General features: G+C 62.2%; 53 protein-coding genes and 2 riboswitches (2 of these 55 cut by a window edge). Of the genes, 28 read left to right on the plus strand and 25 right to left on the minus strand.

What is annotated here, in order from left to right; all coding sequences use genetic code 11:
• Window positions 1-528 carry the 3' portion of a YdeI/OmpD-associated family protein gene (locus G8767_RS17980; RefSeq protein WP_166810930.1) on the plus strand. Its footprint begins 45 nt before the window's first position, so 528 of the gene's 573 nt are visible here — the last part of the coding sequence; the start codon falls outside the window, past its left edge; its stop codon occupies window positions 526-528.
• A gap of 42 nt (window positions 529-570) precedes the next feature.
• Entirely contained in the window at window positions 571-1461 is an 891-nt protein-coding gene (locus tag G8767_RS17985) for a sucrase ferredoxin (RefSeq protein WP_166811091.1), read from the plus strand.
• A 14-nt stretch (window positions 1462-1475) separates the two neighbouring features.
• Here the strand turns inward: G8767_RS17985 and G8767_RS17990 are convergent, their stop codons facing one another.
• The gene (locus G8767_RS17990; protein WP_166810932.1) at window positions 1476-2009 is read right to left on the minus strand and encodes a GNAT family N-acetyltransferase; all 534 of its coding nucleotides are present in this window, start codon (window positions 2007-2009) and stop codon (window positions 1476-1478) included.
• Between the two features lie 175 nt (window positions 2010-2184).
• Window positions 2185-3168, minus strand: a complete 984-nt coding sequence (locus tag G8767_RS17995) for a hypothetical protein (RefSeq protein WP_166810934.1) — start codon at window positions 3166-3168, stop codon at window positions 2185-2187.
• Window positions 3169-3245: 77 nt separating this feature from the next.
• Between G8767_RS17995 and G8767_RS18000 the strand changes: the two genes are divergently transcribed.
• Window positions 3246-3827, plus strand: a complete 582-nt coding sequence (locus G8767_RS18000; protein ID WP_095968955.1) for a GNAT family N-acetyltransferase — start codon at window positions 3246-3248, stop codon at window positions 3825-3827.
• Here the strand turns inward: G8767_RS18000 and G8767_RS18005 are convergent.
• The gene (locus tag G8767_RS18005) at window positions 3791-4456 is read right to left on the minus strand and encodes an NAD(P)H-dependent oxidoreductase (protein WP_166810936.1); all 666 of its coding nucleotides are present in this window, start codon (window positions 4454-4456) and stop codon (window positions 3791-3793) included. The genes G8767_RS18000 and G8767_RS18005 overlap by 37 nt on opposite strands.
• A gap of 77 nt (window positions 4457-4533) precedes the next feature.
• Between G8767_RS18005 and G8767_RS18010 the strand changes: the two genes are divergently transcribed.
• A complete protein-coding gene (locus G8767_RS18010; RefSeq protein ID WP_166810938.1) occupies window positions 4534-5118 on the plus strand; it encodes a TetR/AcrR family transcriptional regulator in 585 nt (194 codons plus the stop codon).
• Window positions 5119-5142: 24 nt separating this feature from the next.
• Here the strand turns inward: G8767_RS18010 and G8767_RS18015 are convergent, their stop codons facing one another.
• Complete coding sequence (locus G8767_RS18015) at window positions 5143-6057, minus strand: LysR family transcriptional regulator (RefSeq protein WP_166810940.1); 915 nt, start codon at window positions 6055-6057, stop codon at window positions 5143-5145.
• Window positions 6058-6138: 81 nt separating this feature from the next.
• On the opposite strand from G8767_RS18015, the gene G8767_RS18020 reads away from it, so the two are divergent.
• Both G8767_RS18020 and G8767_RS18025 read left to right on the plus strand, forming a co-directional pair.
• A complete protein-coding gene (locus tag G8767_RS18020) occupies window positions 6139-7128 on the plus strand; it encodes a pyridoxal-phosphate dependent enzyme (RefSeq protein WP_166810942.1) in 990 nt (329 codons plus the stop codon).
• Between the two features lie 154 nt (window positions 7129-7282).
• The gene (locus G8767_RS18025) at window positions 7283-8908 is read left to right on the plus strand and encodes an amidohydrolase family protein (protein WP_166810944.1); all 1626 of its coding nucleotides are present in this window, start codon (window positions 7283-7285) and stop codon (window positions 8906-8908) included.
• Between the two features lie 93 nt (window positions 8909-9001).
• On the opposite strand, the gene G8767_RS18030 is transcribed toward G8767_RS18025, so the two are convergent.
• The 4 genes from G8767_RS18030 to G8767_RS18045 all read right to left on the minus strand — a co-directional run bounded on the left by G8767_RS18030 (window position 9002) and on the right by G8767_RS18045 (window position 14235).
• A complete protein-coding gene (locus G8767_RS18030; RefSeq protein WP_240952385.1) occupies window positions 9002-10153 on the minus strand; it encodes an MFS transporter in 1152 nt (383 codons plus the stop codon).
• Between the two features lie 286 nt (window positions 10154-10439).
• The gene (locus tag G8767_RS18035; protein ID WP_240952387.1) at window positions 10440-11636 is read right to left on the minus strand and encodes a beta-lactamase family protein; all 1197 of its coding nucleotides are present in this window, start codon (window positions 11634-11636) and stop codon (window positions 10440-10442) included.
• Window positions 11637-11736: 100 nt separating this feature from the next.
• Entirely contained in the window at window positions 11737-12921 is a 1185-nt protein-coding gene (locus G8767_RS18040) for a serine hydrolase domain-containing protein (protein ID WP_166810946.1), read from the minus strand.
• 228 nt (window positions 12922-13149) lie between these two features.
• Window positions 13150-14235 carry a serine hydrolase domain-containing protein gene (locus G8767_RS18045; RefSeq protein WP_206029476.1) on the minus strand — a complete coding sequence of 362 codons (1086 nt, stop codon included), beginning with the start codon at window positions 14233-14235 and terminating at the stop codon, window positions 13150-13152.
• A gap of 277 nt (window positions 14236-14512) precedes the next feature.
• On the opposite strand from G8767_RS18045, the gene G8767_RS18050 reads away from it, so the two are divergent.
• Together G8767_RS18050 and G8767_RS18055 are read left to right on the plus strand one after the other, a co-directional pair.
• The gene (locus G8767_RS18050; protein WP_346843006.1) at window positions 14513-15706 is read left to right on the plus strand and encodes a histidine kinase; all 1194 of its coding nucleotides are present in this window, start codon (window positions 14513-14515) and stop codon (window positions 15704-15706) included.
• Window positions 15707-15747: 41 nt separating this feature from the next.
• Entirely contained in the window at window positions 15748-16431 is a 684-nt protein-coding gene (locus G8767_RS18055; protein ID WP_206029477.1) for a response regulator transcription factor, read from the plus strand.
• A 96-nt stretch (window positions 16432-16527) separates the two neighbouring features.
• On the opposite strand, the gene G8767_RS18060 is transcribed toward G8767_RS18055, so the two are convergent.
• The 4 genes from G8767_RS18060 to G8767_RS18070 all read right to left on the minus strand — a co-directional run bounded on the left by G8767_RS18060 (window position 16528) and on the right by G8767_RS18070 (window position 21631).
• Complete coding sequence (locus G8767_RS18060; protein ID WP_166810954.1) at window positions 16528-18522, minus strand: SDR family oxidoreductase; 1995 nt, start codon at window positions 18520-18522, stop codon at window positions 16528-16530.
• Window positions 18523-18572: 50 nt separating this feature from the next.
• Window positions 18573-18695: a hypothetical protein gene (locus G8767_RS36365; RefSeq protein WP_019747629.1), complete on the minus strand. Its 123-nt coding sequence runs from the start codon at window positions 18693-18695 to the stop codon at window positions 18573-18575.
• A 280-nt stretch (window positions 18696-18975) separates the two neighbouring features.
• Window positions 18976-19443, minus strand: coding sequence for a hypothetical protein (locus G8767_RS18065; protein ID WP_235171826.1), 468 nt, complete (start codon window positions 19441-19443; stop codon window positions 18976-18978).
• Between the two features lie 67 nt (window positions 19444-19510).
• Window positions 19511-21631 carry an MMPL family transporter gene (locus G8767_RS18070; protein ID WP_166810956.1) on the minus strand — a complete coding sequence of 707 codons (2121 nt, stop codon included), beginning with the start codon at window positions 21629-21631 and terminating at the stop codon, window positions 19511-19513.
• 71 nt (window positions 21632-21702) lie between these two features.
• Window positions 21703-21849: riboswitch (cobalamin riboswitch) on the plus strand.
• A gap of 115 nt (window positions 21850-21964) precedes the next feature.
• Here G8767_RS18070 and G8767_RS18075 point away from each other — a divergent pair.
• Genes G8767_RS18075 through G8767_RS18090 form a run of 4 tightly spaced genes read left to right on the plus strand, consistent with a single transcriptional unit; the run spans window position 21965 to window position 25594 of the window.
• The gene (locus G8767_RS18075) at window positions 21965-22960 is read left to right on the plus strand and encodes an ABC transporter substrate-binding protein (protein ID WP_185564422.1); all 996 of its coding nucleotides are present in this window, start codon (window positions 21965-21967) and stop codon (window positions 22958-22960) included.
• Window positions 22957-23997, plus strand: coding sequence for an iron ABC transporter permease (locus G8767_RS18080; protein ID WP_166810958.1), 1041 nt, complete (start codon window positions 22957-22959; stop codon window positions 23995-23997). The genes G8767_RS18075 and G8767_RS18080 overlap by 4 nt, the downstream gene beginning before the upstream one ends.
• Window positions 23994-24827 carry an ABC transporter ATP-binding protein gene (locus tag G8767_RS18085; protein ID WP_166810960.1) on the plus strand — a complete coding sequence of 278 codons (834 nt, stop codon included), beginning with the start codon at window positions 23994-23996 and terminating at the stop codon, window positions 24825-24827. Before G8767_RS18080 ends, G8767_RS18085 begins: the two co-directional genes overlap by 4 nt.
• Window positions 24824-25594 carry a (2Fe-2S)-binding protein gene (locus G8767_RS18090; protein WP_166810962.1) on the plus strand — a complete coding sequence of 257 codons (771 nt, stop codon included), beginning with the start codon at window positions 24824-24826 and terminating at the stop codon, window positions 25592-25594. The genes G8767_RS18085 and G8767_RS18090 overlap by 4 nt, the downstream gene beginning before the upstream one ends.
• A 31-nt stretch (window positions 25595-25625) precedes the next feature.
• Here G8767_RS18090 and phoA read toward each other — a convergent pair whose 3' ends face one another.
• The gene (phoA, locus tag G8767_RS18095; protein ID WP_124566500.1) at window positions 25626-27158 is read right to left on the minus strand and encodes an alkaline phosphatase; all 1533 of its coding nucleotides are present in this window, start codon (window positions 27156-27158) and stop codon (window positions 25626-25628) included.
• A gap of 267 nt (window positions 27159-27425) precedes the next feature.
• Between phoA and G8767_RS18100 the strand changes: the two genes are divergently transcribed.
• The 4 genes from G8767_RS18100 to G8767_RS18115 all read left to right on the plus strand — a co-directional run bounded on the left by G8767_RS18100 (window position 27426) and on the right by G8767_RS18115 (window position 33147).
• Window positions 27426-30713: an error-prone DNA polymerase gene (locus G8767_RS18100; protein ID WP_166810964.1), complete on the plus strand. Its 3288-nt coding sequence runs from the start codon at window positions 27426-27428 to the stop codon at window positions 30711-30713.
• A gap of 236 nt (window positions 30714-30949) precedes the next feature.
• On the plus strand, window positions 30950-31297 hold the full coding sequence (locus G8767_RS18105) for a hypothetical protein (RefSeq protein WP_095969264.1): 348 nt from the start codon (window positions 30950-30952) through the stop codon (window positions 31295-31297).
• Between the two features lie 14 nt (window positions 31298-31311).
• Entirely contained in the window at window positions 31312-32082 is a 771-nt protein-coding gene (locus G8767_RS18110; RefSeq protein WP_166810966.1) for a glucose 1-dehydrogenase, read from the plus strand.
• 57 nt (window positions 32083-32139) lie between these two features.
• Window positions 32140-33147 (plus strand): NAD(P)-dependent alcohol dehydrogenase, encoded by a 1008-nt coding sequence (locus G8767_RS18115; protein WP_166810968.1) that lies wholly within the window; start codon window positions 32140-32142, stop codon window positions 33145-33147.
• Here G8767_RS18115 and G8767_RS18120 read toward each other — a convergent pair.
• Both G8767_RS18120 and G8767_RS18125 read right to left on the minus strand, forming a co-directional pair.
• Complete coding sequence (locus G8767_RS18120; RefSeq protein ID WP_166810970.1) at window positions 33134-34024, minus strand: alpha/beta hydrolase; 891 nt, start codon at window positions 34022-34024, stop codon at window positions 33134-33136. The two genes, G8767_RS18115 and G8767_RS18120, sit on opposite strands and share 14 nt — an antisense overlap.
• Window positions 34025-34055: 31 nt before the next feature.
• Window positions 34056-34895: a CPBP family intramembrane glutamic endopeptidase gene (locus G8767_RS18125; protein WP_166810972.1), complete on the minus strand. Its 840-nt coding sequence runs from the start codon at window positions 34893-34895 to the stop codon at window positions 34056-34058.
• A gap of 84 nt (window positions 34896-34979) precedes the next feature.
• On the opposite strand from G8767_RS18125, the gene G8767_RS18130 reads away from it, so the two are divergent.
• Window positions 34980-35288, plus strand: coding sequence for a rhodanese-like domain-containing protein (locus G8767_RS18130; protein WP_095968974.1), 309 nt, complete (start codon window positions 34980-34982; stop codon window positions 35286-35288).
• A 46-nt stretch (window positions 35289-35334) separates the two neighbouring features.
• Here G8767_RS18130 and G8767_RS18135 read toward each other — a convergent pair whose 3' ends face one another.
• Window positions 35335-35976, minus strand: coding sequence for a dihydrofolate reductase family protein (locus tag G8767_RS18135; protein ID WP_166810974.1), 642 nt, complete (start codon window positions 35974-35976; stop codon window positions 35335-35337).
• A gap of 74 nt (window positions 35977-36050) precedes the next feature.
• A complete protein-coding gene (locus G8767_RS18140; protein WP_206029478.1) occupies window positions 36051-37136 on the minus strand; it encodes a TDT family transporter in 1086 nt (361 codons plus the stop codon).
• Window positions 37137-37226: 90 nt separating this feature from the next.
• Between G8767_RS18140 and G8767_RS18145 the strand changes: the two genes are divergently transcribed.
• The gene (locus tag G8767_RS18145) at window positions 37227-38138 is read left to right on the plus strand and encodes a LysR family transcriptional regulator (RefSeq protein WP_095968977.1); all 912 of its coding nucleotides are present in this window, start codon (window positions 37227-37229) and stop codon (window positions 38136-38138) included.
• Between the two features lie 12 nt (window positions 38139-38150).
• Here the strand turns inward: G8767_RS18145 and G8767_RS18150 are convergent, their stop codons facing one another.
• Window positions 38151-38831, minus strand: coding sequence for a TetR/AcrR family transcriptional regulator C-terminal domain-containing protein (locus G8767_RS18150; protein WP_095969265.1), 681 nt, complete (start codon window positions 38829-38831; stop codon window positions 38151-38153).
• 75 nt (window positions 38832-38906) lie between these two features.
• On the opposite strand from G8767_RS18150, the gene G8767_RS18155 reads away from it, so the two are divergent.
• The 3 genes from G8767_RS18155 to G8767_RS18165 all read left to right on the plus strand — a co-directional run bounded on the left by G8767_RS18155 (window position 38907) and on the right by G8767_RS18165 (window position 45276).
• Window positions 38907-40070, plus strand: a complete 1164-nt coding sequence (locus tag G8767_RS18155; protein ID WP_095968978.1) for an NAD(P)/FAD-dependent oxidoreductase — start codon at window positions 38907-38909, stop codon at window positions 40068-40070.
• Between the two features lie 7 nt (window positions 40071-40077).
• On the plus strand, window positions 40078-40911 hold the full coding sequence (locus G8767_RS18160) for a DUF3626 domain-containing protein (protein ID WP_166810976.1): 834 nt from the start codon (window positions 40078-40080) through the stop codon (window positions 40909-40911).
• A 180-nt stretch (window positions 40912-41091) separates the two neighbouring features.
• Entirely contained in the window at window positions 41092-45276 is a 4185-nt protein-coding gene (locus G8767_RS18165; protein ID WP_095969266.1) for a bifunctional nitrate reductase/sulfite reductase flavoprotein subunit alpha, read from the plus strand.
• A 6-nt stretch (window positions 45277-45282) separates the two neighbouring features.
• On the opposite strand, the gene G8767_RS18170 is transcribed toward G8767_RS18165, so the two are convergent.
• Window positions 45283-45747 (minus strand): tRNA (cytidine(34)-2'-O)-methyltransferase, encoded by a 465-nt coding sequence (locus G8767_RS18170; RefSeq protein ID WP_095968980.1) that lies wholly within the window; start codon window positions 45745-45747, stop codon window positions 45283-45285.
• A gap of 136 nt (window positions 45748-45883) precedes the next feature.
• Here G8767_RS18170 and G8767_RS18175 point away from each other — a divergent pair, with 136 nt between their 5' ends.
• Complete coding sequence (locus tag G8767_RS18175) at window positions 45884-46564, plus strand: excalibur calcium-binding domain-containing protein (protein WP_166810978.1); 681 nt, start codon at window positions 45884-45886, stop codon at window positions 46562-46564.
• A 33-nt stretch (window positions 46565-46597) separates the two neighbouring features.
• Window positions 46598-47218, plus strand: a complete 621-nt coding sequence (locus G8767_RS18180) for a pentapeptide repeat-containing protein (RefSeq protein ID WP_095968982.1) — start codon at window positions 46598-46600, stop codon at window positions 47216-47218.
• 6 nt (window positions 47219-47224) lie between these two features.
• On the opposite strand, the gene G8767_RS18185 is transcribed toward G8767_RS18180, so the two are convergent.
• On the minus strand, window positions 47225-47500 hold the full coding sequence (locus G8767_RS18185) for a DUF1905 domain-containing protein (RefSeq protein ID WP_166810980.1): 276 nt from the start codon (window positions 47498-47500) through the stop codon (window positions 47225-47227).
• A 32-nt stretch (window positions 47501-47532) separates the two neighbouring features.
• Complete coding sequence (locus G8767_RS18190) at window positions 47533-48045, minus strand: GNAT family protein (RefSeq protein WP_346843007.1); 513 nt, start codon at window positions 48043-48045, stop codon at window positions 47533-47535.
• 31 nt (window positions 48046-48076) lie between these two features.
• On the opposite strand from G8767_RS18190, the gene G8767_RS18195 reads away from it, so the two are divergent.
• Both G8767_RS18195 and G8767_RS18200 read left to right on the plus strand, forming a co-directional pair.
• Window positions 48077-48934, plus strand: a complete 858-nt coding sequence (locus G8767_RS18195) for a bifunctional methylenetetrahydrofolate dehydrogenase/methenyltetrahydrofolate cyclohydrolase (RefSeq protein WP_185564411.1) — start codon at window positions 48077-48079, stop codon at window positions 48932-48934.
• 5 nt (window positions 48935-48939) lie between these two features.
• Window positions 48940-49224: a DUF3017 domain-containing protein gene (locus G8767_RS18200; protein ID WP_003940740.1), complete on the plus strand. Its 285-nt coding sequence runs from the start codon at window positions 48940-48942 to the stop codon at window positions 49222-49224.
• A 5-nt stretch (window positions 49225-49229) separates the two neighbouring features.
• Here the strand turns inward: G8767_RS18200 and G8767_RS18205 are convergent, their stop codons facing one another.
• From G8767_RS18205 to G8767_RS18220, 4 genes are all read right to left on the minus strand, one after another.
• Window positions 49230-49805, minus strand: a complete 576-nt coding sequence (locus G8767_RS18205) for a hypothetical protein (protein ID WP_166810982.1) — start codon at window positions 49803-49805, stop codon at window positions 49230-49232.
• The gene (locus tag G8767_RS18210) at window positions 49805-51634 is read right to left on the minus strand and encodes a DEAD/DEAH box helicase (RefSeq protein ID WP_346843008.1); all 1830 of its coding nucleotides are present in this window, start codon (window positions 51632-51634) and stop codon (window positions 49805-49807) included. The genes G8767_RS18205 and G8767_RS18210 overlap by 1 nt, the downstream gene beginning before the upstream one ends.
• A 118-nt stretch (window positions 51635-51752) precedes the next feature.
• The gene (locus tag G8767_RS18215; protein ID WP_166810984.1) at window positions 51753-52889 is read right to left on the minus strand and encodes a homoserine O-acetyltransferase; all 1137 of its coding nucleotides are present in this window, start codon (window positions 52887-52889) and stop codon (window positions 51753-51755) included.
• A complete protein-coding gene (locus G8767_RS18220) occupies window positions 52886-54211 on the minus strand; it encodes a bifunctional o-acetylhomoserine/o-acetylserine sulfhydrylase (RefSeq protein WP_166810986.1) in 1326 nt (441 codons plus the stop codon). Before G8767_RS18220 ends, G8767_RS18215 begins: the two co-directional genes overlap by 4 nt.
• A gap of 143 nt (window positions 54212-54354) precedes the next feature.
• Window positions 54355-54495: riboswitch (SAM riboswitch) on the minus strand.
• A 305-nt stretch (window positions 54496-54800) separates the two neighbouring features.
• Here G8767_RS18220 and G8767_RS18225 point away from each other — a divergent pair.
• The 3 genes from G8767_RS18225 to G8767_RS18235 all read left to right on the plus strand — a co-directional run.
• A complete protein-coding gene (locus tag G8767_RS18225; protein ID WP_003940772.1) occupies window positions 54801-56024 on the plus strand; it encodes an NADP-dependent isocitrate dehydrogenase in 1224 nt (407 codons plus the stop codon).
• A 199-nt stretch (window positions 56025-56223) separates the two neighbouring features.
• Window positions 56224-57363, plus strand: coding sequence for an MFS transporter (locus G8767_RS18230; protein WP_095968990.1), 1140 nt, complete (start codon window positions 56224-56226; stop codon window positions 57361-57363).
• Window positions 57364-57399: 36 nt separating this feature from the next.
• On the plus strand, window positions 57400-57671 hold the 5' end (the start) of the coding sequence (locus G8767_RS18235) for an exodeoxyribonuclease III (RefSeq protein WP_346843009.1). The gene runs 574 nt beyond the window's last position; 272 of the gene's 846 nt are visible here — the first part of the coding sequence; it begins with the start codon at window positions 57400-57402; the stop codon falls past the right edge of the window.

Genomic DNA, 57671 nt, shown 5'->3' on the forward strand with positions numbered 1-57671 from the left:
TTCCGTCGATGGCTGTCCGAGAACCATGAGGCAGTCCCCGGGCTCTGGCTCAAGATGGCCAAGAAGAACTCGTCACACAGTTCGATCGACTACGACCAAGCATTGGACGTGGCGCTGTGCTTCGGCTGGATCGACAGCCTGTCCCGGCGAATCGACGACGATTTTTTCGTGCAGAAGTTTTCGCGCCGCACTGCGCGGAGTCCGTGGTCCAAACGCAACGTCGAGATAGTCACCCGTCTTGATGCTGCAGGATTACTCGAGCCATCCGGCATCGCCGAGATCGAGAAGGCCAAGGCAGACGGCCGCTGGGATCGCGCGTACGAGGGAGCAGCCAAGGCCGAGGTGCCGAAGGACTTTCTCGATGCTCTTGCAGAAAACCCGAAGGCTCGCGAGTTCTACGCGACGCTCAATTCCACCAACCGGTTCACCATCGCGTACCGACTGCAGGAGGCAAAGCGTCCGGAGACGCGAACCCGGCGGATCGAGAAGTTCGTGAACCAGCTTGCCGAGGGCAAGAAGTTCTACTGAGCTGACTGGGACGGCTGATCGACTTTCAACGTGGCTGACACAATAGGGCTCGTGATCGAAGCCGAGACCTGTTCCGCGTTGTCTGCTGTTGACGAACCGCTGGCAGGCAGTGCTGCCGTCGTGCGGGGTTGGGTGTGCCTCGAATTCAACGCAGCGTGGGGTCGTGACGTGCTGGACGGAACAGCCTTGGGGGAGGAGCTTGCCGCCGAGCTCAGTCGACGAGCCGACGCTGCCGATGTACGTATCATGTTCATCCGTCGACCCGGCCGCACCGATCCGTTGACTGATGGACACACCGTCCTGCTTGCGCGCTCCGATCCGAGCGACTCATGGTGCGAAAGGTTGCGCATCGATTCACCGATGGATCTACTCGACGTCGATTTCTCCCTGCTGGATGGGCCGCCGCCAGGATTGGGCGAGCAGGTGACCGAGCCTGTCGTATTGGTCTGCGCTCACGGCAAGCGCGACCAGTGCTGCGCTGTGTTCGGCAGACCGATTGCGGCAGCGTTGATGTCGTCCTTCGGACCCCAGGTGTGGGAGTGTTCTCATACCGGAGGGCACCGATTTGCGCCGTCGATGATCTTGCTGCCGAGCGGCAATACATACGGTCGTCTGTCCGCTGGTGAGAGTGTCACGGCCGTGGAGGTGGCTTCGCGAGATCAGGTCCATCTGCCAGGCCTGCGTGGACGGAGTTGCTGGCCTCCTGCGGGGCAGGTTTCGGAAATTGCTGTGCGACAACAAATCAGCTGTGGAATCGACGACTTGGCTGTCGTAGAGCAGGCGGGTGACGGTACGTGCGTCGTCGCACATGCGGACGGCCGGCGGTGGGTGGTGGAGACGGCGGTCTCCGAACTTGCGCCGCGTCCACCGAGTTGCGGTGCGGCTCCCAAGCCGGTGAGGCCAGTTGTCGTCACGTCGATTCGAGACCTGTGATTCTCGGACTGTAGTCACAGTTCTTTGGTCGTGAACAGCAGGTCGCCGTGGATTTCGTCCGCTTCCACACGGGCGGTCTCGACGAACTCGAGTTTTGCCATCACTCGACGAGACGCTCCGTTCCAGTCGCGGACTGTAGCCCAAAGACGTCGATATCCCGATGACTGTGCCCAATGGAGGACGGCCCAGGAGGCCTCGGTCGCGTATCCCTGACTCCATGTCCTACGAAGAAACTCAAATGCCAGTTCAGGCTCTCCGTCGGATCCACGCACAGTGTCAATCAGTCCGCAGTAGCCGATGACATCGCCGAATACTTTTCGTTCCACTGTCAACAGATTGAGTTCGCGGGAGCTACTGCGAATCTGGTCCTCGATATCTTCGATCGTGGGCCGGCCATCGGAATCGATCTGACGGCGCGGCGGGACACGAGGATCGCGCTCGGTCCAAAGTTCCCGCAGGACAGCGGCGTCGGACACTCTGCGCGCCCTGAGGATCAGTCGATCGGTTTCAAGCGAGATGCTCGTTCCTGGCGCTCGAGAGTCTTCCATGCCAGGGACCTTATGGGCGATGGTTAAGATTTACCACTCCGAATTCTCCTCTCAACCACTTCGACATCGGCGTGGCAAGCCCGTCGATGATTGGGCATGACGAGTGCGGGTGATCATTCTGAGCGCTGCCAGACAGACCGCTCCGGCCGACGACACCCGTTGCCGCGGGTCAGCATTACTCCAACAGCAGCGCAATGACCCCGGGCGTTAGTTGACGTTGTCCGAGGAGATTTACGCGTTGGCATCCGTCGAGTTCGACTGCCATCCGCGTGCCGCCCGATCCGTCAGGACGAAGTACTTCGATCGAAGCGATGTGTTGGGCGTTGCGATCACATGGGCCAGCGAGTGGTGCGGTGGATACAGCCCCCATCAGATCCGCACTCTGCTGGCGTGACAAGCGGATTCGGGACTCCGGAAGCGGTGGTTCGGTGGAATAGCGGCACACCCGTAGTCTGCCGACGTCGGAAATCGGTGTAGCCAAGGCTGTTTCCGTCAGTGGGCGCGCGTGAGTGTCTTCGTGTTCTTCCATGCGTTTCTTGTCGGCTTCAGTGCTTGTCGTGAACGGTTGTCCGATCGACTCCGGGCAGATTCCAGCATCGTCGGCAGCTTCGCCGTCGACCAGGTGTTGCTCGCGGCCGACCTCCTGCAATCGGTTCAGTGCTGTGTGTGGTTGCTCTTGCAGGCCGCAGGGCGCAGCCGGCCAGGTAGGGCGTATGGCGGCTCCTGTTTCGTCCACCAACCACAATCCGGCCGGCGGGACGAGACGGTACGCACAGTCGGCCTGGACGTTGGCAGGAAATCGACGAGACTGTTCGCGGAACGCATCCTCTACCGCGTGGATGTCTCCCTCGAGGCGTATGGAGTCGATGGTCAACCCGCCGTCGGACGCTTCTCCGCGTTCGCATCGAACAACTGCGACGGGGCTGAAATCAGGAGGTGGGTATCCACTTCCCTCAGGGCGAAGGGCGATGCTGCTGTCACGTGCCTCGGGGGCTACGAGCGCGGCGGCAATATCGGGGGCCAGGCAGTCTGCCCGATCGACTGCTGTCGCGACCGGGGGAGTGAAAGATTCGTAGTCTCGAACGCCGGCCCAAACCAACGCAACGGCAACGACACTGACGACGGCGACAAAGACCCCAGCTATGAAACGTCCACTCATACAGGAACACTATGTGCCTATGCGATGGAATGAGGCTAAGTCTCGACCATTGCTGGTTGCGAAGTAGCATCGCTGCTATGACTGTCGATTTGGTTGCGCCTGACGAGGCCATGTGGGCGTCCTGGTTGGAGTCGCGTGACGAGTGGGGCGGACCGCAGGCGGATCAGCCCGGTTCGGCGTTGGGCGTTGCGCAACGTCTAGACCTCGATCTCGCATCCCGCGACGGATTCGGGCAGTGGGTGCAGGAGTTGTTGGCGCAGCCTGAGGCAGTGCCGGGGCCCGACGTTGTCCCGGCAACCAACTGGTGGATCGTTCGAGACGGCAGGTATCTCGGCGCTATCCAGTTGCGACACAGCCTGAACGAGTTCTTGGCCGATGTAGGTGGCCATATCGGCTATGGGGTCAGGCCGTCGGAGCGCCGGAAAGGTCTGGCGTCGGCGGCTCTGCGGGAAGTGCTCGCGTATGCCGGTGACCCGGTAGGGCTCAGTCGAGTCCTGATTACCTGCGACGAAACCAATGCGGGTTCGCGTAAGGCGATCGAAGGGTGTGGTGGTCTACTCGACAGCGTGCGCCCAGCTGATCAGTTGTCGCGCAACCTCGGCCATTCGGGAGACACGCTTCGCTACTGGGTGGAAACGGGTGTGTCGCGCGTCAGTTGACCGATGTCTGCACGTCCACGGGAAGTCGCGGTCGCAGGATAGGCGACGCGTGCCGCGATACTTTCGCTGAGATCTCGGATTTCTGCTGCGAGGAGGTCTCGGCTCTTCGTATCCGATTCGTGCACGAAGGTTGTCGATCCCAGTGTGGCACCGCAGTATTCGATGATGCCGCGCTCGATCTGTGTTCGGAAGGCCTCGTACACGCGGTGGCGTTCGAAACTGTCTGCATCGTCACCCGCGACCGGAATCAGATGGACGGTGAGTCGGTCCAGTTTCTTCACGAATTCGCTTCCAGGGGTGAATTCGTACGCCCATCCGCTGACGAAGACTCGATCGATCCAACCTTTGAGTAGTGCGGGCATCGACCACCAGTACATCGGAAACACGAGAATCAGATCGTCTGCACGATCGATTCGGTCCTGTTCGGCTGAAACATCAGTCGGCGGAGTCCCGTTGCCGCGGAACAGGTTCAGATCGTCTTTGGAGAAACGGGGATCGAAATTTTCGGCGTGGAGGTCTGCGATGTCGACGTCACCACCCATGTTGCGGATCGCGTCGGCGGTAGTTCGAGCGACATGCTGGGTCAGCGAGTGTGGATCGGAATGGGAAACTACGACGAGTGTGGTCATGAGCGTTCCTTCAGTAGATGGTGCGCTTATGTACTAAGAGTAGGTTACTATTCGTATATAGCGCAAGGAGGTGTCCGATGGCACGTACGAGACTGTCGCGGGCCGGCAGGTACGAACAGCTCGTGGAGGTGGCGTGGGCCTTGGTGCGAGAGGAGGGTGCAGACGCACTGACTCTCGGCCGGTTGGCTGAACGTGCCGGCGTTGCAAAACCGGTCGTCTACAGTCATTTTGCCTCGCGTGCCGTGCTATTGGCTGCCCTCTTCAAGGAATTCGACGATCGTCAGACTGTGATGCTCGCGGAGTATCTCGAGGCCGCCGACGAGTCCCTGAGCGGGCGGGCGAATGCCATCGCCAACTCCTATGTCGGATGTTCGCTGGCACAGGGTCGTGAACTGACGGGAGTACTTGCAGCGCTGGAGGGCTCGCCCGAGTTGGAGCAGGTCAAGCGTGAGTCGGAACGCGCCTATTCCGAGCGTTGTCGCGAGGTGCTCACCCCTTTCAGTGCAGACGGGCCTTCGCAATCATCGATGACTGCGATATTCGGTGCTGCAGAGGCCCTCTCGCACTCGGCGGTAATCGGAGTGCTCTCACCCGAGGACGCTAAAGGTGAACTTGCCGCGCTGATCGTCGCGGTAGTCGGCAGGCCATCACCGACTGGGTAGTGCCGTGTGGCCGTGATCTCATGACTAAGGGTGTCCATCCAGTTCGACGCGCTCACGCATGGATTTCGAGACTGCTGTCAGAGTTTGGACGAACGCGTCGATCGCCGGAGCACGTGGAGGTCTCCCGTATGTCGCGACGGAGATGGTGCGTCGCTCGTCGGGAATACGGTGCGCGCGGATATCCGGATTCCGATGTGCCAGGAGAGCGAGGGCGGGAAGGGTGCTGACTCCGCTTCCGGAGGCGACCAGCGCTTGGACCGCGACGTAGTCGTCGGTCTCGAACTCGATCCGCGCTACGAATCCAGCTCGTCCGCAGGCGGTCAGGAGGTGGGCGCGGCAACTCGGGCAGCCTGCAATCCAGGTCTCACCGGCGTAGTCCGTGATCTCGTTGGCAGCATCTACATTCCGCGCAGAGGTGATCAGGTACAACGGATCTTCCAGCAACGTCGTCTGCGTGACATTCTTGAGCCCGACATCGGCGGTGTCCTCGTGCGCGAAGACGACTGCTACGTCGACATCGTTGTTGCGAAGCAGTGCAAGCGCTTTGGGTGGTTCTGCCTCGACGAGGCTGATGGACACCTCGGGGTGCCGAGATGTGAACGTTGCCATGGCTTGCGGAATCACACTTGCCAAGGCCGACGGGAATGCGGCAAGTCGTAGCCGCCCGGCCCTCAGCCCTGCGTACGTCTGGACTTCGGCTACTGCGGCATCAACGTGGCCGAGGATCTCGGTGGCTCGCTGAACCAGTACAGTGCCGGCGTCCGTCAGTCGCAGACCGCGGCCGGCTCGTTGGAACAATGGAACTCCGACCTCAGACTCGAGCTGTCGTAGGTGATGACTGATGGAGGGTTGCGCGTAACCGAGCGAATCGGCGGCGGCCGTCACCGATCCTTCCTGTGCGACAGCGACCAAGATCCTCAGCCGAATCAGATCGAGCATGTCAAAATCATAGAAGATTTCGATGCTTTTGACGAAAACACGTATTGGACCTATGAATCAGTGTTTGGCAGGGTGAATCACATGGCACCGGCATCTGATCTCACGGCATCAAACCAGCTACATCCACCCGTATGGGCAGACATCGAGCGTGCCAGTCAGGTCGTCCGACGGCATCTACCGGCCACGCCCCTGATATCGCACCCGACGTTGGGTGCGGGCTCGTGCAGCCAATTGTTCGTCAAACACGAGAACGTGCACCCCACGGGTGCGTTCAAGGTTCGCGGCGGACTGAATCTGGTGGCAGGACTGGATGAGGCGACGCGGGCACGGGGCATCATCGGCTACTCGACCGGAAACCATGCTCAATCCTTGGCGTATGCCGCAGCGGGTGCGGGCGTGCGGTGTGTGATCGTCATGCCGGTTGGGGCGAATCCAGTCAAGGCTCACGCTGTCCGCATGCTCGGAGCCGAGCTCATCGAGCACGGTGTGAACTTCGACGAGGCACGTGCTCACGCCGATTTCATCAGCGAACGTGACGGCCTGCGTCTCGTGAGCGCCGCCAATGAGCCGGCAATCCTCGCCGGTGTTGCAACGGCCTACGTCGAACTCTTCGAACAACAACCTGATCTGGACGCGGTGGTGGTCCCAGTCGGTGGCGGCAGCGGTGCGGCGGCGGCGTGTCTCGTCGCCAGTGCGCTTGCACCGCACCTCGAGGTGTTCGCAGTGCAGTCTGAGGCCGCACGAGCCGCACATGACTCTTGGAGTTCCGGCACGTGCGTCGAGCGCCCGAACACCACCCGTGTCGAAGGGCTTGCGACCGGGGCCGGATTCGCACTGACTCAAGGCATCATGCGAGAACGGCTAGGAGGTTTCCTGCTCGTCACGGACGATGACATCACCCTCGCGCAGCGGGCGTTGCTCTACGACGCTCACACTTTGAGCGAAGGCGCCGGTGCGGCCGCACTTGCTGCGGTCTACGCACATCCGAACACCTTCGCGGGCAAGCGCGTTGCCGTCGTCTGTACGGGCGCCAATGCCTCTGAGAGCGAGATCCGCAGGGTCGTCAGTTAATCGATAACACGATCGGAACAATGTTGCCAGTTTGGTAGGGCGGCACCAATTTTGCATCGCGTATGTGTGCCTGGAACAAGATTTCGCTTCCACGATTGAGCAGAGTGAACAGGGTCGCATCTCGCGACAGCAAGGCCACCGTGGAGGAGACGTGATGCTGCCAACAATCATCGTTCGGGACGGGACTGTGCTCGATGGTAGAGGGAGCCTGCCCAGGAAAGCGGATGTTGCGATCGCGGGTGACACGATCGTGGAAGTCGGAACGATCGGTGCTGTGTCGGGGGCGATCGACATCGATGCTCGCGGTTGCATGGTGGCTCCCGGTTTTGTGAATGTGCTCAGTCATAGCTACCTCACGCTGCAGCAAGACCCGCGAGGATTGTCGGACTTGTATCAGGGGGTCACAACCCAGGTCTTCGGTGAAGGCGTGTCTCTCGGACCGGTCGCGGGTTCGATGACTCCGGCGATGCTCGGATTGGGTGCGATTCCGTCTGGGGTGCAATCACATTGGCCGAGGCTGCACGATTTTCTCGAATCCTTGGAGACGGACGGCGTCGGTTTCAACGTGGCGAGCTTCGTCGGCGCAGCGAATCTGCGCATGGTGGTTGCGGGTGTGGACAATCGCCTGTTGAGCGAACAAGAGCTGGCCGACGCGTGCACCCTGCTCGACGAGGAGCTTGAAAATGGAGCTCTCGGAGTTGGTTCGGCTCTGATCTATCCACCCGGAAGCTATGCGGATACCGGCGAGTTGCGAGCATTTTCGCGGGTGCTCGCCAGGCATGATGCCGTCCATATCTGCCATCTTCGAAGTGAAGGGCAGAGGTTCCTCGAAAGCATCGAGGAACTGATCGACATCGCTCGCACGACAGGAGCGCGTGCGGAGATTTATCACCTCAAGGTTGCTGGTAAGTCGCACTGGCACAAAATGTCCGATGCCTTGCAATTGGTTGAGTCGGCTCGCGAGGACGGTGTGCGAATCACCGCGGACGTATATCCGTACGAGGCGGGGAACACGCTGCTCAGTGCCGCGTTGCCACCGGAGTTTCGGTGTCGTGACACGACGGCCGGGCGCACGCACCTGAACTCGACCGGTGTCCGAGACCAGATCCGCGAGAGGATCCATCGTGAGGACGAGGACTGGGAGAATCTCTACGCTGCGTCCGGAGGTGCCGATGGGGTGACGATCTTGTCCGAGGTACCGGCACTCGGGATCCGAGCGGGGGAAGCTCTGGGATCTATTGCTCGGAGGATGGGGCATCACGACCCGGTAGACACCATACTGGCTGTTCTCGACGCTCTCCCCACAGCCGAAGCTGCCTATTTCATTGCGTCGGAGGACAACACGCGAATTGCCTTCGAGCGTCCCTGGGTTTCGGTTGGTTCCGATGCCGATGCTCAAAGCACGGAGACCCTTTTCGCGGGGCAACCCGTCCACCCCCGTTCATTCGGAACTTTCGCCCGTATTCTGAGCCGCTACACCCACGGCATTGGCGGGCAATCAGTCGAGGAATGCGTTCGCCGAATGACCAGCCTTCCTGCTGAAAACTTCGGTTTGGCGAAGCGGGGCTACATTGCGCCAGGGGGATACGCCGATCTGGCGATCTTCGACCCCTCGCAGGTAGAGGATCTCGCGACATATGACAACCCAAGAGTGTATGCGACCGGAATGCGGCACGTTGTGGTCAATGGGCAACCGGCACTGACGGACGGGGTGCCGACGGGGAAGCTTGCAGGGCGCGCACTTCGGCGCTCACGCAACGGGTTCGATGCAGTGAGGTGACGAGCTGGCACCGGGGTCAGCTCCGGATCGGCGAAGCGGCCACTGCCGGGAACGACCCTTCAGCGGCCACTTCGCCGGACCACGTGAGAGCCCTCAGAATTTCGCCGGGGTTTGTGGAACGATCATGGCCACCAAAGCCGCCGCAGCCGTCGCGCCGACCAGGACTCCGAACGCGGCCATGTACGAGAACTGGTCCACCATCCATCCCATCACGAGGGGGGTGATGAAACCGGCAAGCTGTCCACAACCGTTGATCAAACCCATTCCGGAACCGAGGAATTCGGCAGGCAATGCCCGCAACGGGAGGGCGAAGATCGACATCGAGCACAGTCCGCTGACGCCCATCGCGAGGGTTTGATAGAACGTGAACATCGCGACGGTATCGGTGGTAGTCATCAAGAACAGCAGAATGGCGGAGGTGGCCATGCACGGAACGAGCAGAATGCGCGCGCTGTCGTGAAAGTACTTGTCCACCAGACGTCCACCGACGACGATGGCCAATGCCGTGACGATGAACGGGATCGCCGCGAAGATTCCCGTATCGATCAGCGAGAGCCCCTTTTCGTTGAGGAGGTAGCTCGGCACCCAGGTCAACAGCCCATATCCGGTCATGTTGGCCAGGCAGAACAGAAGTGCGAACTTCCAGACCGAAACGGACTTGAATACCGCGGCGCGTGAGTGTTCACTGGCGAGCGGTTGCAGTGCGGCCTCCGGATCTTCCGTGATCTCTGTGTCCAACGGCGCCGGGAGCACCAACCAGACGACTGTGCCGATCACGGCGCCGACTATGGCCACCAGCCAAAATGCGTCCCGCCAACCGACGGCCATGAGAACTGGGGCGATGATCAATGGTGCGATGCCGGGGCCCAGGTTGTTTGCACCGATCATGAAGCCCATGGCCGTGGCGCGAGTTTTCGGACGGGTTCGCTCAGCCAGAGCTTTGAACGACGCTGCTGGGAAGAGACCCTGGCTGAGCCCGAACATCGCACGCATGACCATCAGCGAGACGAGTCCCCAGGCGAATCCTGTCAGTGCGGTGAACACCGACCACAGGATCAACGCAACGATCAACAGTGGTCGGGGTCCGAATCGGTCGGCCAGCATGCCGCCGGGGACCTGCCCGAGCATGTAAAAGATGGCGAAGATCGACACGACTCCGCCCAATTGCGTATTACTGAGGGAGAATTCGTCTCCGATCATCGGCAGTGCAAGCCCGATCATCACGCGATCTATCATGTCGATCATCCAGATCGTACTGAGCAGCCCAACAGTCATAGTCGTTGTTCGACGAATTGACTTGTTGTCCAATATGTTTTGTATCGACTTGCCGCCGCTATGCGAGGGTTCCTCAACTGTGGCGCGTTCCGACTTCATCATGTCTCCTGAATTGCGTTGTGCCGCATGGACTGATGAAGTGTGGCAGCGGACACGTTGGCCGCATTGGTCCGTTCGGCCAATAACCGACCGAATGTTTCGTCGGGCGGTACAGTGTCACTCGGGTGAGATTCCGGGTTACGCTGTCACCAGAGCTTTAACTGCACAAAGCTCTGTCCACGGTGTCTACGACGTGTTGCGTGGCGGACGCAGTCGAGGGAAGAGCAGTCACCGCAAGGTTTACGGCGCGCCCATTGTCGGTGATGCCGCCGCGGGTCTCGTAACCGACTATGTCGCCGCCATGGCCCCAGTAGACCCCGCCGCACGAGAGAGTCCTGCTGGTGAGGCCGAGGCCGTACTCGAGTCCAGTGGGCCCGCCGACGTGGACGGTGGTACGCATCTGGTCGAGTTCGGCTGCGGGGAGCAGTCGTCCGTCGAGTAGCGCGTCGAGGAACTGGTTGAGGTCCGAGGTGGTGGAGATCAGCTGCCCTGCGGCCCATCCCCACGACGGGTCCATCTCTGTGACGTCACTCAGTGGGCTGTCTGGTGCGGTGCGGTGGTATCCCTTGGGATGGGGACCCCGGATGGTCATGTCTCCCGGGGATGGGAAGTAGGTGTCGCGCAGGCCGATCGGCGCGAAGATACGTCGATTCATCTCCTCGGCGAGGGGGCGGCCGGTAACCTTCTGTACAAGTAGGCCGGCCAGAATGTAGTTGGTGTTGCTGTACCCCCAACTCGTTCCGGGCGGTGCGTCGGCGGGGTGTTGGAACGCGACGTCGAGCAAATCGTGGGGGTCAGCGTAGCGGTATCTGATCTCTTCGTCATTGACGTGTATTCCGTACTCGGGGAGTCCGCTGGTGTGTTGGAGGAGTTGGCGGATGGTGATGTTGTGGCCGTCGATCCCGTCTCCGCGGACGAGTCCGGGTAGGTAGGTCTCGATGGGGGTGTCGAGTTCGATCTTTCCTTCGGCGACCAGTTGCAGGACCACTACTGCGGTGAAGGTTTTGGTGTTGCTGCCGATCCGTATCTGGCCGTTGTGCGGTACCTCTGATCCGGTGGTCAGGTCACCGACTCCTGCGGTGTAGTTGCGGGAGTTTCCGTTTCGGTCTTGGATGCTTGCGAGGGCGGCGGGTAGTCCGTCCTCGCTCACCAGCGCGTCGAGGGAGCGTTGAACCGCGTCGGACTCGGTGGAGGAAGAACCGACGGTATCGGGACTGAGGGCGGATGACGGCGAGCAGGACGCCAGCGTCATGGCACCGAGGGCCACCGCGGTAACGACCGAAAAGGTCCGGTGCCGTTTGCGGTCCTGCCGGCGATCTGAGGAAGGGAAGCCCTTTCGAATATTGTTACGCATCAGTAGAACTCCTGAGGATTGGTAGGGTTCGGGACATCGTTCGCTCGGGAAGAATTGTTGTTCGATGTTGCGTGCGAAGTCGTGCACGAACATGTTTCCTTCACTCCTCGCACATCGCTGCGTCGACAACTCGCTGTGCTGCTACGAAGGCGTCCTCGCTCATCGGGATGTGATTGAGGGTGAGAGTCACAGCGCGTCCTGTGGTATCGACTCCGCCCGAGGTGCCGAAGCCGGGAATTCCGCCGCCGTGACCCCAGATCTCCTTCCCGCAGGAGCTGTTCACGCGGACTAGTCCGAGTCCGTAGCTGTCCTGCGGGCTCCTGTCGAACGGCACGGTGTGTTTCATCTCGGCGAGCCTGTCATTCGAGACGAGATCGCCGCGTAGCAAAGCCGTGAAGAAAGTGTTGAGGTCGGCGCCCGTTGCGACCATCGCACCGGCGGTGTCGGCCCACGACACGTCGCCATCGGTGACATCGACCTGAATGCCGTCAATCGGGTGATAGCCCTGTGGATGAGAACCGCGGATCTGTGTCTCGCGGGAGGCGGGAAAATAGGTGTCCATCAGTCCGAGCGGATCGATTATGCGGGTGGTGATCTCCTGCGCGGCAGGGCGTCCTGTGACCTTCTCGATGAGCATCCCGAGCAGAATGTAGTTCGTGTTCGAATAGACAGCCTTGTCTTTGGCTTCCGGGCCGGGTGGAAGAGACATCGTGATATCGACCAGTTCAGTGGGGGAGAAGTGCTCCGATGGTTGTGCGCTTGTCCCCACCAGCAGCTGGCCGGGCTTGATGTCTTCCGGCCGTGCTCCGCCGGCGGCGAGGTAGTCCGTCAGTCCACTGGTGTGCTGCAAGAGATCTCGAATGGTGACTCGGTTGCCGTCGTTCCCGTTGCCTACGACCGTTCCGGGCAGGTAGTGCTCGATGCTCATATCGAGGTCGAGCAGTCCGTCGTCGACGAGTTGCATGACGACGGTCGAGACGAAGGCCTTTGTGTTGCTGCCGATTCGGACCCGCGCATCATCGGGGATAGGCTCGCCGGTGGCGGTGTTTCCCATTCCTGCACGAATGATGTGAGTGCCCCGCGACGGGTCGGAGATCACGAGTTGTGCGCCGGGGATCCCCTGCTCGATGACGCCGTCGAGCGCCTGTTGCACGGCAGCGTCGCTTTGCCGAGTGGAATCAGTGGAGTCAGTGGTGTCACCACATCCGCTCACGCCCAATATGAGGGCTGCAGCGGTGACTGCCGGAAGCACAGTGAGCAGCGGGCGACGTCGAAGGGTGGTCATTGGTTGTGGTCTCCTGTTCGTCGAATCTCGTGGTGAGTTCCACATGCAGAGAACAGTATTGACGTGCGTACGCGTCCTCCATGGTGCGAAGTGCAGTCTCTCGGTGGTGCGTGCCGGAGCGTACGGGGTGTAGCTGGCTGCACCTCGGAGTCCCGCGTCTCGCGGCCGATACTGTCGGTTTGACGAGCTATTTCGGAGTAGGCGGCCTTTGGTGATTGACAGGAGGCCTCAGCGGCAAAGGGCGATATCCACCGCGTGTTCGAGTTTTCTCCGGGTGGCGTCGTCAACTACTTGCATGGTGACCGCGATGTTCGCTTCGCGTCCGTCGTCGGTAGCGCCCCCGCGTGTCTCGTATCCAGGGAAACTGCCGCCGTGGCTCCAGGACAGGCCGCCACACGGTAGCGGACGGCTGACCAACCCAAGTCCGTAGCGAGCCTCGGGTCCGAAGGTTTCCTCCGCGGGGACGGTAGTGCGCATCTGGTCGAGTTGGGCTGCGGGGAGCAATCGTCCGTCGAGGAGTGCGTGGAGAAACTGGTTGAGGTCCGAGGTGGTGGAGATCAATTGCCCTGCGGCCCATCCCCACGAGGGGTCTATCTCTGTGATGTCGAGGGGAGGCGCGTCCGATGACTCCCGGTAGTAGCCGCGGGGGTGAAGTTCCGAGATCTTCTCGTCGTATGGTTCAGGAAAGTATGTGTGCTGCAAGTCGATCGGCGCGAAGATTCGCCGGTTCATCTCCTCGGCGAGGGGTGTTTCGGTGATCTTCTGTACGACTAGGCCGGCGAGGACGTAATTGGTGTTGCTGTACTTCCAACTCGTTCCGGGGGCGAAGTCGGCAGGATGTTCGAGCGCGATGTCGAGAAGTTCGCGTGGGTCGTAATATCGGACTTCGTCTTCCAGGTAGTTGCTGTAGTTGGGGAGTCCGCTGGTGTGTTGGAGGAGTTGGCGGATGGTGATGTTGTGGCCGTCGATCCCGTCTCCGCGGACGAGTCCGGGTAGGTAGGTTTCGATGGGGGTGTCGAGTTCGATCTTTCCTTCGGCGACCAGTTGCAGGACCACTACTGCGGTGAAGGTTTTGGTGTTGCTGCCGATTCGTATCTGGCCGTTGTGCGGTACCTCTGATCCGGTGGTCAGGTCACCGACTCCTGCGGTGTAGTTGTGGGAGTTGCCGTTTCGGTCTTGGATGCTTGCGAGGGCGGCGGGTAGTCCGTCCTCGCTCACCATTGCGTCGAGTGAGCGTTGAACCGCATCGTGCCGCGCAGCGGCGGTATCGGCGGACGACGAGCACGCACCGAGGGTGACCACGCTGAGAGTCATTGCGACGGAACAGAGGGCGCGGTGCCGTTTCCGGCTTTGTCTTTGGGGTGAGGGAGGTTGGCCCTGTCGACTGTGGCGGCGCATCAGTAGAACTCCTTGGAGAGATTGATAGGTCTGGACACGATCCTGTCTGCTGGAGGATTGGTCGCGCATCGCTCCGACGCGGGAAAACCATCTCCCTCGATCGGGGGAGGCCATCGCCGAGCGGCCCAGTCATACTTGTCGAATCATGATCACAGGACTAAGACCGCTGATGCGGGGCTCTACATACTCAGCTGTGCTTTTCGCCTTTTGTGGTGTGTTGGCAAGCCTGCCACTTCTGGTGGTAGCGATGTTGCCTGCTCTCGCGTGGCAATCCGCACCCGAGTTCGTCCGGGTGCTTTCGGTCCTGCTCATATGGGTGACTTTGGTAGGAGCACTCGGCCTGGTGCATCCTGTGCGACGCGCGCTCATTGTTTCTGCCCGCCGACTGCTGCAGGTGTCGCTGCCGAGTCCAGCGCTCGGACACCGTACTCCCAACCTCTCGGACATTGATCGCTGGCGGGCCCCGCTCTGGATTGTCCTGCATGTCATGGTGGGTTGGCTGGCGGCGCTCGCGACCAGCGTCCTTTTCATCATGGGGATTTCGCTCCCGGGGAACTGGCTCGGCGGCACGGCGCGAATCAGTCTGTTCGATACGTCGGTTGACGTGACGGGTGGATGGACCTGGGTCGTGGCGGCCGGCTGCCTCCTGCTTGCGGTAGGAATTTGTGTCCTGGTGGCAACACTGCTGAGATGGCTGGCGCCACGACTGTTGGGGCCGTCCACGGCTGAACGGCTCGCGCTGGCGGAAGAACGTGAACTGCAACTGGCCGAACGTAATCGGGTCGCTCACGAGTTGCACGACTCGATCGGACACACGCTCACCGCCGCCACGATCCAGGCGGCGGTGGCCGGCGAGGTGCTTGCCTCCGATCCTGCCGCCGCGAGGGCCGCCATGCGTAGCATCGAGGAGTCGACACGGGCAGCGCTCGAGGACCTGGACTACGTACTGGGTGTACTTCGCGAGGAGAGGCCTGGGGCTGTACCTTCTCGGACGCTGTCGGACTTGCCTGCGTTAATTGATCGGTTGCGGCATGCGGGGGCGGTTGTGGAGGTGAACCTGTCGGGTGACCTTTCACAGATCCAGGGGACACTCTCTCGCGCGGCGTACCGGATCCTGCAAGAGGGGACGACCAATGCTCTGCGGCACGGGGACAGCGGGCCGATCGAAATCACGGTGGCAGTCGGCTCGGAGAGCGTCGAGCTCAGAGTGGTCAACAACATCGGGGCAGTGACCGGGGGAAAGGCAGACGTAGTTCGAAGATCAGGGCGCGGCCTGGCAGGTTTGGCCGAGCGCGTGCGACTCTTGAACGGTGAGTTCAAGGCTGGACCGGACGGAGCCCAGGGCTGGCGATTGAGTGTTCAGTTGCCGGTACGCGTGGCACGATGACCGAAGCCAATTGGAGTGAGGACGCCTCCAACCCTGCAAGCATGCCAGTCACCCTGCTGATTGCGGATGACGACGACGTTACCCGCAGCGGCCTGCGTATGCTGCTCGCAGCTCAGCCCGGGATTGTGGTCGTCGGCGAGGCTTCCGACGGTATCGAAGCAGTGGAGCTTTCGCGGCAACTTCGTCCGGATGTGGTGCTGATGGACGTGCGGATGCCGCTGCGCAACGGAATAGAGGCAACTCGGCACCTCCAGGCCGAGTGCACCGAACCGCCGAAAGTCTTGGTAATCACCACTTTCGAAAACGATGGCTACGTCACGGCCGCACTCAGTGCGGGCGCGAGTGGCTTCGTGCTGAAGCGGCTCCCAGTCCCGCAGATCGCAGCGGCAGTACGTGTGGTGGCGGCGGGCGAAGTGATCCTGTTCCCTGCCGCGCTACGCCGGATGGTTACGCCCCGCCCGTTGGTCTCCGCTGAGGCGTTCCCGAATGCAGCGCTGACAGCAAAGGAGGAAGAGGTATTGCGGTTGATGGCCACCGGGCTGTCCAACTCGGATATTGCTCAGGTTCTGGTTGTGAGCCTGGAGACAGTGAAAACGCATGTCGGGAACGTGCTGGCAAAGCTCGGTGCTCAGAATCGGACGCACGCTGTCGTCATCGCCTACGAGTCTGGTCTGGTGGTCCCGGGGGCAGGCACCGATACGGAACCCTGTGCAACTGGCGGTTGATTGCTTTTGTCAGCGTGACCCGGTGAGGATTCGCCGACTGAACCTACAGATCCGTTCCTCTTGCCGAAACGCTCCGAGACGAAGTCACACCACCGGTCACCAGTGCGTACCGGGCACGAGTCGGGCAGCACGACGGCCGAGTTTGCGGATGCGCGAGCGTGAATGGCGCTGACGCGACGGTGTTGCCGGAACGTCTGACGGGGTTTCCTTGTCTACCTGACCCTTTGCCGCCGGAGAATCGGGGAAGGCCTGGTACATCTGGTTGAGAATCCGGTCCTTGGTGTGCGGTGCGAACAGGGTTCCCAGATCACCCAGAGTTCCCAACGGCACATCGATGCGCTTGGGGCGTTCGATCAGCGCGCGGATCACCATTGCCGCAGCCTTTTCCGGGCTGGTAATCGGGCCGTTGTTGTATTCACCGGTCGGAGCGATCATCGGCGTTTCGACCAGCGGCATGTGGATGGTCGTGAAAGTGATTCCGTCTGCCAGGGTTTCGGAGGCAGCTACGTCGGAGAAGCCGTCGAGGGCGGCCTTGCTCGCCACGTAGGCAGAGAATCTAGGCGTTGCCGCCTGGACTCCCGCGCTGCTGATGTTCACGATGTGGCCGAAGCGGCGAGAACGCATGGTGGGCAACAATGCGAGCACCAATCGCACAGCGCCGAAGTAGTTCACGGCCATCGTTCGTTCGTAGTCGTGGAAACGATCCGTGGAATGGTAAATGCCGCGCCGTATGGATCTGCCGGCGTTGTTGACCAACATGTCCACGTGATCATGTTCTGCCAGAATGCTTTTGATCGTGTGCTGGACCGACTCGTCGTCGGTGATGTCGCAGGGATAACCGAACGCCTTGCCTCCGGTTGATCGAATCTCCTGTACCGCGGCCTCGAGTTCGTCGGTGCGGCGTGCGATGAGGAGAACTGTGGCGCCTTTCTGGGCGGCGGCGATGGCAGAGGCCTTGCCGATTCCGGACGAGCCGCCGGTGATCAAAACCATCCGACCGACAAGTGGTCCTTCGGGATGGTTGCGACGTGCGCGATTGGGATCGAGGTTTGCGCGCCAGTACTTCCACAGCACGGTCGAGTACGACCCGAACTCGGGGACCGTGAGGCCTGATCCGGCGAGGGCGGCAACGGTTCTCTCGGAGGTGAAGGTCGGCGCCATCGTCATGTTGTCAAGCAATGCTGCAGGCATGCCGATGCGATCGAGGAAGACCTTTCGTGCTGATTCTGCCGAGTCGATCGGCAATGGCGAGACAAAGGGTTTGGCGATCACGCCCGGCAGGCTGAGTGCGGGCCGCGGCGCTCCTGCGGCCTTGGCGAGGCCGGCATAGATTTCGCGTACCGGTTGAGGTTTCGGATTGACGAGATGGAACGCTTCGCCGTCACGGCCGGGCACATGCATCAACTCGACGAGGGCAGTGGCCACATAATCGACCGGCACCACGTTGGTTGCGCCGAGGTTGGGGATCGGGACGGGTAGTGCTGCAGGTAGTTTCGCGAGTAGCGCCAGGCCGGGGAACAAGTAATACGGACCGTCGATCTTGTCCATCTCTCCGGTGACGGAGTTGCCGACAACGGCAGACGGTCGATAGACGCGCCAGGTGAGGCCTTCTCGTTCTCGAACGAGCTTCTCGGCCTCGAACTTGGTTCGGTGGTATGGCGTCGGAAAGCCTTGGCCGCAATCGAAATCGGTCTCGCTGAAGGTGCCCGGATGGTCGCCCGCGACTGCGACCGATGACACGTGATGAAGTGTGGCTCCCAGTTTCGCGGCAAGTTCGACCACGGAGCGTGTGCCCTCGACATTTGTCGAAGCCTGCTCGTCTCCGGCTGTGATGTCGTAGATCGCCCCGAGGTGAAGGACGTGGTCGGCAAGCGGGGGAGAGTCGATCCCCAGCTCGGGCTCGGTGAGATCTCCGATGAGTGGATGCACCCGATCGCCGTCGGGAATCGCCGACACCTGTTCTTCGAGTTTGGCGACGGAACCGGCTCTGACCAGCACGTGGATCTGGGCGGTTTCATCACGCTCGAGCAGGAGCGGCAGTACGGCTCGTCCGAGGAATCCGGTACCGCCTGTGACGATGTAAGTGGCCATAGTCGCTAACTTACTCCAAAGTAAGATCGACGGCTAGAGGGAAACGACCATCAGTGCGTCATGACACCGTCCTCGGTGTCGAAGTCGATGCCCGCGGTGATGATTCCGGAGAACAAGAACGCGACGGCAAGTGCAAGAGCGGGGATTGCAAGGATCCATTCGAAAATTGTCATGCTCCAAGTCTGACGAAATCAGCTTCGGAGAACATCGCCCTGCGGAGCGATTTAGGCGATCGGGCAGTCATCCTCGAGGACGACTGCCCGATCAGGGAAATCCACTATGTCCTGTTGCTGAAGAGTTTCGGGCGCAGTGGGGTGTGCCCTCCTTGCATCGCGTTACGTGATTTCGGATGAGATGCGGCGGCCGTTGGTCCGAGGGGGTGAACGCCACGGGCCGGCCGCCAGTAGACCGGCGCACCATCGTCGAGGCGATGGCGTGGCCAGGCCGACAAACTTAGACCGGTTCAGCGCCCGACAAGTCCTCGACCGCATACGGGGTTGTTCCCGCGAACAGAACACCGATCCCGAAAGGATCGGCCATCTCGAGCCTTGACTCAGCGAACCGCAGCAGCCAGGTTCCGTCAGCCCAGATCACCGCCTCAGGTTCGCCGAACAGTGACTCCGTGGCGTCCAACTCCACAAGTTCGGAGTGGGGGAGGCCGAACTGTGGCTCACGCAGCTGTTGACGCAGGTAATCGGCGGCGACTTCGGCAAATTCACCGAACCGGGCGATCACGGTCGCAGCGAGCTCACGCACCGCCGACTCCGGCACGGTGGCCGGCTCGATAACCAGACTCACCGGCCTGGAGTCACCGACCCCCTGGACATCGATGATCGATGTCCAGCACGCCAACGAATCGTCCGAGTCGACTCGCGAAAACGCTGCTGAGCCGACCACAACACTCTCGGGTAAGTCATCCACGACCCCTAGTCAAACACGACTCTCCGCAGGATCCCAGGCACTCTCCAGCGACATGGCCCAGTCACGGTCAGTGGCCGATGCCGACCTTCGCGTGGACCTTTTTCATCCACGCGGGAGCCCACCAATTCGCTTCGCCCATCAACTTCACGAGTGAGGGCACGAGCAACATGCGGATGATGGTCGCGTCGACTATCAGCGCGACGATCATGCCGACGCCCAGGAACTTCATCACCGACAACCCGGACATCGCGAAGGCCCCCGTCACCACGATCAGGAGTAGGGCGGCGGCCGTCACGATGCGGCCGGTGCGTTCGGTTCCGAACTTGACTGCTTCCTCCGTCGTCGCTCCCGCGTTCTTGGCCTCGACCATCCGGGACATCAGGAAAACCTCGTAGTCCGTGGACAATCCGAAGACCACCGCCAGGATGAGCACGACGAACGTCGCTTCCAGCGGAGTTTGACTGACCCCGAGGAGTTCGACGCCGTGACCGTCCTGGAAGACGAAGGTGAGAACACCGAAGGTGGTCGCGAGGCTCAGTGCGGCCATCAGCACCGCCTTGATGGGTAGCACCACCGAACCGAACGCGAGGAACAACAGGATCAAGGTGGATCCGACCATGATGAGGATCATCACCGGCAACCAGTGCAGGACGGCGTTGTTGCCGTCGTCGACCATGGCTTGACCACCGCCGACAAGCAGCACCGTTCCGTCGGGAGCGGAGATCTCGCGCAAATCTGTCACTGCGGCGCTCTGTGATTGGGGTGTAGAGCCCTCGCTGTAGAGAGCCTGAACCGCGATCAGTTGATTGGTGCTCGCGACGACGGTCGCCTGACCGATGCCCTCGACCTGACCGGCGGACTCGGCGATCGCTGCACCTTCGGCCGGGGTGAGAGTGTTCCCGTCCTCGGCCTGAAGGATCATCGTCGCGCCGTTTCCGGTCTGCGGGAAGTCGTTGACCAACGTGTCCATTGCGACGCGAGCGGGGTCGTTGTCCGGCAGTGCGGTGTACGAGAGTTCTCCCAAACGGGCGCCGAGCAGGGGCGAGGCCATCACGAGCAGCACGGCCACGATCGTCACCGAGACCGCGACCGGACGCTTCATCACCCACGTGACGACGCGGCCCCAGAACTTGCGCGAGCGTTCCTCACCGCGTTGCGCCGCATCCTTGCGCCACGTCAGGGCGTTGATGCGATGCCCCAGAATGGCAAGCAGCGCAGGCACAGCGGTCAGCGACAGGACTGCCGCGCTCAGTACTGCAGCGATCGCACCGAAGCCCAGAGACCGGATGACGGCCTGCGGGAAAACGAGCATGCCGCTGAACGCGCAGATCAGCAGCAGACCCGAGAACATGACGGTGCGACCCGCGGTCAGAACTGTCCGCTGAGCAGCCGCTCCCGGGTCCGAGCCCGAATTCAGTTCTTCACGGAACCGGCCGACAACGAACAGTCCGTAGTCGATGGCCAGTCCCAACCCGAGAAGAGAAGCGACGTTGATCGAGAACGAGGACACATCGGTGATCAACGTGAGGATCCGCAGAACCGCCAACGCGCTCAGGACACTGAGAACACCCACGAACACCGGAACCGCAGCAGCGACGACGCCGCCGAAGGTGAAGACCAGCAGCACCAGAGTGATCGGAATGGCGATGGCTTCGGCGACCACCAGGTCTTTCTCCAGCTTGGTGTTGAACGCGACGCCGACAACCGTATTACCCGCGAATTGTGCCTCGGCACCATCGACTTCGAGCTTCGGCAAGAGATCGGCGAAAGTAGCCGGTGTGACGCCCGAGTCCGGTGCCAACGTGATCGCAACGGCCGCCATGGATCCGTCGTTCGAGAGCAGGCTGGCCTTGGCCGCGGCGTCCGTTCCCCAGTACGACTTCACCGATGCCGTCGGCACTTCCGTCTTGAACTGGTCGACGGCGGCCGTCACTGCCGGGCCGATGTCGTCCAGAGACTTACCGTCCGTGGGCGTGTAGATCGCGATGATGTCCGGGGTCTGCGGGCCGAGATTGTCTTCGATGATGTCGGCGACCTTCGCGGAGTCGCTGCCCGGATCGATGAATCCGCCCTGGCTGAGCTTGCCGAACACTCCAAGTCCCCACACCCCACTGATGAGAACAATCAGAACCGCGAGGCTCAGTACCCACCATTTCCGGGCGACGACGGTTTGGGCCCAGCGTGTCATGTATCAACTCCGGTGTGTGGGGGTGTCTGGCCAGATCGACTGTAGTGGGCGTTTGGTCTTGAATCGGAAACGTCATGCATACTGCTCGAAGCACTTGCAAGCCACGCGTGTGGGGGAAGCCGGTCCGAATCCGGCGCTGACCCGCAACGGTAGGTCGATTCTCGGTAGTCACCGAGCGTCGGCAAGCCCGATTACCCACCGCGCGGTGTGCGACATCCATTCGTCGTGGTCTACGAAAAGGAAGTCCAGCAGGAGCTCTGGCCGAGGATCAGCGTGCGGGCGGAGTTGTCTGTCGGATTCTCATTCGTGGCTCAGAGCCCTTACGAGGTCCCCGTGTCACTTCAGTTCTCCCCGTCCCGCACCGCCGCTGTTCTCATCGCGGTCGCCTTGGTTTCGGCAGGTTGTTCCAAAGGTCAGGAATCGGAGTCCGCGTCGGCTGCGGAATCCTTCGCGCAACCGGTGTCGGTGACCAACTGCGATCGAGAGATGACATTCGATTCGCCGCCGCAACGCATCGTGTCCTTGAACGGGCATGTCACCGAGGCGCTCATCGAAATCGGTGCGGGTGATCGGATCGTCGGTCGGGCGTACAGCGACAACCCGCCGACTGCTGAGACCGCCGATGTATTCAACAAGATTCCCAGCCTCTCCGATACGTTCCCCAGCATGGAGCAGGTTCTCGACGTCGATCCGGACTTCGTGGTCGGAGGAATGACCAGTGCCTTCAACGAGAAGCAAGGGCGCTCCCGAGACGCCTTCGGCGAGCGTGGAATCAACACCTTCCTCTTCTCCGAATACTGTGGCACCGGTTTCCCCGATATCGGATTGCTCGAGAACGACTACACGCAACTCGGCCGAGTCCTGGGCGTCGAAGATTCGGCCCGTGAGGTAGCCGAGGAGATCAGCAATGGTCTCGATTCCGTCCGCGCTTCGGTCGGCGACGCAGCGCCGGTACCCACCTTCTTCTACGACAGCGGTGATCAGGTTCCGACAACCATCGGCGGAGTCGGTGTCGGTCAACTGGTTGCGGAATACTCCGGCGTCTCGAACATCTTCGCCGAAGGGACGAAGCCCTACATCGATGCATCGTGGGAAGCTGTTGCCGAGCGTGCACCCCAGGCGATCGTGGTCATCGACTACGGCGACAAGACAGCCGAGCAGAAGATCGACTTCCTCCGTGCTCAGCCGTTGATGGCGACCACCCCTGCTGTTCAGCAGAACCGGTTCGTCGTGGTTCCTCTCGCGGACCTGTTCGAGAGTTCACGGTTGGTGCGTTCGGCACAGACCATCGCGACGGCATTCCATCCGGGCGCTGACGCGGCGAAGTGACTCGCACGCGCTACGGGTACGGCGCCCTCCTTGTCGGCTTGTCGGTCGCCCTGGCTGTCGTACTGGGGCTGGCCGTCTCCTTCGGATCGGTACGCATCCCCGTCGGGGACGTGTGGGCGATAGTCGGAGCTCGTTTGGCGCCAGGGACTTTCGAGACGTGGTGGACCGCGGCGCGGGAGTCGATCGTGATCGATTCTCGCCTACCGCGTGCCCTCACGGCTGCGGTGGTGGGTGCGTCCTTGGCGATGTCGGGTGCTGTTGCTCAGGCTGTCACACGGAATCCTCTTGCCGACCCGTATCTGCTCGGAGTTTCGTCGGGTGCGGGATTCATGGTGGTGCTCGTGTCGGTGCTGGGTTTCGGCGCCGGCCTCCTCGGGGTTTTCACGATTCCGGTCGCAGCATTCGTCGGGGCGATGATCCCGTTGTTTCTCGCACTGCTGATCGGCGGCCGGTATCCGCAGCCGACCGCGATCATTTTGGTGGGTGTCGCGCTCGCCCAGATATTCTCGGCGCTCATCACCTTTTGCATCCTGGTGTTGGCCGACGATCGGCACGTGACGTCGGTGATGCACTGGATTGCAGGCGGATTCGGTGATGCGCGATGGTCGACGCTGATCTTCCCGACGATCACGCTGGTCGTCGTCGGTACCGCCCTTCTGCTCAGTTCGCGGTGGATGGACGTCTTGCAGACCGGTGACGACGGGGCTGCTGCACTCGGTATGAACGTCCGACGGTTCCGTGTGTTGTCCTTGCTTGCGGTCTCCGTACTGGCGGGCGCGGCAGTCAGCGTTGCCGGTGGAATCGGATTCATCGGTCTGCTGATCCCACATCTGGCCGGTTTCATCGTTGGCACCAGAGCAATTCGACTGCTCCCTGCTGCAGCCCTGCTTGGCGCCGTCGCGATGGTAGCCGCGGATACCGCTGCACGATCGGTGGCACAATCCACTGAAGTTCCGGTCGGGGTGATCACCGCCCTCGTCGGTGCGCCGATCTTCGTCTGGATGCTCTACCGGCAGTATCGGAGGCTCGAACAGTGACGCAGACCAGAACAGTGACACAGGCCAGAACAGGGACACTCCCGAAGGACGCCGAAGCTGCGCCTCTGCTCGAACTCGTCGAGACCCGGGCGAGGCTCGGCAACCGCGAAGTCTTGCGCGGCATCACTTTCGCAGTGACGTCCGGTGAAATATTGGGCTTGGTCGGACCGAACGGCAGTGGCAAGACGACGGCACTGCGCTGCTGCTATAACGCTTTGACTCCGACAGGTGGCGCAGTTCTGATCGATCAAGCCGACTCGACGACGCTCTCGCGTAAGGACATCGCCCGAACCATCTCGGCAAGTGTTCAGGAACCTACTGTCTCGGCAGGACTTTCGGTCCGTGAATCGATCGCACTCGGACGAACTCCGCACCGCAGCTGGTTGGACCGAAGCACGGATCGTGACACAACCATCGTGGATCGATGCATCGAGCAGGTCGGTTTGGTCGAGCTTGCCGGACGGGACGTGTCGACTCTGTCGGGCGGTGAGCGGCAACGTGTCTCGATAGCGCGCGCATTGGCTCAGGAGCCCAAGGTTCTGTTGTTGGACGAGCCGACCAATCATCTCGATCTTCGTCACCAGTTGATCGTGATGGAATTGCTCGCCGAACTGGCGTCGGCGGGGCTCGCAGTTGTGGTCACGATGCACGATCTACGGTTGGCAGTCGAGTACTGCGACAACCTTGCCGTGCTCACCGAAGGTGAACTCCGCGCGTGTGGGTCTACGGTCGAGGTGTTGGACGAGCCGCTGTTGGCCGAGGTTTTCGGCATCAAGGCGCGAGTCGAACGCGGCGTACGCCCGCGGATGGAGATATTGGGGCTGGCATGACGGAATCGATAGCCGGGATCTACGCCCGTATGGCAGTAGCTGTGCCGTTCTTCGACGACCTGACCGCATATCCGGATACGGTGCCCGCGGTGTTGATGACCGACCCCCAATGGTTGGCAGCTCGCGTCGCCGATACGGCCGAGCGGTGGGGGAGTTCGGACAGCCGAGTGAACGGCACGTTGTGGTGGTACTCGGCCAGCTCGACGCTGACCGGCATTCCGATCGGAACCGGGATGGTCACCGGGTTCGCGGCCGATCCATCGTTGGACGGTGGGCGGATCTTCTTGCGTGACAACGGCTATCTGGGCGGGTTCGCTGCCGGATCGGTCATTCCGATCTCGCGGAGTGTGGCGGAGTTGGGTCACGCGATGTTCCGCTCGCTCAGCCCCGTGATCGAAGTACTCGCCGAGGTGTCCGGCGTTCGGCAGCAGGCGCTGTGGGCGATCACGACGGATTCCATCGCCAATCGGAGCCTTGACGCAGCCGGTAGCGCGAGGGAGCGTGGAAGTGCATTTGCGGCCGGTCTGATCGATGTTCTCCGGGGCGAGAACCCGGGCATTCCGGTTCCGCGTTTCGTCGATGTCGACCGTCATGAAAGTGTTGTGCGCGTTTCCAATCCATTGACACCGGTGGCATCAGGGCGACGCAGATTCACGCAGCGGGCGTCGTGCTGCCTGATCTACGAGGTGCCCGGTGAAGGTAAGTGCACCAGTTGCCCGAAGCGCGCACCCGAAGATCGGGTGCGCGCCTTGGCCGCTCTGGTGTGACTGTGGGTGAGCTGATTCAGGTGTTGTCAGATCAGTGAGCTGCGACCTTGGAACGGTCGAGACCCAGCGCGTCGGTCATCGTGAAGAACAGATCGGTCTGGTCAGTGAGGCCACTGACATTGGCGGCGTGCGGGCCGAAAGCTGCTACACGCAACTGAGTTCCGGTGTGTCCTTCGGACTCGACGGCCGGGTCCTCGGACGTTCCGTAGCTGATCGTCATCTCCGAGCCGTCCTTGGTGGTCAGCTTGCGGGTCAGTCCGGGGTAGACGATTTCCTGGGCGCGCTCGACCGGAATGTTCTGGTCCTTGGCGATGGTGGCGATGTCGTCCGCGCTGACGTTGGTGACGATCTGGCTGGTGTGAGCGTGGTCGGCGGTAACGATGACCAGGGTTTCTCCGTCGGTCTTCGCGAATTCGAGTGCCTTCTGCACAGCTTCGTCGAGGTCGACGGTTTCACCGATCTGACCGCACGCGTTGGCTGCGTGATCCTGCTTGTCGATCGAGGCACCTTCGACCTGGAGGAAGAATCCGTTGTCGTTGACCTTCAGTAGGTCGATCGCCTTCTGCGTCATGTCCGCGAGCTTGGGTACGTCGGAGGTTCGCTTGGGGTTGTCGACGCAGGTTTCGGCGGGTTGCAGGTAACCGTCACGGGTGGCGACAGAGCCTTCCCAGCGGACGGGCATGTTGCCGTCGGCGAACAAGCCGAGCACGGGTGCATCCTGATCTGCCTTGCCGACCTCGTTCATCTCGGCGGCATTCTTCACCAGCTGGTAGCCACGAGCGGCAGCTTGCTCGTTGAGTGTCTTGCCCTGCCAGTCACCGGCTTTCGCGGTCTCAGCGAAGGACTTGGCGCCGCCGGCAAAGGTGACGTCGGCTCGGGTGTCGAGGAGCTGTTCGCTGATCGACCCCTTGCCGCCGTTCTCGATGGCGTTCTCCGGGCAGGACTTGGACGTTGCCTCCGGCCCGTAGCACTTGCGGCCACTGACGTGTGCGACCTGCACTGCGGGGGTGGCGTCCTGCACCTCGGCAGTGGAGACGTTGCCGGTGGCCTTGCCGTTCGCCTTGGCGATCTCGAGGACGGTCGACTGGGCCTGACCCTTGATGTCGACGGAAATCGCGCCGTTGTAGGTCTTGGTGCCGGTGGACCATGCCGATCCACTGGCAGCGGAGTCGGTGACGTAGTCGGGCTTGCCGTCCTTGGTCAACGCGTAGTGCGTGTACTGGCCGGTGATCGGCAGGGCGTCGAGGCCGGGGAAGCTGCCCGCAGCGCCTTCGGCGTAGTTGCGTGCGGCTGTGATCTCCGAGTCGCCCATGCCGTCCCCGATCAGGAGGATGACGTTCTTCGCGCCGGAGGCATTGACGGCGTCGCGCACTGCGGCCGACTGATCACCGTCGATGCGACGAGCGCCGCCGTTCGAGGACAATTCGCCGGTCGCGGCGCGATCGACGGTCGCGCCGTTCGAGCCTGTGGCCTCGTCGGCGCTGCTGCTGCAGCCGGCAGCGGCCAGAACGGCGACGGCGCCGGCGACGGCCGTCAACCTACGTGTGTTGCGCGAGAACGACATACGAGTAGTACTCCTGAAACAGTATGGATGGAGATTATGAACGCCGCTAATGATCTGGGGCCAAAGTGAACGGAGTGCAGACATGCGTACATCTGAATGTGACGAGACGGTGAGGGTTGAGATTCGCTCTGTTGACTGTGGGTGAGTGACCTGGCAGACTGAATCCGAATCGAACATAAGTTCGATGCATGTGGTGCGTCTTCCCTTTCGGCATCCTCGAGCAGTCGGTCGTCCCTGACGGCCGACTCGATCAGGTGCGAGGTCAGTGTGGGTTGGGGAAATGGGCCGCCGACGTGGTCCGAGATGGAACGGGTGCTTTCCGGACGACCCGGCCGTGTGGAACATGAGGATTTGTTTCCGGGCGATGGAAGTGACAGCCCCGCCTGGTCAAGAAAGCGCGGCGAGTACCACGCGGGCGAGCTCACCCGTGGTGCCGGTGTAGTTCCTTACGCAGAACTGCACGCTCACTCGGCCTTCAGTTTCCTCGACGGCGCATCGTCGCCGGAAGAGCTGGTCGAGGAAGCCGTGCGTCTCGGGCTCGAAGCTATCGCCGTCACCGATCACGACGGCTTCTACGGCGTGGTGAGGTTTGCGGAAGCAGCACGTGAATGGGGAATGCGCACAGTCTTCGGAGCTGAGCTTTCTCTGGACTCGGTACCCAGAACCGGCACGGCAGATCCCGGTGGAACACACCTCCTGGTGCTTGCCCGTGGGCAGGAAGGGTATCGCCGGCTTTCGCGGGAGATCGCTGCCGCGCATCTGGCGGGCGGCGAGAAGGGCAAACTGCAGTACGACTACGACGTGCTGACCGAAGCGGCCGGTGGCCACTGGCAGATCCTGACCGGGTGCCGGAAAGGTCATGTGCGACAAGCCTTGACGTCGGGTGGTCGCGAAGCAGCGGCGGATGCCTTGGGGGATCTGGTCGAGCGGTTCGGGGCGGAGCGAGTGTCGGTGGAACTCACCCATCATGGGTTGGCGGAGGACGACGAGCGCAATGCCGTTCTGGCCGAATTGGCGAGAGAGCATGGACTACGTACGGTGGCGACCACCGCCGCGCACTTCGCCGCTCCTCCGCGTCGACGCCTCGCCATGGCAATGGCGGCTGTGCGGTCGCGTCAAAGCTTGGACGAGGCAGCAGGATGGTTGGCCCCTACCGGCGGAGCGCACCTGCGGTCCGGCGCGGAGATGGCGGCACTGTTCTCGCTCTATCCGGAGGCTGTCAGTGGTGCCGCCGATCTTGGTCGTGAGTGCGCTTTCGATCTCAAGCTCATCGCGCCCAAATTGCCACCGTTCGACGTGCCAGCCGGGCATACCGAGGCGTCGTGGTTGCGTGAGCTCACCATGGTGGGGGCGCTGGAACGCTACGGACCGCCGGAAGGTGCACCGAAGGCATACAAACAGCTCGAACATGAACTTGCCATCATCGAGGGATTGAACTTTCCCGGATACTTCCTGGTGGTGCATGACATCGTGTCGTTCTGCAAGAACAACGACATCCTCTGTCAGGGAAGAGGTTCCGCTGCAAACTCGGCGGTGTGTTACGCGATCGGCATCACCAATGTCGATCCGGTTCGCAACAAATTGTTGTTCGAGAGGTTTCTTGCGCCCGAACGTGACGGCCCGCCCGACATCGACGTGGACATCGAGTCCGACCGTAGGGAAGAGGCGATCCAGCACGTGTACGCGAAGTACGGGCGTACGTATGCCGCGCAGGTCGCCAATGTCATCACCTATCGAGGAAAGTCGTCGGTGCGGGACATGGCTCGGGCACTGGGCTTTTCGCAGGGACAGCAAGATGCGTGGAGTAAGCAGGTCGGCCGGTGGGGAGGTATCGGCAAGAATGCGGATACAGATATTCCGCGTCCGGTACTCGAACTGGCGGCGCAGATCGAAGGCTATCCGCGGCACCTCGGTATCCACTCGGGCGGCATGGTCATCTGCGATCGTCCTATCGCCGACGTCTGTCCGGTGGAGTGGGCGCGAATGGCCAATCGTAGTGTCCTGCAGTGGGGCAAGGACGACTGTGCCGCCGCTGGGCTGGTCAAGTTCGACCTGCTCGGCCTCGGCATGCTCTCTGCATTGCATTACATGATAGATCTGGTGGCCGAACACAAAGGCATCACAGTCGATCTGGCGCAACTCGATCTGTCGGAAACGGCGGTGTACGAGATGTTGCAGCGGGCAGATTCGGTAGGGGTGTTCCAAGTGGAATCACGTGCGCAGATGGCGACACTGCCGCGTCTGAAGCCTCGAAATTTCTACGACCTGGTGGTCGAAGTCGCGCTCATCCGTCCCGGGCCGATTCAAGGCGGATCAGTCCATCCGTACATCCGCCGGCGCAACAAACTCGAACCTGTGTCCTATGACCATCCGTCGCTCGAGAAGGCACTCGAACGCACATTGGGGGTTCCGTTGTTTCAGGAACAGTTGATGCAGATGGCCGTCGACGTTGCGGGTTTCACGCCGTCCGAGGCCGATCAATTGCGTCGGGCAATGGGATCGAAACGTTCCACCGAGAAGATGGAGCAACTGCGAGCGAGGCTGTACCAGGGCATGCGAGACCTACATGGCATCGGCGACGAGGTTGCCGACCGAATCTACGAAAAGCTGTACGCATTCGCTAATTTCGGGTTTCCGGAAAGTCATTCACAGAGTTTTGCCGCACTGGTCTTCTACTCCTCGTGGTTCAAGCTTCATCACCCCGCCGCGTTCTGTGCCGGGCTTCTGCGAGCGCAGCCGATGGGTTTCTACTCACCACAGTCCCTGGTCGCCGATGCGCGCCGGCACGGAGTGCAGGTACACGGTGCAGACATCAATGTCAGCCTCGCGCATGCCACCGTCGAGGCAGGTGGATTCGAGGTTCGGCTGGGACTGGGGGAAGTGCGCAACATCGGCGATGCGCTCGCCGAGAAAATTGTCGAACAGCGCGACCTCGGTGGACCGTTCACGTCGTTTCTCGATCTGACCGGTCGGGTGGAACTGACTACCGCGCAAGCTGAATCGTTGGCGACTGCCGGCGCGCTTGCCAGCTTCGGCATCTCGCGTAGAGAAGCGCTGTGGGCTGCGGGCGCTGCGGCAGGGGAGCGTCCGGACCGCTTGCCCGGTATCGGTGCGTCGGTCACAGCTCCCACCCTTCCCGGCATGAGCGACGTCGAATTGGCGGCAGCGGATGTCTGGGCGACCGGAGTATCTCCCGACACCTACCCGACACAGTTTCTCCGCCCACAGCTCGACGCGCTTGGCGTGGTGCCGGCGTCGAGACTTCTCGACATCTCGGACGGTGACCGTGTGCTGGTGGGGGGAGCAGTCACACACCGGCAGCGTCCGGCAACAGCTGCGGGCGTCACGTTCATCAATCTCGAAGACGAAACCGGCATGGTCAACGTCGTATGTTCGGTGGGGTTGTGGGCAAAGTACCGGAAACTGGCAAATACGGCGCCGGCGTTGCTTATCCGAGGGAAGGTGCAAAATGCAGAAGGCGCTGTCACCGTCGTGGCAGACCGGATGCAGCTGATGGATCTGCGAGTCACAGCCAAGTCGCGAGACTTTCGCTGATGTCCGATTCTGCCCCACCGTTTTGTGTCGAGGGCACAGTTTTGTGCCGAGAGGACAAAGGCGGAGCTCAACTCTGACCTCCGAGCATATGGCGCGGGTCACAATCGCTCCCTAGGGTTGTCGCTTGAGCGGCGATCGAATCACCTGGCACGGCTACGGCCTGTGGCCTCGCTGGTGAATATCGTCGCCTTCCAAACATGCTGAATCCAAAGCACTTCGAGTCGAAGAGGAACTTCATGAGCACAGCGATTCTCGTCGCACACGTACATCCCGCGGATCCGTCTTCGGAGGAAGCATTCAACCGCTGGTACGACGACGTACATATTCCGCAGGTCGTCGAGCGAGTGCCCGGGGTTGTCTCCGCCTCTCGATTCTCTCTCGCGGATGTGCAGTTGCTGCCCGAGGCGGCATTGCCCGCGCGTCGCTACCTGAGCATCTATCAACTCGACACGGAAGATCTCGCGGGCACCGCCCAGGCATTGGGAAGTGCTTTGGGCGACGGAACTCTCGACATGTCCGAGGCCATCGCGACCACCGGTGAGACCGGTCCCGAATTGCTCTTCTACGTACCGGCCGAGAGCTGAAGGGGAACGCTGACATGTCCGATCTTCTCGCGAACAAAGTTGCGATAGTCACCGGCGCAGGCGCAGGCATCGGTGCGGCAATCGCCCGGGCATTCGGGGCGGAAGGTGCCCGCGTCGTAGTCTCCGACATCAACGGTGACGCAGCACAGGCAGTGGCGGACTCGATCGACGGGGCGATCGCTGTCACCTCCGACGTTACCGACGAACAGCAGGTCAAGGATCTCGTCGCCAGAGCGGTCGACGAGTTCGGCGGACTGAACGTCGTAGTACCCAACGCCGGCATCGCCACCACAACTCCACTGATCGAGACCACGTTCGAGGACTGGCGAAAAGTCATGTCCGTCAATCTCGACGGAGTGTTCTTGACCGTCCGTCATTCGTTACCCGCGCTCGTCGCATCCGGTGGCGGTTCGATCGTGAACATCTCGTCGATCTCGTCGACAACAGGGTCGCCGTTGATCGGCAGCTACGCCGCCGCCAAGGCCGCGGTTCGCAATCTCACCGAAACCCTCTCGGCCGAACTTCGCTTTCACGGAATCCGCGCGAACGCTTTGCTGCCCGGATTCATCGATACCGACCTGGTCAAGAGTCACCAGCAGGATTTCGAGAACGCCCTCGGCCTCGAATCCGGCGGCTTCGACGATTTGATGGTCACGAAGCAGACGCGCTACGGCCGGACCGAGGAAGTTGCCGCCGCGGCCGTGTTCTTTGCCAGTGACCAGTCGTCGTGGTGCAACGGCAGCAGTCTGGTTCTCGACGGAGGGTTCACCGCTTCTCTTCTCTGAGCCGCAGCACCTCTCCGAACATCACCCGAAATCATCATTCGTGCGAGGATCCACACCATGACCAACCGCGCCGTGTACGTACTTCCGCCCGGAGGATTGAACAACCTCGAATCGAGGACCATCGAGACGCCAGGGCCGGACGCGGGCGAAGTGACGATCGCGATCCACGCGAATTCGCTCAACCACCACGACTACCTCGTGGCGACCGGCGAGATAGCCACCGACGGTCCGCGGATCCTGTTGTCCGATGCTGCCGGGGAGGTCGTTGCGGTCGGAGACGGCGTAACGCAGTTCAGCGTCGGAGATCGCGTGATGAGCACCTATCTGCCGCATTGGCGGAGCGGCGCACCGGATTTCGACGGATTCGGAAATTCACCGGGTGACGGTGCCGACGGGTTCGCCCGCGACACCGTCACCGTGCCGGTATCTGCTGTGACAGTGATGCCGCGAAACTACACCTACGAGGAAGCCGCTACCTTGCCCACCGCGGGATTGTCAGCGTGGCGCGCACTGTTTGCCGGCGTTCCGATCATCCCAGGTTCGACGGTGTTGATCCCTGGGACCAGCACGGTAGCGCTGTTTGCCGTGCAGCTGGCCAAAGCTGTTGGAGCTCAGGTGATCGCAACCTCGTCGGCCGCCGACAAGATGGCTCGATTGACCGAGCTCGGTGCCGATCACGTGGTCAACTACCGCGAGCGCCCGGACTGGGGAGCGGAGGCGATGCGGCTCAGCGGCGGAATCGATCTTGTCCTCGACGTCGGCGGGCCGTCCACCCTCGGTCAATCTCTCGTGGCAGTGCGACCCGGCGGGCGGATCTGTGCGCTGGGGATCATGAACGGCCCCTCGTCGTCGATCGACCTGACTTCGCTCCTGACCAAACAGGTCACTATCGAAGGTGTTCTGGTGGGCAGTCGTACACATCAGGAGCAAATGGTTGCAGGTCTGGAAAGCCTCGCGCTTCGTCCCGTCATAGATTCTTCCTACAGCCTCGACCGCCTCGCTGACGCTTTCGAGCAGCAGAAATCCGGGCGGGCCTACGGCAAGATCGTCATCACAAACCCTTGACTGCTTGCCGGTCCCAATGGGGATCGGTGAGGATTTCCGCCGAGTCGCCGACAAACGCACGTGCGGCAGTCTGGTCGCCGCTGAGGGTGAACCTCAGCCACGCTGTCAGGTAACCCCGGAATCCTTCGCCGTCGACGGCCCAATTGTGGCCGACGCCAAGCAGTCTGCCGCGGACGGCCGGCCCCGCGGTTTCGTCGAAGTACTCCGCTTGCGGATCGGCGGTGGAGACAGGGTCGTCGGCGCCGGTCATGAAGAACGTCGGCCCGGTCAACTTCGCCACGTCGATCACGTCGACGGGTCGCGAGGCCCACCACGGGTCCGGCAAATCGAGCACCGCCGTGGCGGTGATCAGATTCGCCGACCGAGTTGCCGCGTTGATCGCACCGCCTGCACCCTGCGAGTGCCCCACCGAGGCTATGTTGTCGGTGTCGATCCGCTGGTGAAAGATGCTTTCCGCGTTGGTGTCCTGATCCACGATGTACTGGGCGGCAGCCAAGATCTCGGTACCGTCTCCGGTGACGCTGCTGTCGGCTACCACGACGACGAAACCCCACGACGCGAGGTGACGTAGGAGGGCTTCGTACTCCTCGTAAGTCGCGTAACTGCCGTTGCCGAAGGTGACGACGGGAAGCCGATTGCCGTCAGCGGACAAGTCGGCTGGGTAAAACAGTTGGTACCCGGGAACGGAATCGGCAGCCACCTCGTGCGCACCCTGGGCTGCGTACAGATCGCTGATCGACTCCGATGCGATGGATTCGGTAGTCGCGGCTTCGGGAGCGGCCGGAACCCCCGCACTGGCCGGAGTGACGGCACCGGAGAGCGCCAATACGCACGACGCAGTCACGACGGCGATCGAGTATGTGGTTCGAGAAGGCATGGGTACAAGTATGTCCGAACGTCTCGAGCCGTCAGGCCGTGACGTGTGTGGGCTGGTCTTCGCCGACTCGGCCTCGAATGAGGAATATGGCGACTACACCGAAAGCGATCAACAGGACCGTCAGGAGGGACGCGATCGCGGCGGCGCCAATCACCTCTGTAGTCACGGACGTGTCCAACCCGCCGGTCGAGAGAATGGTGGTGGGGTCGGTGAGGCCGTGCAACACGATTGCGGCCCAGATAGTCCCCGTCACTCGCATGGTCAGGTACATGCACATGCCGAATCCGAACGTATAGACGACTGTGCCGAGAACGGTTGCCAGTTCCATCCCCGCAATGAAGTTCACGGTGTGCATGAGCGCGAACAACAAGGACGATACGACCGCGACGAACCGTTCGCGGTGGCCGGCGTCGCGGAGCATCTTCACGGCGATACCTCGGGTGAGCAGTTCTTCCGCGAGCCCCACGCACACACCGAGAGCGATCAGGGAAACGATCTCCCCGGTCGACCACTCGCTCCAATCCGTTCCGACCAGGTGTGCAGCGATGGCGGCGACCACGATAATCGGGCCGATCCACATCCACCCGCGCCCGCGTATGGGTTGTGGTCCGAAGATGTCGCGCAGCCAGCCCAGCTTGGTCGCGAAGATCAGCAGTGCGATTGCGCCGATCGCGATAGGCAATGCGACGCCGAAGATGATGCTGGAAGCGCTCGCGACAACGTTGTCCGTGTCGATCTGGTCGGCAAAAACCCGCGAGGTAACCTGCCCGACGGCGAGGTAGAAGGCCAAATAGGCGACGATCACCGAGAGCAACTTCCACAAGGACGGGCGACTCCAAAAACCCGACTTTTCGGGAACGGTATTGGTCATTGTCAGATCGTAAAGGGAGCCGCAGGAAAACACGCGGTACCGTCTATTCGGACAGCAGCGAACACGAAGGCAGGACGCAGAAAAATGTTGGAAGTCGACTTGAATGCACTGGACGCGGCGCTGGCGGCGGGTGAGCCGTTGATCGACGTCCGTGAGGCCGACGAGTTCGCTCAGGTGCGCGTTCCGGGTGCGTCGCTCATTCCGCTCAGCGAGTTCGTCGCTCGCGTCGGCGAGATCCCGGACGCAGAAACGGTGTACATCATCTGCGCCGTCGGGGGACGGAGCTTGCAAGCCGCTGAATATCTCCAGGCCCGCGGCATCAATGCCGTTTCGGTGGCCGGTGGAACGATGGCGTGGTACCAGTCGGGTCGTCAGGTCGAGACCGGGGAATAGGGCGTAGCTGTTGGGGCAGCCCCGCATTCGGCGCTGCCCCAACAGGTCACTTTCGCCAGAACAGGTGATGCGTCACGCCGCTCGGGCTCGGCACGATTTCGAGGTTGAAGCGATCACGTAATTCGTCGGGTGTCTCCCACAGGCGTAGACCGGATCCGAATTCGATCGGGGAGACAGCGACGTGCATCGTGTCGACCAGATCGGCGTCGAGGAATTCACGGATAGTGCTGACTCCGCCGCCAAGTCGAACGTCCTTGCCCTGCGCCGCCTCACGTGCCTGCTCGAGGGCCGTCGCCGGGTCGGCGTCGACGAAGTGGAATGTCGTGTCCGAGAGTGTGAACGACGGCCGCACGTGGTGGGTCAAGACGAATACCGGGGTGTGGAACGGTGGCTCGTCGCCCCACCAGCCCTGCCACTCGAGATTCTCCCAAGGGCCGCGGTAGGGAGCGAATTTGTTGCGGCCCATGATTTCGGCACCGATGTTGTTGGAGAAGTCTCGGGTGAAATAGTCGTCGAGGCCGCGGCTGCCGCCGGGATCGGTGCGGTTGGGCCAGCTGGCCGTAGCTCCCGCCCACGCAAACATTTCACCGTGGTCGAGGCCGAACGGGCTCTCGAAACTCTGGTCCGGACCGCATGCTATTCCGTCGCTGGAAACGTTGAAATTCTGCACTCGTAACAACTGACTCACCGTGTACTCCCGCTCTCGACAATGGTCTACGTGAGTACAGACCGTACGGCGAGGCGAAACTCATCGGTGCGATTTCAGGCGGCTGCGGGAAGTGCGCCACTGCGGATCGAGCGGACGGTCCGTACCGCGACGGTTGCCCAGATGGGGATCAGCACGGTCAGCAGGGCAAGTGCGATTCCCAGAATCAGCGTCGAACCGGTGGCGACTCCGAATGCATTCGCACCGACGGCACATGCTCCGATGGGAAAAGTGAAGCTCCACCAGCCGAGTGAGAAGTCCAAGCCGCGGCGCAGTGCGTGGATGGTGACGACGGTGACGGTGACAAACGCGATCACGCCGATGATTCCGACGACGGTTCCGTATGCGATTCCGAATTCGTGCAGGGTGTCGGCGTGCTCGGTACCGAGTGCATGCCGTGAGGCGGCGGCCAACAGGTTGGATGCTGCGATCGACTGTCCGATCACGCCCAACGGAATCCACAGTGAGGGAATGGCATTGAACGGGATCACGTCGACGCCCGCCGAGTGGTTGCGTGCGAACTGCCTGGCGACGGCTACCAGAATGCCGATGGCGGCGGTAAGCGCCAGAGCGAACAGGATGTAGCAGAAGACCAGTACCGCGACGCGCGGAGCGCCTTCGGGCATGTGGGTGCTGACGGCTGCGCCGGTGGTGGCCGAGACCATCGGGGGTACGACGGGCATGAGCCAGAACGGCATTGCCGTCGCCATCCCGGCATCTCGAACGAGTCGAATCATCATCACGACGTAGGTGACCAGGCCGAGTGCCGTGCCGAGTGTCCACAGTGTCAGCGACACGGTGATCGCCACGTCGTGGCCGAGGAAGTCCGGGCCGGTGATGCCGGTTGCGGATCCCACGGTCAGAAGTGCCATTGCGACGGCGCCGTAGAAGGGGAACATCGCGGGGCTGTGCAGGTAGGCGAGGGCCTGACATCGATGTTGTGACCAATGGGTGGCAAATGCTCCGATCAAGGCGCACAGTACGAGAACCGCCAGAACCCAGAAGATCTCGGAGACCAGTTTCAAGCCCTCGATCTCCGGTTCGAGCGAAGCGGCGGCCACCGAGACGATTCCCGTTCCCATCGCTGCCGCGAACCAGTTCGGGGTGATGTGGGCGAAGGTGGGACTCGTGGTGGTGGTCATGTATTTCACTGTCGTCTCATCCGGTTCGTACCGGTAGACCGGTTGTCCTTGAATGCCCACAAACTCGCCTTGTGGGTCTAATCTTGGTCTATGTCGTTGTCCCCTCGGGTGCCGGAGCTCAGTGCCCTCGACGTCCTGCTTTCCGTAGGGCGTCTGGGCAGCATGGGTGCTGCCGGCCGGGAGCACGGACTCAGTCAGCAGGCAGTCAGCGCCCGTGTGCGTTCGGTCGAACGTCAGCTCGGCATCAAGGTTTTCGATCGAGCGGCGACCGGTGTTCGTCCCACTGCCGAGGGCGGTCTGATTCTCGAGTGGGCAAGTCACATCCTCGTCAGTGCCGAGGAAATGGCATCGGGAGTTGCGGCACTTCGCGGTGAACGCGACGCTGCCGTCACCGTCGCGGCCAGCATGACCATCGCCGAGTATCTGGTGCCCGGATGGACGGTCGCGATGCGGCACAAGTTCCCCAATGTCGTGGCGTCGGTGAGCTTGCACAATTCCTCGGACGTCTCTGCTCAAGTGCAGGCAGGCCAGGCCGACATCGGATTCGTCGAAGGGCCGGATGTGCCGTCGGCGCTCGCGTCGTGTGAGGTGGCACGTGATCACCTCGTCGTGGTTGTGCCGCCGGGACACGACTGGGCCAATGGTGTGCCCGTTCCGGTTGCGGACCTCGCACGCACACCGCTCATTCAGCGCGAGTCAGGGTCCGGTACGCGGTCGACGCTCGAGAATGCCGTTCCCGATTGTGTGCCGCCGTTGCTCGAGCTCACCTCGTGCACCGCAGTCAAGGCTGCGGTAGTGGCCGGCAATGCGCCCGCCGTTCTCTCGTCGCTGGCCGTGGCTGCAGATCTGACGGACGGGCGACTGGTCGCGGTCAACGTCGACGGCTTGCGGATGCCGAGGCGGCTCCAGGCCGTCTGGGATCCAGATCGCGGATTACGCGGTGCAGCAAGGGATTTCCTCGACATCGCGCTCGGTTCCAACACTGCTGTTCATTCGCGCTGACGGCTGCGGCTGCTATCTGGCGGTGTCGATCCCCGCGAGGATGAGATTGATACCTGCCAAAAACTGCTCGCGGTCGTCGTGGTCGCGCAGTTGTGTCGACACCTGATTGAGGAACGGGTACTTCGCAGGGTCGAGTTCTTCCCATCGTGTGGCGACGGTCGAAAGGAAAGCGGATCGGTCTGTCTCGCGGGGGAGGAGGCGGGCGCCCGCGGCGTACTGGCCGGCGAGGCCGAGTACGTAATTCAGGAGTGCGGACGCGCAGTCGAACTGTGCCGATTCGGGAACGCCCAGCGCCTGGAGCTGTGTGCCGAGACTTTCGAAGATCTGCATCACTGCTGATTGCCACGGCTCGCGCGAGAGTTGGGTGCCGACCCACGGGTGAGCGTCGATCGCGTCGAACACACCGAGGGTGATGATCCGGATCGCCTCGCGTGGAGTTGCGCTTTCGGTTCCTTCGGTTGTCACGCGGGCGATGACGTCGTCGGTTGCCGCAGCGAGAAGGTCGCTCTTGTTGGCAACGTGCCAGTAGATTGCCCCGCTACCTGTTGCCAAGCGTGCGGAGAGAGCACGGAACGTCAGTGCGCCTTCGCCTTCTGAATCCAGGATCTCGATCGCGGTCTCGACTATCCGCTCCTTCGACAGCGCATCCGTGCGTCGTTCGGCCCGCTGATTTCTGGTCGCCATACGCACCATCTTGACATATCTGGAACGCCGTTCCAAGATGGTCACTGGAACGACGTTCCAATAGAAGCCTGAAAGGAAACAAACATGAGCAACTCGATAACGATCATCGGGGCGGGCCTCGGCGGTCTGACCCTCGCGCGCGTCCTCCACGTTCACGGAATTCCGTCGAAGATCTACGAGGCGGAACCGTCGGCAGAAGCTCGCACGCAGGGCGGCCAACTCGACATCCACGAACACAACGGTCAGGCGGCGCTCGATGCTGCCGGCCTCATCGACGAGTTCCGCGCGATCATCCACGAGGGCGGTGCCGCGTCGCGCGTACTCGATCAACACGCCGCTGTACTCCTCGACGAACCCGATGACGGCGCGGGAGTCCGTCCTGAAGTGCTGCGCGGAGACCTCCGACGGATCCTGCTCGAATCCCTTCCGGACGGCACGATCGAATGGGGACGCAAGGTCGACAGTGTCCGCTCGCTCGGCTCACGGAACACAGCCGACGAGTGCGCTGACGGCCTCCACGAGTTGACCTTCGTCGACGGTTCGACAGTGACTACCGATCTCCTCGTCGGTGCAGACGGTGCCTGGTCGAAGATCCGGCCGCTGCTCTCCGATGCGAAGCCCGAATACGTCGGCACCACGTTCGTCGAGACCTACCTCTACAACGTCGACGAGAAGCATTCGGCTGCAGCCGAAGCCGTCGGTGGCGGCGCGATGTACGCGCCCGCACCAGGAAAAGCGATCGCCGCGCATCGAGAGGCGGGGGACATCGTGCACACCTACGTTCAGCTGAATCGTCCGGCGGAGTGGTTTGCCGGTATCGATTTCACCGACGCTGCCGCTGCGACAGCGCGGGTCGCGGCCGAGTTCGACGGTTGGGCACCAGAACTCACTGCACTGATCACAGACGGCGAAACCGCTCCGATTCCGCGCGCGATCCATGCCCTTCCCGACGAGCACCGATGGGATCGCGTGCCTGGGGTCACGCTCCTCGGTGACGCGGCACATCTGATGGCTCCGTCCGGTGAGGGTGCGAACTTGGCCATGTTCGACGGCGCCGAACTGGGAAGGGCGATCGCCGCGCACCCGGACGACATCGAAGCGGCACTGAGCGGCTACGAGGAAGCGATGTTCGTGCGCAGTGCATCCGAGGCCGCTGACTCGCACGTGATCCTTGATCTCTGCCTCGGTGAAGGCGCACCGTATTCACTGGTCGACTTCTTCACCGGCGCTGCTTCCGTATCCGGATAATGGACGAATGCCTGTTGATTCCAATCCCTCGTCTGCCGCGATTGCGCACGTGCGCAGTCTCTCGAACGGTCACCAGGTGGATCGAAATCACCGGGTGACGTTGCACTTTCATCCAGACCTCCCATTTGAGCGTGGTCTGACTCTGGCCTCGATCGCACGTCAAGGCACCTACGTGACCCAGTTCGAGACTCGAACCAGCAACGGCGGACTGACGGCGCATCACGGCGGCGATCGTTGGCGTTGGGAGAGTCGGATATTCGGCGGGGCTTACGACGAGAGAGAGCCGTCGGAACGGCCGAAGTACGGATCGTTGAACTTTTCCGCCGATCCGTACGGGGCATCTCCTCGGTTCGGCTCGTCCTACTTCCGGCTTGCCGAGCACACACTCGACCGCACCACTTTCTGCTTTCCCGACAGTGTCTTCGAACCCGATCTCTTCGGAACGGCGGACGCGATGAGCCTGGTCGACGCCGCAAGAGCCGCCGAGTTCGACGATCCGCTCGACCACTACATCGAGGCGCACGTCCACGGCGCCGTCGACATCGGAACCGACGTCGAGGCACTCGTCCTGGACCCGAGCTACCGGGGCTCACGCATCGAAGAGATCGCCCACTCGCTCCCATGCCCGGTGCTGTGGCACGACGGTTACGCGGTCGACGTCGATGAGGTCGCCGAACATCCCGAATATCGGGGAGCGGCCGTCGTCGACCTCGCGCGAGAGATCGCAATCGACGGGCGACTGACGCCTGCCGTCCTGGGGTTCGCCCGGGGTGCGTCCTTCGATCCGCAGGGCGTCAAGAAGGTCTGGCACTACATCGCTCGATTCGGCGGCAGGGGCTAGAACTGGGCATTCGCGTGTCGCCACCCGTCGACGACCGCTGGTTCCGGGACCGCACATCGGTCAGAAGGGGACGGTGAGGAAAGAGTGATTGTTACGCAACATCGGGCATGAACTCCCGAAACAACTGCATCCGAAGATAGAAATCGACCTTGATCCTCGGTCGAAGGGATGCATGAATCGATGGGCGCTCAACTCACTACCACCAGTGTCGACACACTCTGCGCGTACTGCGGGGTCGGCTGTGGTCTCGTCCTCGACATCATCACCGATCCGGAGACGGGGCGTCGGAAGGCTGCGAAGTCTTCCGGTCTGAAGACACATCCCACCAACTTCGGGCGTCTGTGCACCAAAGGGACCACGACAGCAGACATGCTCGCAGGTCCGGGGCGTATGGAATCTGCATATCGCCGTCCACACCGAGGTGATGCGATCGAATCGGCGGACATCGGCGCCGTCATCACCGAAACCGCCCATCGCCTGCGTGGGATCATCGACGAGCACGGCCCCGACGCGTTTGCGTTGTACGTGTCCGGGCAGATGTCTCTCGAAGCCCAGTACTTGTCGAACAAACTGGCCAAGGGCTTTATCGGAACCAATCAGATCGAATCGAATTCCCGGTTGTGCATGGCGAGTGCAGGCACCGGCTACAAGCAGTCTCTAGGGGCCGACGGACCGCCCGGTTCCTATCAGGACTTCGAACACGCCGACGTGTTCTTCGTGACGGGCGCGAACATGGCGGACTGCCATCCGATCCTCTTTCTGCGGCTGCAGGAGCGGATCAAGGCAGGCGCGAAGTTGATCGTCGTCGATCCTCGACGCAGCGCCACCGCGGACAAGGCGAACTTGTTCCTGCAGATCGCTCCCGGCACAGATCTTGCGCTACTCAACGGGCTACTCCACCTGCTCGTCGTGAACGGCCACACCGATCCCGACTTCATCGCCGACTTCACCGAAGGCTGGGAGGTGATGCCCGGTTTCCTCGCGGAGTACACCCCGGAGAAGGTCAGTGAGATCACGGGTATCCCCGAAGCCGACATCCGCACTGCAGCGCAGTGGATCGGTGAGGCTGCCAACTGGATGAGCTGTTGGACTATGGGGTTGAACCAGAGCACCCACGGCACGTGGAACACCAATGCCATCTGCAACCTTCACCTTGCGACTGGAGCAATCTGCAAGCCCGGCAGCGGTCCGTTCTCGCTGACCGGGCAGCCGAACGCGATGGGCGGGCGTGAAATGGGCTACATGGGGCCAGGTTTGCCCGGCCAGCGTGCCGTGACGGTCGACGCCGATCGCGAATTCGTCGAGGAGCGTTGGGGGATCCCGGCGGGTTCTCTGCGCACCGACATCGGCGGCGGGACCATCGACCTGTTCTCCCGCATGGCGGCGGGGGAGATCAAGGCGTGCTGGATCATCTGCACCAATCCTGTTGCAACAGTAGCCAACCGCAAGACCGTCATCGACGGCTTGGAGAAGGCTGACCTCGTCATCACCCAGGATGCGTTCCTGGGCACCGAGACCAACGAATACGCCGATGTTCTGCTGCCCGCGTCACTGTGGACAGAGTCGGACGGAGTGATGATCAATTCCGAACGCAACCTGACGCTCTTTCAGCAGGCGCTGGATCCGGTCGGGCAGGCGCTGCCTGATTGGCAGATCATCGCCCGCATCGCCTGCGAGATGGGGTATGGGGAGGCGTTCACCTATACCTGCGCCGAAGAGGTGTTCGAGGAGATCAAGCAGTTCTGGAATCCGAAGACCGGCTACGACTTGCGCGGCGTCAGCTACGAGCGCCTCCGCAAGACGTCAATTCAGTGGCCATGCCCGCCCGACAGTGATCAGGACCGTCATCCCATCCGATACCTCAATGACGGTGTCAGTCAAAGGCTCCTGATCCGCGAGGACGGCAGCACTCCGCGGCTCGCATTCCCTACCGCCACTGGCCGGGCGATGTTCTTCGCACGGCCGCACATGCTTCCCGCCGAAATGCCCGACGACGACTACCCGTTCCTGCTCAACACCGGTCGTCTCGCGCACCAGTGGCACACCATGACCAAGACCGGCAAGGTGGCCAAGCTGAACAAACTCAACCCGGGGCCTTTCGTCGAGATCCATCCCGACGACGCCGCCAGGCTCGGCGTCGTCGACAAGGATGCGATCGAGGTTGCCTCACGCCGCGGCCGTGCTGTGCTCCCGGCGGTTGTCACCGACCGAGTGCGTCCGGGAAACTGCTTCGCACCGTTTCACTGGAACGACGCCTTCGGTGAGTACCTGTCCATCAACGCCGTCACCAACGACGCGATTGACCCTGCCTCGCAACAACCGGAGTTCAAAGCCTGTGCCGTCACTATGACGAAGGTCGCCGTGAACACACCCGAGACAGTGCTCGCCGAGTCGCCGCGGGAGGCTCCTGTGCCGGATGATCAGGTTTTGTCGCGAACCGATGTCCTGGCCGGGGTCATCGGTCAAACAGGAACACCTGCAGTGGTATTCGATGCGCTGCAACAGAGCTACCTGGCCGGCCTTCTCGCGGCGTTGCGTGCGGACGGTGATCGTACTGCCGGTGTGCCGACCTTGCCGTCGACTGCGCCGTTCGAGACCGAAAAGAGGATGTGGGTCGACGGCGTATTGGCCGGCCTGTACTCGCGGACCTTACTCCCAGACACGGATGGGCCTGCGTTGTCATCGAGTGCGGGCATTGCGCCGGAACGCGCGCCGATCGTGTTGCTCTGGGCATCGCAGACCGGAAACGCGGAGGAGTTTGCCGCAGCCTGCGCTGCTCGTCTCGGGGAAGTTGGCTTGCCCGTGGTGATGCACGCGATGGACGAGTTCCCGGCCGCCGACCTGGCAGTTACCAGAGAGGTCCTGCTGATCACCAGTACCTCCGGTGACGGCGAATCCCCGGACAACGGCAGTGGTTTCTGGGATGCATTGTCTGCTGACAGGGCGCCCCGCATGGCCGAGACACGTTATGCAGTCATCGCTTTCGGTGACTCGAACTATGCCGACTTCTGTGGACACGGACGAAAGCTCGACGCCCGCCTTGCCGAACTGGGCGCCAGTCGTATCGTCGATCGCGCCGACTGTGAGCCCGATTTCGAGGACACCGCTGCTGGATGGCTGGACGCGGTCACGGCTGAACTTCAGCGCTCGGAGGCTGGCGCGACGACCGACGTCCTCGTTGCAAAGAACAATTCTGGGACAACCGTTGCGGCCGTGCCGATTTCACCGGCGATGTCGGCGCCGCTGCAATACAACAAGAAGGCGCCGTTGGCCACAGCCTTGACGCGCAATATCGTGCTCAACCGGCCAGGCTCTTCCAAAGATGTGCGGCAGTTGGGCTTTCACCTTCCGGACGACACTGTCAGTTACGAAGCCGGCGACGCTCTCGGAGTCTGGCCGCGGAACAGTTCCCCGTTCGTCGACGAGTGGCTCACCCTTACCGGCCTCGACGGTGAGGAGACCGTCGACTTGCGGCAGCACGGTTCCATGACTTTGCGTACCGCGCTCACCGAGCGCTTGGAGATCACTCGAATCTCGAGCGACATGATTCGGTTCGTGCATCAACGAACCCGCGATTCGGACCTGGCCGAGTTGTTGAAGCCGGAGAACGTCTCCACGCTCAAAGACTGGTCGTGGGGACGACAGTCCGTCGACATTCTCGCGCAGTCGCCCGTTCGTGCCTCGACGGACGAATGGCTCTCGCTACTCAAACCGCTTCAGCCGCGGCTGTATTCGATCTCTTCCAGTCCGAAGGAGAACCCACGCGAAGTGCAGTTGACGGTGTCCGCGGTGCGATACAACATTGCGGGTGTCCCACGGCGTGGGGTGTGCTCGACTTACCTCGCCGACCACGCCCACGATGACGACATCGGTATCTACGTGCAGAAGTCGACCCATTTCCGGCCACCTTCCGATCCCGAGACCCCGATGATCATGGTCGGACCGGGGACCGGCATCGCGCCGTTCCGTGCCTTCCTGCATGAGCGGCGGGCATTGGGGCACACGGGTCCGAACTGGCTGTTCTTCGGGGAACAGCACGCCGCTACCGACTTCTACTACCGCGAAGAAATCGAAGAATTGCGGAAAGACGGATTCCTCACCGAACTCGACCTCGCATTTTCCCGGGATCAAGCCGACAAGGTCTACGTGCAGGACCGGATGCGTGAGCGGGGTGCGCTGCTGTGGGAGTGGTTGCAGAAGGGCGCCCACTTCTACGTCTGCGGCGATGCCAACCGGATGGCCAAGGACGTCGACAGTGCCCTGAACGGGGTGGTTGCTCAACACGGAAAACTGGCCCCTCGTAGTGCCGAGGCGTACGTGAAGGCGCTTTCGGCGGAGAAGCGCTACGTCCGGGACGTCTACTGACGTCGGTCAGACTGCGCCCTTGAACCCGTGCTGGCGCCAGGCCTCGTACGTCACGAGGGCGGCAGCGTTGGAGAGGTTGAGGGACCGGCGTCCGGGAAGCATCGGGATACGCAGGCGCTCGGTGACGTGTTCGTCCGCCAGTACTTCTTCGGATAGTCCGGTGGGTTCGGGCCCGAACAGCAGGACGTCGCCGGGTTGGTAGGCGATGTCGGCATACGACGTGGTCGCGTGCGCGGTGAAGGCGAACACGCGAGCGGGAGTGACGGCGTCCCAGGCAGCGGCCAGGTTCTCGTGGACCGTGACAGTAGCCAGATCGTGGTAATCCAAGCCTGCGCGCTTGAGCTTCGGCTCCGACAGGTCGAACCCGAGAGGGCCGACCAGGTGCAGTTCGCAACCGGTGCCCGCGACCATGCGGATCGCGTTTCCGGTGTTGGGTGGGATGCGGGGCTCGTGGAACATCACTCGGAACACTCGAGGAACTGTACCGGGCGGCTCAGCGGTGCCCGCGTTCGTGAGAAGGGCAGGCGAGGAGTGTGGGCGAATTGGTAACAAACCGGCCAGTTCGTGCGAATCTATTTCCGGCACTCTTCGCAGAACGGACATTTTGATGAACCCTCCCGCCGGTTGGAACCCCGACCCCTTCGACCCCACGATCGACCGTTACTGGGACGGTCAGCAGTGGACCGCGCAGACACGGCCCAAGGGCGTCGACGCACCCACTCAGGCTTTCGGCACTCCCACTCAGGTCTTCGGTGCACCCGGATCGGCGGTGCCGGACACAAACGCCGAGGAAGGCAAGACGCGGCGTAAGTGGCCGTGGATCGCCGGCGCAGCAGTCGTGGGGCTCGTTGCCATAGCCGCGGCAACGGGAGCGGGCAAGTCGGAAGAATCGACGACACCCGCCGCGACCTCTTCGACGACAGCTGCCGCGACGACGACCAAAACCACTGTCCCGTCTACGACGAAGACCACGACTTCGTCCCTCTTGCCGACGACGACAACGATCGTGCCGCCACCGACGACAACCACCGTCGCAATAGTGCCGCTGGTTCCGCAGGTCCCGGAGACCACGACTACGCCGTACGTTCCGCCCGCCCCGGCGTACACCCCGCCGAAAACAACGGAACCCGCCTACGTTCCTCCGCCGGCCAAGGTGCCTGATGCAGGGGTGTATTACGCCAACTGCGCAGCGGTGCGAGCGGCCGGTGCGGCCCCGATCTACCGCGGCGATCCCGGCTATTCGTCCAAGCTTGATCGTGACGGTGACGGCGTGGCCTGCGAGACCTAGGCGGTCGAACCGGTGTCGGTGCGGCGGGGCAGTATGGACGTCATGCTCCCCGAAGAATCCGACGACGTCGTCGGCGAAGACTATTCAGACGCGCGGCTGGCCGGGCAGAAGTGGCGTCAGCGCACTTTCACCAACTGCAATTTCCGAGACGCCGACCTCACCGGACTCACGACGGAGTCGGTGGTGTTCACGGACTGTGATTTCACCGGCACCGATCTGGGGGAGTCCGTGCACACGGGAACTGCATTTCGCTCCTGCAATTTTGCTCGGACCAGCCTGTGGCACAGCACGTTCCGAAACTGCAGTCTGCTCGGTTCGACGTTCGACGGTTGCCGTATCCGGCCGTTGACGCTCGACGAAGTCGACTTCTCGTTGACCTCACTGGGCGGGGCGGACTTGAGGAAGATCGACTTCACCTCGTGCCGCTTCCGTGAAGCGAACTTGGTTCGGGCCGACATGCGGGGCGCGGTTCTGGCGTCGGCGGATCTGTCCGGTGCTCGCACGGGTGGACTCAAACTCGAAGGTGCAGACCTGCGCGGTGCGCGGATCGACCCGAGTCTGTGGACGTCCGCGTCTGTCGGCAACGCGCAGATCGAGTTGATGCAGGCTGTGGCTTATGCGTCGGCGCACGGTCTTGTCGTCGACATGAAGTAGTGGCGCCTAGCTCTGCACGCGCTCCTCGAGGTGCACGGTCACCAGTTCGCCCGCGTCCTTGCCGATGGCCTTGCGGAGATCGGCTTTGACCGGCAGCTTGTGGTTGCCGTCTCCCAAGGCCATGAACGAACTCTGGAACGGATGTCCGTCGATCGTCCCGCGAACCTTGACCAGGCCGCGGGTGCCGAAGAACTCGGCGGACTCCGGCCAGATGACGTAGGTCCACCCACCCTTGGCGTCACTCTTCTGCAAGGTGGCCGTGAATTCCTTGTCCAGCAACATGATGTCTGTCCTCTCGGGCCGGGGCCTGTCGATCAGCGGATGAATTCCCGTGCGAGCAGATCCATCAGCAGTCCGTCCTTCCACTTACCGTGGCGATCTCGCGAATACTCGCGCATCACCCCGACGTCCTTGAAGCCCACTGATCGGTAGCAAGCGATGGCGGCGGAGTTGTCGACTTCCGGGTCGATGACAAGACGGTGAAATGCGAGGTCGTCGATCAGATGGGCACACAGCACCCGTATCGATTCGCGACCGAACCCTTTGCTGTGAAAGTCGGGATCGAGGAACAAGTCGAGACCGGCGTGGCGGAAGTCGGGGTTGTCTTCCGCTTCGTACCACTGGATGAACCCGATCAAGTGGTCGCCGTAGAAGATGCTGTAGCGCGTGGTGCCGGCCTCCGGCGACGCAGGCCAGTCGTCGTCGGGATTCTGCCACCACTGCACGACGTCCGGGTGCAGGTGAATTGCCCGCAGACGGGCGTGATGGTCGGGCGCGACGGGGGAGAGGAGCACCCTCGGGCCGCGTAGTTCCGGAGCCGTTGTCACTCATCGACCCTAACCTGGAACAATGGTCGCCGTGACTGCAACGATCCTCGACGGCAAAGCTACCCGCGACGAAATCTTCGAAGACCTGAAGGTGCGGGTGAGCGCTCTGAAGGCAGAGGGCATCACACCCGGCTTGGGCACCATCCTGGTGGGCGACGACCCCGGATCCGCGGCTTACGTGCGCGGCAAGCACAACGACTGCGCCAAGGTCGGTATCAATTCCTTGCGACGCGACCTGCCTGCCGACATCACACAGGAACAGCTCAATGCGACGATCGACGAGCTCAATGCCAATCCCGAGTGCACAGGCTACATCGTGCAGTTGCCGCTCCCCAAGCACCTCGACGAGAACGCGGCCCTCGAGCGTATCGACCCCGACAAGGATGCCGACGGCTTGCATCCGGTCAACCTCGGTCGACTGGTGTTGGGCAAGGAAGCCCCGCTGCCGTGCACCCCACGTGGAATCCTCCACCTTCTGCGTCGCTACGAGGTCCCGATTGCCGGTGCACACGTGGTGGTTGTCGGACGCGGCGTCACGGTCGGTCGTCCGATCGGATTGCTGCTGACGCGTCGTAGCGAGAACGCGACGGTCACGCTCTGCCACACCGGTACCCGCGATCTCGCGGCCGAGGTTCGCCGCGCCGACATCATCGTCGCTGCCGCCGGCGTTCCCGGCCTCATCACCGCGGACATGGTCAAGCCCGGAGCAGCGGTCCTCGACGTCGGCGTCAGCCGCACCGACGACGGCCTGCGCGGCGACGTCGCAGCCGACGTGAACGAGGTCGCCGGATTCGTCTCACCCAATCCCGGTGGTGTCGGACCGCTGACCCGCGCGTTCCTGATCACCAACGTGGTCGAGCGCGCCGAGCGGGTTCTGGCCGGAGCCTGAGTCCGATGTCCTCACTGGTCGGCCTCGCGAAGAAGAATCTGCCCATGCTCGCGGTCCTCGCCGTGATCGCGGCAGCCGTTGTTCTCGTGCTGGCCGACCGGTGGCGTCGCGGCGCCCTCGTATTCGGTGTTGCCGTCATCATCGGTGCTGCTGCTCGGTGGTTCGTTCCCGAGAATCGTGTGGGGCTGCTCGCGGTGCGTGGAAGGGTCTTCGACACCGCGGCGATGGGCGTCATGGGTGTGTTGATCGCGACGCTCGCCCTGACCATCGATCCGCTCGGCACCGACTGAGAAGATCAGTCCCCGTAAAACGAGCGAATGTCGATATCACTCAGAGGGATCCACTCCGGCGGATGTGTGGATGTCGACTTCTTTCCAGCCTTGACCGGTGCACTTCGCAACGTCACCGCGAGTGCAGGTTCCTCGTCGATTCGCCCGGCCAGGGCGTAGATCGCGGCGAGATGGTGAACGCACGGCGAGCGTCGACCTGAGCAGTCGCAGTTGGCTGTGCACTCCGAAAGATCAACGGCGACTGCGATATTTCGAGCCTGCAGTTCGGTGACGATGCTGTCCGGCAGCTCGCCGGTCGAGACGGATCTGTTGGCCTTTCCAGCCGAGCGGAGAAGGTTCTTCACTGCAGCGATCTCGGATTTGGTCCAGAGCGGGACACCGATCGTCACCGACGAGGTTTTTGCTTTGGTGCTCACCTCGGCTACGACGGTCCCCGACGAGGCGACAGTGAACTCCACGGAACCGTTGCGTGCCAGGGTACGAGCTGTCGGCAGGGACGGGTTCGGACCGGACGCCGCTGTCCGCTCCACCGTCCGCAACCACGCTCGACCCCAAGCGGTGACGCCGAATTCGTTGGCCATCAGATGATCACCGCGCCGTCCAGTTCGAGAAGTTCACGCAGTTCGGTGTCGGGGAGATCGGCCAACGCGGCCTCGACGTTCCCGGAAACAGCATCGGCCACAGCTCGTTTGGACTCGTGCATCGCTGCGATGTGGTCCTCCACGGTTCCGCCGGTCACCAAGGTGTGGACGTTGACGGTGCGCTTCTGGCCGATGCGGTGTGCCCGGTCGGTTGCCTGATCTTCGACGGCCGGATTCCACCACCGGTCGTAATGCACGACGTGACTCGCACGCGTGAGGTTGAGGCCGAAGCCGGCGGCTCGCAGGCTCAGAATCAGAACCGGCGGGGAATCCGCGTCGTTCTGGAAGGCGTCGACCATCGCGTCTCGCTTGTCGGTGTTCAGGCCGCCATGGAGGAAGGGGATTGCGCCGATTCCCAACTCGGATCCCAGATGCCGCGAGAGCATCTCGCCCATGGTCCGGTACTGCGTGAATATCAGCGCGCGATCGCCGTCATCGACGATCTCGGCGATCATTTCCGTTGCGCGGTCGAGCTTTCCGGATCTTCCGTAGAGGTCGTCCGTATCGCCGGTGACCTGCGCCGGGTGATTGCATACCTGCTTGAGGGTGCTCAGAAGCGCAAGGATGTTGCCGCGCCGGGCAATTCCCGTACCCAAACCGGTGTCGAAGGCATCTGCTACAGCAGACCGATAGATGTGCGCTTGTTCCGACGTCAGAGTGCACGAGACGGTGGAGAATTGCTTGGGCGGAAGATCCTTGGCCACTGTGTCTTTGGTTCTGCGCAGAATGAAAGGATCGATGACCGCAGCAAGCCTGGTCGCCGCGGTGGGGGATCGACCGGATTCGATCGGTACGGCAAACCGTTGGCGAAAACGTGCGCGAGTTCCGAGGACTTCGGGATTGGCGACGCGAAAGAGCGACCACAATTCTTCGAGGCGGTTCTCCACCGGCGTGCCCGTCATCGCCACCTTGACGTCGGCCGACAACTGCATTGCTGCTTTCGCTGCCAGGGAAGAGGGGTTCTTGATCTGTTGTGCCTCGTCGAAGACCACTGAACTCCACTGGATCGGGGCCAATTGTGCTGCGTCGGAACGCAAGACGCTGTAGCTGGTCAGAACCGTGGTGCCGGCAGGGACACGAGTGGGAAGTGTGCGAGCAGTCCCGTGATGAACGTGTAGTGGCAGATGCGGAGCGAATCGCTCGATCTCGCGGCGCCAGTTTCCTATCACCGAGGTGGGACACACGACCAGATGCGGACCGTCGTCCGCGTGGATCGCGATCATCGAAATCGCTTGCAGTGTCTTGCCCAAACCCATCTCGTCGGCGAGAATTCCACCGCCCGAACCCGACAATGCAGTCAACCAGGCAACTCCGTGCACTTGATACGGGCGCAATGTCGCCTGAATCTGTGCTCGGCGAAGACTCTCGATGGCTACGCGCGCTTGCGTGAACAATTCCACCGTGGACCGGGCGCTTCTGATTTTCGTGTCGTCGCGGTCGATCGCTGCATGCGCTGCGGTCGGAATGTCATGTGCGCCGGTGTCGACGACGCGCTTCCATGCGAGCAACGACGGTCCGAGGTCGTCGCGACGTGCATCGAGGGTGTGCAGGGCGTCGACCGCGGTGGCGAGGTCGAGCAGTTGCGCTTCGACGTCGGTTGCTGCGATCGACTCGTCGACCGGGATCGCGAGGCGGCAGATGCCCGGCGACCCGGTCGGCATCCCCAGCGCCGCCAGTCGCGCTTCCGGGTCTGCATCACCCCAGAACGCGAAGGACATGTGCTCGGGAATGTACGTAGCCTGCAGGCGCGTCGAGCATGGCTGATTCACGTTCGCCGATGTTAGCCGCGCCAGCTCAGGCACGCCAATGAAAATGTCGGGAAAACCTGCAGATCAGCTGTGGTTTTCCCGACATTGACGGATCCTGAAAATGTGGCTCTGTGCCGGATCAGCGGGCCGTGCGTGCGAACTCCATCGTTCGGCGCAGCAGTCCGGCGACAGCGTCCGCCTCCGTCAGGAAGCCGTCGTGGCCGTCCTTGGACTTGAGGATCTCGAGGCCGGAGCACGTGGAAATGCCGTCGGCGATCTCCTCCTGCAAACGAAGGGGATACAGCCGATCCGAGTCCACGCCGCCCACGACGACCGGCGCTGTGATCGATGCCAACGCCGCCGCAACGCCGCCGCGTCCACGACCGATGTCGTGCCGGTTCATGGCCTCGGTCAGGAGGACGTACGTGCTCGGGTCGAAGCGGTCGACGAGCTTGTCTGCCTGATGTTCCAGGTAACTCTGGACGGCGTATCGTCCACCGTTCCAAGGGTTTTCGTCGTTCTGAGCGGAGTTCTCGAAGCGCGCGTCCAGTTCGGACTCGGTGCGGTACGTCAGGTGCGCGATGCGACGGGCGATGCCGAGTCCGGCGCGAGGTACCCGCCCCGTTCCGTGGTAGTCACCGCCCTGCCAGTCCGGGTCGGACACGATGGCAGCGATCTGCGTCGTCTGGGTGCCGATCTGATCCGCAGTGGCCCGTGAACCGGTTGCGAGCACCAACGCGGAGCGAATGCTGTCCGGGTAGGTTACTGCCCATTCGAGCGTGCGCATGCCGCCCATGGATCCGCCGACTACCGAGGCCAACTGGTCGATCCCGAGAAGATCGACGAGCTTCTTCTCCGCTGCGATCTGATCCCGGATGGAAATCTCCGGGAACCTGCTGCCCCACGGCTTGCCGTCGTCGGCCAGCGAACTGGGACCGGTCGTGCCGCGACAACCACCGAGGACATTGGTTGCGATGACGCACCATTCGCCCGTGTCGATCGGTTCGCCGGCGCCGACCATTCCGTTCCACCAGCCGGGGGAGGGCTGATTTGCGGAGATCGGTCCGGTGACGTGTGAGTCTCCGGTCAGTGCGTGCTCGACGAGTACGACGTTGTCGCGGTTCGGGGACAGCTCACCCCACCGCTGAACGGCGAGCGAAACCGATGGGAGTACCGCGCCGCTCTCGAGTTCCAAGGCACCGATGTCGACGAACCCCACCCGGCCGTCGGGCGGGGGGAGGAGGTCGATCCTGGGCTCCAATTCGTTCACGGTCACGAGTTTGCCACCGCAGCCAGGCCGACGGTGAGATCGGCGAGGATGTCGTCGATTCCTTCGATGCCGACCGCGAGGCGGACGAGCCCGGGTGTGACACCGGAGGCTAGCTGCTCTTCGGGGGTGAGCTGCGAATGCGTCGTCGAGGCGGGGTGGATGACGAGTGAGCGAACGTCACCGATGTTGGCGACGTGGCTGTGCAGCGTCAGGGCGTTGACGAACGTCTTGCCCGCATCGATACCGCCGGGCAGTTCGAAGGTGACGATGGCGCCGGTTCCCTTGGGCGTCAGCTGCTTTCCGCGTTCGAACCATGGTGAGGAGGTGAGTCCCGCGTAGGAAACGGAGGCCACCTCGCCGTGACCGTCGAGGAATTCGGCGACCTTCTGTGCATTGGACACGTGACGCTCGATGCGCAGGCTCAAGGTTTCGATGCCCTGCGCGATGAGGAACGCGTTGAAGGGCGCCACGGCGGAGCCGAGATCGCGCAGCAGCTGGACGCGCGCCTTGAGTGCAAATGCCGGCGCGCCGAGGTCTGCGAAGGTGACGCCGTGGTAGCTGGGATCAGGCGTCGTGAAGTTCGTGTGGCGACCCTGCGTCCAGTCGAAGGTGCCACCGTCGACGATGACGCCGGCGATCGCTGTGCCGTGTCCGCCAAGGTATTTGGTGGCGGAGTGAACGACGATATCGGCGCCGTGCTCGAGTGGGCGGAGCAGGTACGGCGTCGCAACGGTGTTGTCCACGATCAACGGGAGACCGTTCTCGTGGGCCAACGACGAGATTCCTGGGAGATCGAGGATGTGGTTCTTGGGATTGGCGATCGTCTCGCCGTAGAAGGCCTTCGTGTTCGGGCGAATGGCGTCGCGCCACTGCTCGAGATCGTCGGGATCCTCGACGAACGTGACTTCGATGCCCAGCTTGCGAAGCGTGTAATGCAGGAGGTTGTACGTGCCGCCGTACAGGTACGGGCTGGAGACGATGTGGTCGCCGGCCTCGGCAATGTTGAGGATCGCGATGGTCTCGGCAGCCTGACCCGAGGACAGCAGGAGTGCGGCGACTCCGCCTTCGAGGGCGGCGATGCGCTGCTCGACGGCGTCCTGTGTGGGATTCATGATCCGCGTGTAGATGTTGCCGGGCTCGGCGAGGCCGAACAATGCCGCAGCGTGATCAGTGCTGTCGAAGACGTAGCTGGTGGTCTGGTAGATCGGCAGAGCGCGCGCATTGGTGGCGGTGTCCGCTGTTTGCCCGGCGTGCACCTGCTTTGTCTCGAACGACCAGTTGGCGGTCGGATCAGAAGTTGCTGCGGCGTCGGCTGTGTTGTCGGTCATGATTTGTTCACTCCAGTGGTCTGACGGATAGATGTCGGACGGGGGCGAAGGATCGCCGCCCCGTGCTGGGGTCTATCTACAAGTGCGACACATACTGAGTTACCTCCGTGGGGCTCGGCCCGGTCTGGGGTCCGTCCCTGTCGGACCCGCGCTTGTCACCCGAATTGCGGTGGAACTGCGTGAGCAGATCCACGTCGGGAAACCTGGTCATCACCCGGGGCACCCCACCGCGGTTGGAGGGTTGCCGTCCAGCGAGCCGGGGCTTGACGCTGGCACTCATGACCAAGTCGGATTCTACCGGGAAGTGAGCGCAGTCCTGACACGGGGCGAAATGTGAGCCGCGACCGCACGCGAGACAGAGCGACGCAGCCCACTAGCAGGCAAAAGTTACTCGCGAGTAGAGACCGGTGGGTGGACCTGCCGGTTGCAGCCTCACGGGTTAGCAGTACGCTTGTCTTGTTTGGGACTCATCTCCCGAGATCAGTCCACACCGTCTAGGTTTGATAATCGAACCGTTCGCGGACCCACTCACAAAGTGTGACCGCAACCGTGTAACCAGGGAAACTTCCTAGGAGGACGCGAAGCACCCATGTCCAAAATCAAGGTTGAGGGCACCGTCGTCGAACTCGACGGCGATGAGATGACGCGCATTATCTGGCAGTTCATCAAAGACAAGTTGATCCATCCGTATCTCGATGTGAACCTCGAGTACTACGACCTCGGTATCGAGTACCGCGACGAGACCGACGACCAGGTCACCATCGACGCAGCGCACGCGATCCAGAAGCACGGCGTCGGCGTCAAATGCGCCACGATCACGCCGGACGAGGCACGTGTCGAGGAATTCGGTCTCAAGAAGATGTGGCGTTCCCCGAACGGAACGATCCGCAACATTCTCGGCGGCACGATCTTCCGCGCACCGATCATCATTTCCAACGTTCCGCGACTCGTTCCGGGCTGGACCAAGCCGATCATCATCGGCCGTCACGCATTCGGCGACCAGTACCGCGCCACAGACTTCAAGGTCCCCGGCCCCGGCAAGGTGATGATCACCTACACGCCTGAGGACGGCAGCGCACCGATCGAGCACGAACTGGTCAACTTCCCCGAAGAGGGCGGCGTCGTCCAGGGGCAGTACAACTTCACCACGTCCATCCGTGACTTCGCTCGCGCGTCGCTCACCTACGGACTGCAGCAGAACTACCCGGTGTACCTGTCCACCAAGAACACCATTCTCAAGGCGTACGACGGTGCCTTCAAGGACATCTTCCAGCACGTCTACGAGACCGAGTTCAAGGCTGAGTTCGATGCCGCAGGTCTGACCTACGAGCACCGCCTCATCGACGACATGGTCGCTTCCGCACTCAAGTGGGAGGGCGGCTACGTCTGGGCATGCAAGAACTACGACGGCGACGTCCAGTCCGACACCGTGGCCCAGGGCTTCGGCTCGCTCGGCCTCATGACGTCGGTTCTGCTGACACCGGACGGAAAGACCTGTGAGGCAGAGGCTGCTCACGGCACCGTGACGCGTCACTACCGTCAGCACCAGCAGGGCAAGCCCACCTCGACCAACCCGATCGCGTCCATCTTCGCGTGGACCCGCGGGCTCGAGCATCGTGGCAAGCTCGACAGCACCCCTGAGGTCATCGGCTTCGCGCAGGCGCTCGAAGACGTTGTCATCAAGACCGTCGAAAGCGGCCAGATGACCAAGGACCTCTCGATGCTGGTCGGCGGCGATCAGGGCTACCTGACCACCGAGGAGTTCCTCGGCGCACTCGACGTGAACCTGCAGAAGGCCATGGCCGCGAAGTAGATTCACCGCTTCACCTTTCAGATGGGACGTCCGGGAAACCGGGCGTCCCATTTGTGTTCGTGGTCTCACGTGAGTGAACTCACCCGCTCTCACTTGGAAGTTCAACCAGATGTGAGACCACAATTGATCAGTGACTTCGTCTACCCTCTCCCGTTCTGACACCTCGACTCCCGGGGTTCGTTCCACCAGAGGTCCGGCGATGCTCGCTCTCGCCCTCGGCGGTTTCGGTATCGGCACCACCGAGTTCGTCGCCATGGGATTGCTCCCGGAAATGGCATCCGGGCTCGGCGTCTCGGAACCCGTCGCGGGCCACGTGATCTCCGCATACGCGCTCGGCGTTGTCGTCGGCGCTCCGCTGATCGCTGCACTCACCGCACGAGTACCGCGCCGCACGCTGTTGATCGCACTCATGGTCGCTTTCACCGTCGGCAATGCCGCTTCGGTTTTCGCGCCCTCCTACACGACGCTGATGATGGCTCGCTTCGTCGCCGGATTGCCGCACGGCGCCTACTTCGGAGTCGCCGCACTGGTCGCAGCTCACCTGGCCGAACCAGGAAAACGCGCGAAGGCCGTGGCCATGGTGATGATGGGCCTTTCCGTGGCCAACGTGATCGGGGTGCCGGTCGCGGCCTGGATCGGCCAGGCACTCGGCTGGCGCAGCGCCTTCGCCTTGGTCGCCGTAATCGGGGTGGCAACGGTTGCTTCGCTGTTCGTCTGGATACCGCGTTTGGACGGTATGCCGGTGACGAATCCGATCACCGAACTCGGAGCGCTTGGCCGCGTTCAGGTGTGGATGACCTTGATCGTGGGCATGGTCGGATTCGGCGGCATGTTTGCCGTTTACACCTACATCAGTACGACTCTCACCGACGTGTCCGGGCTCGGCGCTTCGTTCATTCCCCTCGCACTCATGCTGTACGGACTGGGCATGGTGGCCGGGAACTTCGTCGGCGGATACCTCGCGGATCGCGCACTGATGAAGGGCTTGTTCCTGTCGATGGGATCCCTCGTGGTGATTCTCGCGGTCTTCGTGATCGCCGTGCGCAATCCGTACACGGCGCTTGTCTTCGTCTTCCTCATCGGGCTCGCCGGGTCCTCGATGGTTCCCGGCCTCCAGACACGGTTGATGGATGTCGCCGAGGACGCTCAGACCTTGGCTGCCTCTCTCAATCACGCCGCGCTGAACATCGCCAATGCCTTCGGAGCGTGGATCGGCGGCGTCGTCATCGCGGCCGGTTACGGGTACACCGCGCCGGCGGCAGTTGGGTCGTTGCTGGCCGTCGCAGGTCTCGTCGTGCTGGCGGTTGCGGTGATTCTGCAGCGTAGGGCCGTGCGCTGACCTGGGAGCCCATCCGCGTCGGTGGAATCGGCTACGGTGCTTGCCGTGCCACAAACTGCTGACTCCCACATTCTTGCGCCCCACACCATCACGTCCGTGAACGTCAACGGCGTTCGAGCAGCGGCCCGCAAGGGCATGCTCGACTGGCTGGAGAAGACGTCGGCGGATTTCATCTGCCTTCAGGAAACGCGTGCGTCGGACGATCAGCTTCGCGAGACTCTCGAACCAGCGCTCGGCAACGGATGGGTCCTGGTCTCCGCCGAGCCGTCTGCGAAGGGACGAAACGGAGTCGCGGTGCTCTCACGTAC

The sequence above is a fragment of the Rhodococcus sp. IC4_135 genome, from assembly GCF_011602025.1.
Taxonomy (GTDB): Bacteria; Actinomycetota; Actinomycetes; order Mycobacteriales; family Mycobacteriaceae; genus Rhodococcus_F; species Rhodococcus_F baikonurensis.

Bases quoted from the DNA above. Each gene is read 5' to 3' on its own strand.
- G8767_RS17990 (WP_166810932.1), bottom strand. From the start codon at position 2,009: ATGGAAGACTCTCGAGCGCCAGGAACGAGCATCTCGCTTGAAACCGAT.
- G8767_RS17995 (WP_166810934.1), bottom strand. From the start codon at position 3,168: ATGAGTGGACGTTTCATAGCTGGGGTCTTTGTCGCCGTCGTCAGTGTC.
- G8767_RS18000 (WP_095968955.1), top strand. From the start codon at position 3,246: ATGACTGTCGATTTGGTTGCGCCTGACGAGGCCATGTGGGCGTCCTGG.
- G8767_RS18005 (WP_166810936.1), bottom strand. From the start codon at position 4,456: ATGACCACACTCGTCGTAGTTTCCCATTCCGATCCACACTCGCTGACC.
- G8767_RS18010 (WP_166810938.1), top strand. From the start codon at position 4,534: ATGGCACGTACGAGACTGTCGCGGGCCGGCAGGTACGAACAGCTCGTG.
- G8767_RS18015 (WP_166810940.1), bottom strand. From the start codon at position 6,057: ATGCTCGATCTGATTCGGCTGAGGATCTTGGTCGCTGTCGCACAGGAA.
- G8767_RS18020 (WP_166810942.1), top strand. From the start codon at position 6,139: ATGGCACCGGCATCTGATCTCACGGCATCAAACCAGCTACATCCACCC.
- G8767_RS18025 (WP_166810944.1), top strand. From the start codon at position 7,283: ATGCTGCCAACAATCATCGTTCGGGACGGGACTGTGCTCGATGGTAGA.
- G8767_RS18030 (WP_240952385.1), bottom strand. From the start codon at position 10,153: ATGATCGACATGATAGATCGCGTGATGATCGGGCTTGCACTGCCGATG.
- G8767_RS18035 (WP_240952387.1), bottom strand. From the start codon at position 11,636: ATGCGTAACAATATTCGAAAGGGCTTCCCTTCCTCAGATCGCCGGCAG.
- G8767_RS18040 (WP_166810946.1), bottom strand. From the start codon at position 12,921: ATGACCACCCTTCGACGTCGCCCGCTGCTCACTGTGCTTCCGGCAGTC.
- G8767_RS18045 (WP_206029476.1), bottom strand. From the start codon at position 14,235: ATGACTCTCAGCGTGGTCACCCTCGGTGCGTGCTCGTCGTCCGCCGAT.
- G8767_RS18055 (WP_206029477.1), top strand. From the start codon at position 15,748: ATGCCAGTCACCCTGCTGATTGCGGATGACGACGACGTTACCCGCAGC.
- G8767_RS18060 (WP_166810954.1), bottom strand. From the start codon at position 18,522: ATGGCCACTTACATCGTCACAGGCGGTACCGGATTCCTCGGACGAGCC.
- G8767_RS36365 (WP_019747629.1), bottom strand. From the start codon at position 18,695: ATGACAATTTTCGAATGGATCCTTGCAATCCCCGCTCTTGCACTTGCC.
- G8767_RS18070 (WP_166810956.1), bottom strand. From the start codon at position 21,631: ATGACACGCTGGGCCCAAACCGTCGTCGCCCGGAAATGGTGGGTACTG.
- G8767_RS18090 (WP_166810962.1), top strand. From the start codon at position 24,824: ATGACGGAATCGATAGCCGGGATCTACGCCCGTATGGCAGTAGCTGTG.
- phoA (WP_124566500.1), bottom strand. From the start codon at position 27,158: ATGTCGTTCTCGCGCAACACACGTAGGTTGACGGCCGTCGCCGGCGCC.
- G8767_RS18105 (WP_095969264.1), top strand. From the start codon at position 30,950: ATGAGCACAGCGATTCTCGTCGCACACGTACATCCCGCGGATCCGTCT.
- G8767_RS18110 (WP_166810966.1), top strand. From the start codon at position 31,312: ATGTCCGATCTTCTCGCGAACAAAGTTGCGATAGTCACCGGCGCAGGC.
- G8767_RS18115 (WP_166810968.1), top strand. From the start codon at position 32,140: ATGACCAACCGCGCCGTGTACGTACTTCCGCCCGGAGGATTGAACAAC.
- G8767_RS18120 (WP_166810970.1), bottom strand. From the start codon at position 34,024: ATGCCTTCTCGAACCACATACTCGATCGCCGTCGTGACTGCGTCGTGC.
- G8767_RS18125 (WP_166810972.1), bottom strand. From the start codon at position 34,895: ATGACCAATACCGTTCCCGAAAAGTCGGGTTTTTGGAGTCGCCCGTCC.
- G8767_RS18130 (WP_095968974.1), top strand. From the start codon at position 34,980: ATGTTGGAAGTCGACTTGAATGCACTGGACGCGGCGCTGGCGGCGGGT.
- G8767_RS18140 (WP_206029478.1), bottom strand. From the start codon at position 37,136: ATGACCACCACCACGAGTCCCACCTTCGCCCACATCACCCCGAACTGG.
- G8767_RS18145 (WP_095968977.1), top strand. From the start codon at position 37,227: ATGTCGTTGTCCCCTCGGGTGCCGGAGCTCAGTGCCCTCGACGTCCTG.
- G8767_RS18150 (WP_095969265.1), bottom strand. From the start codon at position 38,831: ATGGTGCGTATGGCGACCAGAAATCAGCGGGCCGAACGACGCACGGAT.
- G8767_RS18155 (WP_095968978.1), top strand. From the start codon at position 38,907: ATGAGCAACTCGATAACGATCATCGGGGCGGGCCTCGGCGGTCTGACC.
- G8767_RS18160 (WP_166810976.1), top strand. From the start codon at position 40,078: ATGCCTGTTGATTCCAATCCCTCGTCTGCCGCGATTGCGCACGTGCGC.
- G8767_RS18165 (WP_095969266.1), top strand. From the start codon at position 41,092: ATGGGCGCTCAACTCACTACCACCAGTGTCGACACACTCTGCGCGTAC.
- G8767_RS18175 (WP_166810978.1), top strand. From the start codon at position 45,884: ATGAACCCTCCCGCCGGTTGGAACCCCGACCCCTTCGACCCCACGATC.
- G8767_RS18180 (WP_095968982.1), top strand. From the start codon at position 46,598: ATGGACGTCATGCTCCCCGAAGAATCCGACGACGTCGTCGGCGAAGAC.
- G8767_RS18185 (WP_166810980.1), bottom strand. From the start codon at position 47,500: ATGTTGCTGGACAAGGAATTCACGGCCACCTTGCAGAAGAGTGACGCC.
- G8767_RS18200 (WP_003940740.1), top strand. From the start codon at position 48,940: ATGTCCTCACTGGTCGGCCTCGCGAAGAAGAATCTGCCCATGCTCGCG.
- G8767_RS18205 (WP_166810982.1), bottom strand. From the start codon at position 49,805: ATGGCCAACGAATTCGGCGTCACCGCTTGGGGTCGAGCGTGGTTGCGG.
- G8767_RS18220 (WP_166810986.1), bottom strand. From the start codon at position 54,211: ATGACCGACAACACAGCCGACGCCGCAGCAACTTCTGATCCGACCGCC.
- G8767_RS18225 (WP_003940772.1), top strand. From the start codon at position 54,801: ATGTCCAAAATCAAGGTTGAGGGCACCGTCGTCGAACTCGACGGCGAT.
- G8767_RS18230 (WP_095968990.1), top strand. From the start codon at position 56,224: ATGCTCGCTCTCGCCCTCGGCGGTTTCGGTATCGGCACCACCGAGTTC.